The 54421-nt window shown below is 67.1% G+C and carries 57 protein-coding genes, 2 tRNA genes and 1 pseudogene (2 of these 60 running past the window's edge); 26 read left to right on the forward strand and 34 right to left on the reverse strand.

Features of this window, described 5'->3' with window-relative positions; translation table 11 throughout:
* Both CRO01_RS14330 and CRO01_RS14335 read left to right on the forward strand, forming a co-directional pair.
* Window positions 1-2782, forward strand: partial view of an adenosylcobalamin-dependent ribonucleoside-diphosphate reductase gene (locus tag CRO01_RS14330; RefSeq protein ID WP_097009855.1) — the 3' portion only. 344 nt of this gene lie to the left of the window's left edge; only the last 2782 of its 3126 coding nucleotides appear in the window; the start codon falls outside the window, past its left edge; it ends in the stop codon at window positions 2780-2782.
* Window positions 2783-2870: 88 nt separating this feature from the next.
* Window positions 2871-3707 (forward strand): hypothetical protein, encoded by an 837-nt coding sequence (locus CRO01_RS14335; RefSeq protein WP_097009856.1) that lies wholly within the window; start codon window positions 2871-2873, stop codon window positions 3705-3707.
* 21 nt (window positions 3708-3728) lie between these two features.
* On the opposite strand, the gene CRO01_RS14340 is transcribed toward CRO01_RS14335, so the two are convergent.
* Together CRO01_RS14340 and CRO01_RS14345 are read right to left on the reverse strand one after the other, a co-directional pair.
* The gene (locus tag CRO01_RS14340) at window positions 3729-4721 is read right to left on the reverse strand and encodes a ribonucleotide-diphosphate reductase subunit beta (protein ID WP_097009857.1); all 993 of its coding nucleotides are present in this window, start codon (window positions 4719-4721) and stop codon (window positions 3729-3731) included.
* Between the two features lie 27 nt (window positions 4722-4748).
* Window positions 4749-7331 carry a ribonucleoside-diphosphate reductase subunit alpha gene (locus tag CRO01_RS14345; protein WP_097009858.1) on the reverse strand — a complete coding sequence of 861 codons (2583 nt, stop codon included), beginning with the start codon at window positions 7329-7331 and terminating at the stop codon, window positions 4749-4751.
* A gap of 343 nt (window positions 7332-7674) precedes the next feature.
* Here CRO01_RS14345 and CRO01_RS17040 point away from each other — a divergent pair, with 343 nt between their 5' ends.
* The gene (locus CRO01_RS17040; protein WP_259370019.1) at window positions 7675-7806 is read left to right on the forward strand and encodes an HVO_2523 family zinc finger protein; all 132 of its coding nucleotides are present in this window, start codon (window positions 7675-7677) and stop codon (window positions 7804-7806) included.
* On the opposite strand, the gene CRO01_RS14350 is transcribed toward CRO01_RS17040, so the two are convergent.
* Complete coding sequence (locus CRO01_RS14350; protein WP_097009859.1) at window positions 7803-8465, reverse strand: TVP38/TMEM64 family protein; 663 nt, start codon at window positions 8463-8465, stop codon at window positions 7803-7805. The two genes, CRO01_RS17040 and CRO01_RS14350, sit on opposite strands and share 4 nt — an antisense overlap.
* Window positions 8466-8622: 157 nt before the next feature.
* Between CRO01_RS14350 and CRO01_RS14355 the strand changes: the two genes are divergently transcribed.
* Window positions 8623-8979 (forward strand): DUF5830 family protein, encoded by a 357-nt coding sequence (locus CRO01_RS14355; protein WP_097009860.1) that lies wholly within the window; start codon window positions 8623-8625, stop codon window positions 8977-8979.
* On the opposite strand, the gene CRO01_RS14360 is transcribed toward CRO01_RS14355, so the two are convergent.
* Window positions 8963-10141 (reverse strand): DUF7115 domain-containing protein, encoded by a 1179-nt coding sequence (locus CRO01_RS14360; protein WP_097009861.1) that lies wholly within the window; start codon window positions 10139-10141, stop codon window positions 8963-8965. The two genes, CRO01_RS14355 and CRO01_RS14360, sit on opposite strands and share 17 nt — an antisense overlap.
* Window positions 10142-10270: 129 nt before the next feature.
* On the opposite strand from CRO01_RS14360, the gene CRO01_RS14365 reads away from it, so the two are divergent.
* From CRO01_RS14365 to CRO01_RS14380, 4 genes and pseudogenes are all read left to right on the forward strand, one after another.
* Window positions 10271-10422: transfer RNA gene (locus tag CRO01_RS14365), tRNA-Met, on the forward strand.
* A 222-nt stretch (window positions 10423-10644) separates the two neighbouring features.
* The gene (locus CRO01_RS14370) at window positions 10645-11730 is read left to right on the forward strand and encodes a Gfo/Idh/MocA family protein (RefSeq protein WP_097009862.1); all 1086 of its coding nucleotides are present in this window, start codon (window positions 10645-10647) and stop codon (window positions 11728-11730) included.
* A gap of 195 nt (window positions 11731-11925) precedes the next feature.
* A pseudogene (locus CRO01_RS14375) lies at window positions 11926-12210 on the forward strand (aldo/keto reductase); the annotation flags it as partial.
* A gap of 79 nt (window positions 12211-12289) precedes the next feature.
* Window positions 12290-13270, forward strand: coding sequence for a hypothetical protein (locus CRO01_RS14380; protein WP_143824966.1), 981 nt, complete (start codon window positions 12290-12292; stop codon window positions 13268-13270).
* An 89-nt stretch (window positions 13271-13359) separates the two neighbouring features.
* Here the strand turns inward: CRO01_RS14380 and CRO01_RS14385 are convergent, their stop codons facing one another.
* The 4 genes from CRO01_RS14385 to CRO01_RS14400 all read right to left on the reverse strand — a co-directional run bounded on the left by CRO01_RS14385 (window position 13360) and on the right by CRO01_RS14400 (window position 16344).
* Window positions 13360-13716 carry a four-helix bundle copper-binding protein gene (locus CRO01_RS14385; RefSeq protein WP_097009864.1) on the reverse strand — a complete coding sequence of 119 codons (357 nt, stop codon included), beginning with the start codon at window positions 13714-13716 and terminating at the stop codon, window positions 13360-13362.
* A 92-nt stretch (window positions 13717-13808) separates the two neighbouring features.
* Window positions 13809-14966, reverse strand: coding sequence for an MFS transporter (locus tag CRO01_RS14390; protein ID WP_097009865.1), 1158 nt, complete (start codon window positions 14964-14966; stop codon window positions 13809-13811).
* A gap of 88 nt (window positions 14967-15054) precedes the next feature.
* Window positions 15055-15978, reverse strand: coding sequence for a DUF7260 family protein (locus CRO01_RS14395; protein ID WP_097009866.1), 924 nt, complete (start codon window positions 15976-15978; stop codon window positions 15055-15057).
* Window positions 15979-16062: 84 nt separating this feature from the next.
* Window positions 16063-16344, reverse strand: a complete 282-nt coding sequence (locus tag CRO01_RS14400) for a HalOD1 output domain-containing protein (protein ID WP_097009867.1) — start codon at window positions 16342-16344, stop codon at window positions 16063-16065.
* A gap of 362 nt (window positions 16345-16706) precedes the next feature.
* On the opposite strand from CRO01_RS14400, the gene CRO01_RS14405 reads away from it, so the two are divergent.
* Window positions 16707-17723, forward strand: a complete 1017-nt coding sequence (locus CRO01_RS14405; RefSeq protein WP_097009868.1) for an AI-2E family transporter — start codon at window positions 16707-16709, stop codon at window positions 17721-17723.
* Between the two features lie 43 nt (window positions 17724-17766).
* On the opposite strand, the gene CRO01_RS14410 is transcribed toward CRO01_RS14405, so the two are convergent.
* Window positions 17767-18921, reverse strand: a complete 1155-nt coding sequence (locus CRO01_RS14410; protein ID WP_097009869.1) for an NAD-binding protein — start codon at window positions 18919-18921, stop codon at window positions 17767-17769.
* Between the two features lie 124 nt (window positions 18922-19045).
* On the opposite strand from CRO01_RS14410, the gene CRO01_RS14415 reads away from it, so the two are divergent.
* Window positions 19046-20293, forward strand: a complete 1248-nt coding sequence (locus tag CRO01_RS14415; RefSeq protein WP_097009870.1) for a TrkA C-terminal domain-containing protein — start codon at window positions 19046-19048, stop codon at window positions 20291-20293.
* Between the two features lie 76 nt (window positions 20294-20369).
* On the forward strand, window positions 20370-21515 hold the full coding sequence (locus CRO01_RS14420) for a potassium transporter TrkA (RefSeq protein WP_143824967.1): 1146 nt from the start codon (window positions 20370-20372) through the stop codon (window positions 21513-21515).
* A 39-nt stretch (window positions 21516-21554) separates the two neighbouring features.
* Here CRO01_RS14420 and CRO01_RS14425 read toward each other — a convergent pair whose 3' ends face one another.
* A complete protein-coding gene (locus CRO01_RS14425; protein ID WP_097009872.1) occupies window positions 21555-22463 on the reverse strand; it encodes a GNAT family N-acetyltransferase in 909 nt (302 codons plus the stop codon).
* 12 nt (window positions 22464-22475) lie between these two features.
* A complete protein-coding gene (gene gatD / locus CRO01_RS14430; protein ID WP_097009873.1) occupies window positions 22476-23717 on the reverse strand; it encodes a Glu-tRNA(Gln) amidotransferase subunit GatD in 1242 nt (413 codons plus the stop codon).
* A 93-nt stretch (window positions 23718-23810) separates the two neighbouring features.
* On the opposite strand from gatD, the gene CRO01_RS14435 reads away from it, so the two are divergent.
* Window positions 23811-24320 (forward strand): hypothetical protein, encoded by a 510-nt coding sequence (locus tag CRO01_RS14435; protein ID WP_097009874.1) that lies wholly within the window; start codon window positions 23811-23813, stop codon window positions 24318-24320.
* Window positions 24321-24341: 21 nt separating this feature from the next.
* Here the strand turns inward: CRO01_RS14435 and CRO01_RS14440 are convergent, their stop codons facing one another.
* Both CRO01_RS14440 and CRO01_RS14445 read right to left on the reverse strand, forming a co-directional pair.
* On the reverse strand, window positions 24342-24998 hold the full coding sequence (locus CRO01_RS14440) for a metalloregulator ArsR/SmtB family transcription factor (protein ID WP_097009875.1): 657 nt from the start codon (window positions 24996-24998) through the stop codon (window positions 24342-24344).
* Window positions 24999-25092: 94 nt separating this feature from the next.
* Window positions 25093-25974 carry a hypothetical protein gene (locus CRO01_RS14445; RefSeq protein ID WP_097009876.1) on the reverse strand — a complete coding sequence of 294 codons (882 nt, stop codon included), beginning with the start codon at window positions 25972-25974 and terminating at the stop codon, window positions 25093-25095.
* A gap of 236 nt (window positions 25975-26210) precedes the next feature.
* Between CRO01_RS14445 and CRO01_RS14450 the strand changes: the two genes are divergently transcribed.
* On the forward strand, window positions 26211-26606 hold the full coding sequence (locus CRO01_RS14450) for a DUF5802 family protein (protein ID WP_097009877.1): 396 nt from the start codon (window positions 26211-26213) through the stop codon (window positions 26604-26606).
* A gap of 40 nt (window positions 26607-26646) precedes the next feature.
* Entirely contained in the window at window positions 26647-26937 is a 291-nt protein-coding gene (locus CRO01_RS14455) for a transcriptional regulator (RefSeq protein WP_097009878.1), read from the forward strand.
* Window positions 26938-26943: 6 nt separating this feature from the next.
* On the opposite strand, the gene CRO01_RS14460 is transcribed toward CRO01_RS14455, so the two are convergent.
* Window positions 26944-27363: a Rieske (2Fe-2S) protein gene (locus CRO01_RS14460; protein WP_097009879.1), complete on the reverse strand. Its 420-nt coding sequence runs from the start codon at window positions 27361-27363 to the stop codon at window positions 26944-26946.
* Window positions 27364-27415: 52 nt separating this feature from the next.
* On the opposite strand from CRO01_RS14460, the gene CRO01_RS14465 reads away from it, so the two are divergent.
* Window positions 27416-28057, forward strand: a complete 642-nt coding sequence (locus tag CRO01_RS14465; protein ID WP_097009880.1) for an SdpI family protein — start codon at window positions 27416-27418, stop codon at window positions 28055-28057.
* 4 nt (window positions 28058-28061) lie between these two features.
* Here the strand turns inward: CRO01_RS14465 and CRO01_RS14470 are convergent, their stop codons facing one another.
* The 8 genes from CRO01_RS14470 to CRO01_RS14505 form a co-directional block, all read right to left on the reverse strand.
* Window positions 28062-28382 carry a hypothetical protein gene (locus tag CRO01_RS14470; RefSeq protein WP_097009881.1) on the reverse strand — a complete coding sequence of 107 codons (321 nt, stop codon included), beginning with the start codon at window positions 28380-28382 and terminating at the stop codon, window positions 28062-28064.
* Between the two features lie 123 nt (window positions 28383-28505).
* Window positions 28506-29201, reverse strand: coding sequence for an archaeal proteasome endopeptidase complex subunit beta (gene psmB, locus CRO01_RS14475; RefSeq protein WP_097009882.1), 696 nt, complete (start codon window positions 29199-29201; stop codon window positions 28506-28508).
* A 1-nt stretch (window position 29202) separates the two neighbouring features.
* Entirely contained in the window at window positions 29203-29952 is a 750-nt protein-coding gene (gene psmA / locus CRO01_RS14480; RefSeq protein WP_097009883.1) for an archaeal proteasome endopeptidase complex subunit alpha, read from the reverse strand.
* Between the two features lie 147 nt (window positions 29953-30099).
* The gene (locus tag CRO01_RS14485; protein ID WP_097009884.1) at window positions 30100-30972 is read right to left on the reverse strand and encodes an aminotransferase class IV; all 873 of its coding nucleotides are present in this window, start codon (window positions 30970-30972) and stop codon (window positions 30100-30102) included.
* Window positions 30969-31664 (reverse strand): anthranilate synthase component II, encoded by a 696-nt coding sequence (locus CRO01_RS14490; RefSeq protein ID WP_097009885.1) that lies wholly within the window; start codon window positions 31662-31664, stop codon window positions 30969-30971. The genes CRO01_RS14485 and CRO01_RS14490 overlap by 4 nt, the downstream gene beginning before the upstream one ends.
* Window positions 31661-33247, reverse strand: a complete 1587-nt coding sequence (pabB, locus tag CRO01_RS14495; RefSeq protein ID WP_097009886.1) for an aminodeoxychorismate synthase, component I — start codon at window positions 33245-33247, stop codon at window positions 31661-31663. The genes CRO01_RS14490 and pabB overlap by 4 nt, the downstream gene beginning before the upstream one ends.
* Before the next feature lie 39 nt (window positions 33248-33286).
* Complete coding sequence (locus tag CRO01_RS14500) at window positions 33287-33958, reverse strand: helix-hairpin-helix domain-containing protein (RefSeq protein ID WP_097009887.1); 672 nt, start codon at window positions 33956-33958, stop codon at window positions 33287-33289.
* A 121-nt stretch (window positions 33959-34079) separates the two neighbouring features.
* Window positions 34080-34880 carry a shikimate dehydrogenase gene (locus CRO01_RS14505; RefSeq protein WP_097009888.1) on the reverse strand — a complete coding sequence of 267 codons (801 nt, stop codon included), beginning with the start codon at window positions 34878-34880 and terminating at the stop codon, window positions 34080-34082.
* 152 nt (window positions 34881-35032) lie between these two features.
* Here CRO01_RS14505 and CRO01_RS14510 point away from each other — a divergent pair, with 152 nt between their 5' ends.
* The 4 genes from CRO01_RS14510 to CRO01_RS14520 are packed head-to-tail and all read left to right on the forward strand — an operon-like array spanning window position 35033 to window position 38521.
* Window positions 35033-36337, forward strand: a complete 1305-nt coding sequence (locus CRO01_RS14510) for a sodium:calcium antiporter (protein ID WP_097009889.1) — start codon at window positions 35033-35035, stop codon at window positions 36335-36337.
* A gap of 48 nt (window positions 36338-36385) precedes the next feature.
* Window positions 36386-37861, forward strand: coding sequence for a D-aminoacyl-tRNA deacylase (locus tag CRO01_RS14515; RefSeq protein ID WP_097009890.1), 1476 nt, complete (start codon window positions 36386-36388; stop codon window positions 37859-37861).
* A 58-nt stretch (window positions 37862-37919) separates the two neighbouring features.
* Window positions 37920-38078, forward strand: a complete 159-nt coding sequence (locus CRO01_RS16730) for a DUF7559 family protein (RefSeq protein ID WP_179747503.1) — start codon at window positions 37920-37922, stop codon at window positions 38076-38078.
* A complete protein-coding gene (locus CRO01_RS14520; protein WP_097009891.1) occupies window positions 38075-38521 on the forward strand; it encodes an Hsp20/alpha crystallin family protein in 447 nt (148 codons plus the stop codon). Before CRO01_RS16730 ends, CRO01_RS14520 begins: the two co-directional genes overlap by 4 nt.
* A gap of 2 nt (window positions 38522-38523) precedes the next feature.
* On the opposite strand, the gene CRO01_RS14525 is transcribed toward CRO01_RS14520, so the two are convergent.
* Window positions 38524-39726 (reverse strand): NAD(P)/FAD-dependent oxidoreductase, encoded by a 1203-nt coding sequence (locus tag CRO01_RS14525; RefSeq protein WP_097009892.1) that lies wholly within the window; start codon window positions 39724-39726, stop codon window positions 38524-38526.
* A 77-nt stretch (window positions 39727-39803) separates the two neighbouring features.
* Here CRO01_RS14525 and CRO01_RS14530 point away from each other — a divergent pair, with 77 nt between their 5' ends.
* Window positions 39804-40967, forward strand: a complete 1164-nt coding sequence (locus CRO01_RS14530) for a site-2 protease family protein (protein ID WP_097009893.1) — start codon at window positions 39804-39806, stop codon at window positions 40965-40967.
* Here the strand turns inward: CRO01_RS14530 and CRO01_RS14535 are convergent, their stop codons facing one another.
* Window positions 40968-42110, reverse strand: coding sequence for a PAS domain-containing response regulator (locus CRO01_RS14535; RefSeq protein ID WP_097009894.1), 1143 nt, complete (start codon window positions 42108-42110; stop codon window positions 40968-40970). It abuts the gene before it with no gap.
* A 235-nt stretch (window positions 42111-42345) separates the two neighbouring features.
* Window positions 42346-42418: transfer RNA gene (locus CRO01_RS14540), tRNA-His, on the reverse strand.
* Between the two features lie 162 nt (window positions 42419-42580).
* Between CRO01_RS14540 and CRO01_RS14545 the strand changes: the two genes are divergently transcribed.
* Window positions 42581-43036, forward strand: a complete 456-nt coding sequence (locus CRO01_RS14545) for a DUF5814 domain-containing protein (protein WP_097009895.1) — start codon at window positions 42581-42583, stop codon at window positions 43034-43036.
* Window positions 43037-43045: 9 nt separating this feature from the next.
* Here the strand turns inward: CRO01_RS14545 and CRO01_RS14550 are convergent, their stop codons facing one another.
* From CRO01_RS14550 to CRO01_RS14560, 3 genes are all read right to left on the reverse strand, one after another.
* Window positions 43046-43459, reverse strand: coding sequence for a ribbon-helix-helix protein, CopG family (locus CRO01_RS14550; RefSeq protein WP_097009896.1), 414 nt, complete (start codon window positions 43457-43459; stop codon window positions 43046-43048).
* A gap of 101 nt (window positions 43460-43560) precedes the next feature.
* The gene (locus tag CRO01_RS14555; protein ID WP_097009897.1) at window positions 43561-44154 is read right to left on the reverse strand and encodes an RPA family protein; all 594 of its coding nucleotides are present in this window, start codon (window positions 44152-44154) and stop codon (window positions 43561-43563) included.
* A gap of 1 nt (window position 44155) precedes the next feature.
* Window positions 44156-45097 carry a replication factor A gene (locus CRO01_RS14560; RefSeq protein WP_097009898.1) on the reverse strand — a complete coding sequence of 314 codons (942 nt, stop codon included), beginning with the start codon at window positions 45095-45097 and terminating at the stop codon, window positions 44156-44158.
* A 225-nt stretch (window positions 45098-45322) separates the two neighbouring features.
* Between CRO01_RS14560 and CRO01_RS14565 the strand changes: the two genes are divergently transcribed.
* The gene (locus CRO01_RS14565) at window positions 45323-45616 is read left to right on the forward strand and encodes a DUF7091 family protein (RefSeq protein WP_097009899.1); all 294 of its coding nucleotides are present in this window, start codon (window positions 45323-45325) and stop codon (window positions 45614-45616) included.
* A gap of 149 nt (window positions 45617-45765) precedes the next feature.
* Here CRO01_RS14565 and CRO01_RS14570 read toward each other — a convergent pair whose 3' ends face one another.
* Both CRO01_RS14570 and CRO01_RS14575 read right to left on the reverse strand, forming a co-directional pair.
* Window positions 45766-46821, reverse strand: a complete 1056-nt coding sequence (locus CRO01_RS14570) for an aldo/keto reductase (RefSeq protein ID WP_097009900.1) — start codon at window positions 46819-46821, stop codon at window positions 45766-45768.
* Between the two features lie 89 nt (window positions 46822-46910).
* Window positions 46911-47930: an NADP-dependent oxidoreductase gene (locus tag CRO01_RS14575; protein ID WP_097009901.1), complete on the reverse strand. Its 1020-nt coding sequence runs from the start codon at window positions 47928-47930 to the stop codon at window positions 46911-46913.
* Window positions 47931-48168: 238 nt separating this feature from the next.
* Between CRO01_RS14575 and CRO01_RS14580 the strand changes: the two genes are divergently transcribed.
* On the forward strand, window positions 48169-48423 hold the full coding sequence (locus CRO01_RS14580; protein ID WP_097009902.1) for a hypothetical protein: 255 nt from the start codon (window positions 48169-48171) through the stop codon (window positions 48421-48423).
* A 99-nt stretch (window positions 48424-48522) separates the two neighbouring features.
* Window positions 48523-49428: an acyltransferase gene (locus CRO01_RS14585; RefSeq protein WP_097009903.1), complete on the forward strand. Its 906-nt coding sequence runs from the start codon at window positions 48523-48525 to the stop codon at window positions 49426-49428.
* 13 nt (window positions 49429-49441) lie between these two features.
* Here CRO01_RS14585 and CRO01_RS16735 read toward each other — a convergent pair whose 3' ends face one another.
* On the reverse strand, window positions 49442-49588 hold the full coding sequence (locus tag CRO01_RS16735; protein ID WP_179747504.1) for a hypothetical protein: 147 nt from the start codon (window positions 49586-49588) through the stop codon (window positions 49442-49444).
* A gap of 204 nt (window positions 49589-49792) precedes the next feature.
* Here CRO01_RS16735 and CRO01_RS14595 point away from each other — a divergent pair, with 204 nt between their 5' ends.
* Complete coding sequence (locus CRO01_RS14595; protein ID WP_097009905.1) at window positions 49793-50116, forward strand: DUF7577 domain-containing protein; 324 nt, start codon at window positions 49793-49795, stop codon at window positions 50114-50116.
* Between the two features lie 59 nt (window positions 50117-50175).
* Window positions 50176-51282 carry a D-xylose 1-dehydrogenase Gfo6 gene (gfo6, locus tag CRO01_RS14600; RefSeq protein WP_097009906.1) on the forward strand — a complete coding sequence of 369 codons (1107 nt, stop codon included), beginning with the start codon at window positions 50176-50178 and terminating at the stop codon, window positions 51280-51282.
* A 1-nt stretch (window position 51283) separates the two neighbouring features.
* Here gfo6 and CRO01_RS14605 read toward each other — a convergent pair whose 3' ends face one another.
* The 3 genes from CRO01_RS14605 to CRO01_RS14615 all read right to left on the reverse strand — a co-directional run.
* Window positions 51284-51937, reverse strand: coding sequence for a potassium channel family protein (locus CRO01_RS14605; RefSeq protein ID WP_097009907.1), 654 nt, complete (start codon window positions 51935-51937; stop codon window positions 51284-51286).
* 143 nt (window positions 51938-52080) lie between these two features.
* Window positions 52081-53100, reverse strand: coding sequence for a phosphatase PAP2 family protein (locus CRO01_RS14610; protein ID WP_097009908.1), 1020 nt, complete (start codon window positions 53098-53100; stop codon window positions 52081-52083).
* A 4-nt stretch (window positions 53101-53104) separates the two neighbouring features.
* Window positions 53105-54421, reverse strand: partial view of a YihY/virulence factor BrkB family protein gene (locus CRO01_RS14615; protein ID WP_143824968.1) — the 3' portion only. 288 nt of this gene lie beyond the right edge of the window; 1317 of the gene's 1605 nt are visible here — the last part of the coding sequence; the start codon falls outside the window, past its right edge; it ends in the stop codon at window positions 53105-53107.

The raw sequence follows: 54421 nt of genomic DNA on the forward strand, positions 1-54421 counted from the left end.
GCTCTCTATCTACAACGTCAACAAGTTCGCCTACGACACCGTCGTCCCCGAACTCCCCGACGACATTCAAACGCACGTCGAGAACATCTCCGAGGAGTTCCAGGGCATGATGGAGAATCTCGACTTCATGCCGAACTCGCCGACCCTTATGAACGCCGGCGACGAACTCCAGCAACTGTCTGCGTGTTTCGTCGACTCGCCCGAAGACGACATCGACGACATCCACCAGACCGCAAAGGAGGCCGCACAGGTCTTCCAGAGCGGCGGCGGCATGGGCTATGCCTTCTGGCGACTGCGCCCCTACGGCGACGCCGTCGGCTCGACCGGCGGCATCGCGTCGGGGCCGATCACGTTCATGCGCACGTACGACCAGATGTGCGAGACGATCGCACAGGGTGGCGCCCGGCGCGGCGCCCAGATGGGCGTCATGCGCGTCTCTCACCCCGATGTCATCCAGTTCATCCACGCGAAGAACAAGGACGTCTCGCTGGCCGAGACGCTGCGCCTGAACGACCCCGACGACTTCACGCACAACTCCTTCGAGGACGCCTTAGAGGAGGCCCGCGAACTCATCGACGACGAGGGCAAGGTTCCCAAGCACCTTCGTAACGCCGTCGAGGGCCACCTCTCGAACTTCAACATCTCCGTCGGCGTCACCGACGCCTTCATGGAGGCGCTGAAAGCCGGCGAGGAGTTCACGTTCACCAACCCCCGCACCGGCGAGCCCCACATCGCCACCCCCGAGACCAAGGAACTGTACGACATGTTCGGGCTCGGCGAGCACGTCGAGGTCGGCGAGGAACTGTCGATTCCGGCCCAAGAACTCTGGGACGACATCGTCGAGGGCGCCCACGAGAACGGCGAACCCGGCGTGATCTACCTCGAACGCGTCAACAAGGAACACTCCTTCGACGTCGAGGAACACCCCGACCACCGGATCCTCGCCACGAACCCTTGCGGCGAGCAGCCCCTCGAAGAGTACGAGGCCTGTAACCTCGGGCACATCAACCTCTCGACGCTCGCAGATCAGCAGGCGCCCGACTGGCGCGTCTGGTCGGCCGAGCACGCCGACGAGTACGACAGCATCGAGGCCGCCGTCGACGCGTTCTTGGAGGAGGCCGTCGACTTCGAGGAGTTCGACCGCCGGATCGAGATGGGCACCCGATTCCTCGAAAACGTCGTTACGATGTCTGACTTCCCGGTCGAGAAGATCGAGCAGAAGGTCCGGGAGATGCGCAAGATCGGCCTCGGCGTCATGGGTCTGGCTCAGCTGTACATCCAGCTCGGCGTCGAGTACGGTAGCGACGAGGGCAACGAGATCGCTCGGCAGGTCATGCGCCACATCAACCACGGCTCGAAGTGGGCCTCCCACGAACTCGCCGAGGAACGCGGCTCCTTCGACGAGTGGGACAACTCGAAGTACGCGAACCCCACCGAGTACCGCGAGTGGTTCGAGCGCCAGACCGGTCTCGACGCCGACGAGTGGGAAGACGGCTTCGCCGTGCGCAACCACAACACGACGACGATCGCCCCCACCGGGACGACCTCGATGGTCGGCAACACCACGGGCGGTTGCGAACCCATCTACAACGTCGCCTACTACAAGAACGTCTCCGACGACGTGCAGGGCGACGAGATGCTCGTCGAGTTCGACGACTACTTCCTCCGCGTTCTGGAGGAGAACGACCTCGACGTCGAGGCGGTCAAGCAAGAGGCCCAAGAGCAGATGGCCAACAACGCCTTCGACGGCGTCGCCGGCCTCTCGACGGTCCCGGACGCGGTCGGCGAGCTGTTCGTCACCACCGGCGACCTCTCGGCCAAACAGCACGCCGGCGTGCAGGTCGCCTGTCAGGAAGGCGTCGACTCGGCGATCTCGAAGACCGTCAACGCGCCCAACGACTCGACGGTCGCGGACGCCCAAGACGTGTTCGAGTACATCTACGACCACGGCGGCAAGGGCGTCACCTACTACCGCGACGGCACCCGCAGCAAGCAGGTGCTGACCACGCGCGCGAAGAACACCGACTTCGCCGACGAGTCCGAGGCCGCAGAAGCGCTGATCGAACAGATTCAGGACGTGTTCGGCGGCATCGAGGGCTTCCTCGAGAACGAGGACGTGCAGGCCGCACTCGACCGACAGGTCGAGGAACTGGTCGATCTCGCCGACGGCGACACCGATCTCGCCGAGCAGTACGCGAAAAAGCGCGCGCGTCCCGACGTGCTCCACGGCGTCACCCAGCGCATCGACACGGGCTACGGCAAGCTCTACGTCAACATCAACGAGGACGAGGACGGCCGGCCGTTCGAGCTCTTTGCCAACATCGGCAACTCCGGCGGCTTCACCGCCTCCTTCACCGAGGCGCTGGCCAAGACGATCTCGACGGCGCTGCGCTCGGGCGTCGACCCCGAGGAGATCGCCGACGAACTGCAGGGCATCCGGTCGCCGAAGGTCGCCTGGGACAAGGGCGAGCAGATCCAGTCGATCCCCGACGCCGTCGGCACCGCGATGCGCCGGTATCTCGACGGCGAGATCGAGAAGGCCTATCCTCAGCAACAGAGCCTCACCGAACTCGAAGACGAGGCAGAAGCGCGTGACGCCGCTGCCGAGACCGAACCCGACGGCGGCGTCGCGGCCGCCGAGGGCGACGCCGAGCAGACCTCGGCGTCCCAAGATCTGATCGACGCCGGCGAGAGCCCCGAGTGTCCCGACTGTGGCTCGCTCTCGCTGTACTACTCCGAAGGCTGCAAGACCTGCGAGTCTTGTGGCTGGTCGGAGTGCTGAATCCGGTCGAATCGCTAACAGGACGGCGTCAGACGACCGTCTGACGTGCCAGTGCGCTTTTTAATTGGGTCGCTCTATGCGACCGTAGATGCCGTCGCTCCGTATCGACGTTTCCGAGTCGGTGCTCCGAAAGCTCGACACCGAACGCGATCTACTTGGCTTCGAGTCCCGCGAGGCGTATCTGCGCTGGATTCTCGACCACCGGACGAGTATCGACACCGGATCGGACCGCGACCGGACGCTCTCGGCGTACGCCGACCGCGTCGAAGAGCTAGAGGCGAAACTCGATGCGGATGCCGACACTCGGGAGCCGACCTCCGATGCGTCGGACGGCGATGCGTCCGGCCGCGATCAGGACGCCGACGATGCGCGCGCCACCGCGGCCGACGATGCAGAGGCCGTCGAGCACAATCTCGCGCCGGGCGAGGCGCGTATCACCGACGACTCGGTGAACGAGTTGGCGACCGAACTCGCCGGCGTCGAGGGCGAGCGCCTCGATGCCTTCGCCCGCGAGGCGGTGGTCGAGATGGGGTCCCAACTGCAGGGCAGCCCCGAGAGCGGGTTGACCTACCGCTCGGACGCCACCCTTCCCAGCGCCGACAGCGACCGGCCGGGCGAGGAGATCACCGACCTCGACGAGCTGGCGGTGCCGGGCCACGACGCCGCGCTCGTCGAGCGACGCCGGAGCGCAGTGGGGGCGGCGCTGGCGCTGTTGCGCGAGCGCGAGCAAGCCCGGCGCTCGGATTTCGTCGACGCGCTGTACGACGAGCGGCCGGCGGGCTACGAGACGGCCGATTCGTGGTGGGGCTGTGTCAAGCGCGGCCTCCGACAGGTCGACCGCGTGCGTCCCGCCGGTGAGCATCGGCGCGTCTGGGAGTTCCACACGACGCCGGGGCGGGTGACGCGGCTTCCGAGCCGGGAGTGAGCCCCGCGAGATCGGTGTGAGCTACCAGTCGAGCGAGCCGCCCGATTGGTACTCCGTGACTTGGCTCTCGAAGAAGTTCTTCTCCTTGTTGAGATCGACCTGTTCGCTCATCCAGTCGAAGGGGTTCGCGGTGCCGTACTCGTCGGGCATCTCCAACTGTGCGAGCCGGCGGTCGGCGACGTACTCGACGTACTCGGCGAACTGTTCGGGACCCATCCCGAGGATTTCGTCGGGGCAGGCGGCCTCGGCGTAGGCCTGTTCGAGGTCGACCGCCGTCGTGATCTGCTCGCGCAGTTCGGCCTCGAACTCGTCGGTCCAGACATCGGGCTGTTCGGCGCGGATCTGCTCGATCAGGTCGACGCCGAAGCCGACGTGGAGCGACTCGTCGCGCATGATGTACTCGAACTGCTCGCCGACGCCGACCATCTTGTTCTGGCGCTTGAGCCCGAGCATCATGGCGAAGCCGGCGTAGAAGAAGATCCCCTCCATGATGACGTAAAAGCCGACGAGGTCCCGGAGGAGCGCGCGAACGTCCTCGGTCGTCTCAATCGAGAAGTCGTCCCGGTCGATCGCCTGCGTGAGATCGACGACGAAGTCGTCTTTGCGTTCGATGGCGGGGATGCGGTCGTACATGCCGTACATGTACTCGGGGTCGAACCCCAGCGAGTCACAGCAGTAGATGAACGTGTCCGTGTGGATCGCCTCCTCGTAGGCCTGCCGGAGCAGGTACTGGCGACACTCCGGCGCCGTGACGTACTCGTACAGCGCCAGCACGATGTTGTTCGCGGTCAGCGACTCGGCCGTCGAAAAGAAGCCGAGGTTCCACTCGACGAGCCGGCGCTCGGCGTCGGTGAGTTCGTCGCCGTTCCACTGGGAAACGTCGTCTTGCATCGGCACCTCGGCGGGCACCCAGTTGTTGGCGACGCCGGCCTCGTAGTACTCGCGGGCCCAGTCGTAGTCGATCGGCAGTATCTTGTTCGGGTCGTGTTCGGCGTCGTGGTTGAGAATCGGCATGGTTGGAGAGTGTTGGGTTCGATTTGATCACTGGCAGGCGTCGCAGGTCGGGTCCTCGACGGCACAGAGTTCGTCGTCGCTCGATGCCGTTGTGGAATCGCCGCCGGACGCCGCGGCCGCATCGCCGTCGGACGGCGGCGCCGAGCCGCCGTCGGCTCTCGACGACGAATCGGCATCGCCGTCAGTGCTGTCCGACGCCGGGCGCGCCGTCGCGTCGGCATCACTGCCCGTCCCGCCGTCGCGGTGCTGTGTCTTGCCGTACTCGTCCATGTCCAGCGTCGACTTCTCGATCTGGGAGGCGCCCAGCGTCCGAAGGTAGTACGTCGTCTTCAGACCCAGTCGCCACGCCGTCCGGTAGATGTCGTCGAGCATCGAGCCGTCGGTCGAGGGGAAAAAGACGTTGTGGGACACCGACTGGTCGATCCACGTCTGGCGGTGGGCGGTGAGCCGGAGCTGGTGGCGCGGGTCGATCTCGAACGCGCCGCGGTACAGTTCCTTGAGCTCGTCGGGAACGCGGTCGATCTCTTGGATCGAGCCGTCGTGGTACTTGAGCTGGTCGACCAGCTCGTCGTCCCAGAGGTCGCGGGCCTGCAGGTCCTCGACGAGCTGATCGTTGATCACGGTGAAGTCCCCGCTCATGTTGGACTTGACGTAGAGGTTCGAGTACACCGGCTCGATCGACGGCGTCGTCCCGTTGATCGTCGAGATCGTCGCCGTCGGCGCGATCGCCATCGTGTTGGAGTTGCGCATCCCGTGGGTCTCGACGTGCTCGCGGACGGCGTCCCAGTCCAGCGTCTCCTCGCGCTCTGTGGGCACTCGCTGGCTCCGCTCGCGTTCGAGCAGGTCGACGGTGTCCTGTGGCAGAATGCCCCGGTCCCACTTCGAGCCCTCGTAGGACTCGTAGGTGCCCCGTTCGGCCGCGAGCTTCGAGGAGTTCAGGATGGTGTGATACGAGACGAACTCCTGCCAGCGGTTGGCGTACTCGACGGCGTCCTCGCCGCCCATCGGGACGCCGAGTTGCATGAGTGCGTCGTGAAAGCCCATCGTCCCGAGTCCGACGGGTCGATGACGCATGTTCGACGCTTCGGCCTCGTCGGTCGGGTAGAAACAGAGGTCGACGACGTTGTCGAGCATGCGCGTCGCCGTCTCGATCGTCTCGGCGAGGCGATCGCGGTCGAGTTCGGCGTCGCCGCGCTCGCCGGGGCTGTCGTCTCCATTCCCCTCCTCGACGTGCGTGGCGAGGTTCACGCTCCCGAGGTTACAGACCGCGTGCTCGTCGGCGCTCGTGTTGAGCGTGATCTCGGTACAGAGGTTCGACGAGTGGACGACGCCGGCGTGGTCTTGCGGGCTGCCGATGTTGCAGGGATCCTTGAACGTGATCCACGGGTGGCCCGTCTCGAACAGCCGGGTCAGCATCGTCCGCCACAGCTCGGCGGCGTCGACGCGCTCGTACTGCCGGAGTTCGCCGTTGTCGGCCTGCTCTTCGTACTTGCGGTAGATATCGGCGAAGTCCTCGCCGTAGGTCTCGTGGAGCTCGGGCACTTCGTCGGGCGAAAACAGCGTCCACTCCTCGTCGGCCTCGACGCGCTCCATGAACAGGTCGGGCACCCACGCGGCCGTGTTCATGTCGGGCGTCCGCCGGCGCTCGTCGCCGGTGTTGCGCTTGAGATCGAGGAACGACTCGAAGTCCAGATGCCAGCACTCCAGATAGCCACAGGCCGCGCCGCGGCGCTTGCCCGAGCGGTTGATCGCCGCGGTCACGTCGTTGCTGATCCGGAGGAACGGCACCGTCCCGGTCGACTCGACGCCCGTCGATTCGATGAGCGCGCCGTCGGCCCGGAGGTTCGTCCAGTCGTTGCCCAGCCCGCCGCTCCACTTCGAGAGGACGGCGTGGTGCTTGTACGCCTCGAAGATCCCCTCCAGATCGTCCTCGATGGTCGTCAGGTAACACGAAGATAGCTGCGGATGGGTCGTCCCGCTGTGGAACAGCGTCGGCGAGGACGGCGTGAACTCCAGTTTCGAGAGGACTTCGTAGAACTCCACGGCGCGGGCCTGCGGGTCGTCTTCCTCCAGCGCCAGTCCCATCGCAACCCGCATCCAGAACACCTGTGGCAGTTCGAGGCGCTCGCCGTCGGCGGTCTTGAGGAAGTACCGCTGATACAGCGTATCGAGCGCCATGTACTCGAACAACTCGTCTCGGTCCGGTTCCAGCGCCGCGGCGAGTCCCTCGATGTCGAAGCGCTCGGCCATCCGCTCGTCGAGCAGGTCGGCCTCGATGCCGCGGTCGATCAGTTCGCCCAGCGAGTCGCGGTAGGCCGAATCGAGGGCGTCCCCGGAAAGGTCCTCACCGAGAATCTCCTCGCAGTAGCGCGCTCGGAACACCGCGGCGGCGACGCGCTTGTATTCGGGCTCGCGTTCGATCCGGGCGGTCAGCACCTGCAGGACGCCCTCGTAGATCTCCTCGCGGGGCGCGCCCGCGTAGAGGTTGCGCTCGGCCGTCGAGACGATGTCCTCGACGGTCTCGTCGGGCAGCACGTCCTCGAAGTCGTCGCTCGCCCGTTCGACGATCGAACGGATCTCGTCGGTCGTAGATGTCGCGTGTTGGCTCATAGCTGTCGTACGGTCGAATGTGCGACGCTCGGGTGCCGTCCATCAGATCGACAGCGTCGCCACTATCGACGGGCCGGGCCAGTGCGGTCGCGGTCGTCACGCCGCTTCGTCAGCGACGGTCGTCGCCTCGGCGGCGGCGTCGCAGTCTGCCGGCCAGCGTCGCCACTGTGGACACTGACTGCATCCCCGAGCGTCGCGTTCGACTCTATCGGTTGTGCTGTCGGGATCGACATAAAGGTTTCTACTACAATTTCAGTAGATCAACTCAGATTGTATTACGGCGTCGTCGCACTGCTCGTCCTCGCCGAGAAGACACAAGGCGCTCGGCACCATTTCGGTGGGTATGGCCGAGGACGGCGCCGCGGGCGGTCGCCCCTGCCCGATCTGTGAGGAGCCGCTGTACAAGCGCCACTGCAAGTACGTCTGCCCGCAACACGGCGTCATCATGGACTGCGCGGATACGTTCTGGAACTAGATGTCTGCGCCCCGACCTCGGAAGCGCTCGTAGGCCGGCCCGGCGAGCAACAGCGCGGCCGCGGCGGTCGTGGCGACTGCCAGCGGCGTTCCGACGCCGCCGAGCCCTCGCGCGGTGATCGTCGACAGCGAACTGCCGACGACGACGGCCGCGACGGTCCACGGAATCTCGCCCACGAGCACGCCGAGCGCGAACGTCCGAAACCGCATCGCGGATAGCCCCGCCGCACAGCTCACGGCGTCGGCCGGGATCGGCGCCAACCGCGCCGCGACGACGCCGCGCAGATCGCCGACCGAGCCGAAGTAGCCGCCGCCCATCTCGGCGAGCCGCGCGATCGCCCCCGCGTCGCTTCCCTCGCCCATCCAGCGCGCGACGAAAAAGGGCGGCGCCGACGTGAGGACTGCCCCGGCGAGCCCAACCGGGACGCCCGCGGCGATGCCGAGACCGTAGCCCACGACGACCGCCACCAGCGTCGGCGGCCACAGCGCGAGCGGGCGAACGAGATACAGCGCCGCGACGACGGCGACGAACGTCGCTGGGTCCTGCGCTGCGGCGTCGACGGCGTCGACCGCGGCTGCCGGCGAGGCGGTCAGCGCGACGGCGACGACGACGGCGAGCAGGCCGACGCCCGCCAGCGATCGCCGCGTTCCCGGTTGCATCACTCCCGAGATGTCGGGCGCCCCTTGAACCTCTTTTGGTGGCGCGCAACGGGACGGCAGTCTGCTTCCCCGGCGCTGGCGGACGCCGCTTGCGCCGCGGCGTCGCCGCGCCGCGCAACGCTTAATCCGCTCGGCCGTGCAGTGACTGCCAGAAGGCATGGACGGCGACCCCGTCGAGGTGGCACTCGAACTGCTCCGCGCGCTCGAACACGAGGAGCTGAGCGTCGCCGACGCGGTCGACCGCATCGAGACGGTGACGACCCATCCGGCGACGACCCGCGAGATCCTCGACACCGCCGAAAAGCGCGGCATCATCGAGCGCGAGGACGGCATCATCCGACCGCAGGGGCGCACGTACGTCAGCTTCGAGAGCCAAGTCGTCCAAAAAGAGGGAGAGTTCGAGTGCCGGCGCTGTGGCGCCGGGCTGTCGACCGGTCACTTCATCCGCTTCGACGCGGGTGATCTCGGTCCCTTCGGCTCCTCGTGCATCCGCAAAGTCACCGGCCGCGACTGAGTTCTTCGACCAGTTGCTCGATGACGCGGCGCTGCTCGTCGAGGCGCTCGTTTTGCTGCTCGACCACAGCTCGCAGCTCCGCGACTTCGGCCGCGAGGTCGTCGTGATCGCTCGCTGGCTCGTCCGACTCGGCGGGCTCGAACCCGGCGTCCTCGAAGTCGAACGACGATTCCTCGGACTCCGAACTCTCCCCGCGTTCCTCGCTGGCGTCCGCTTGCGCCGTCTCGGCTGCCTTCGATTGCTGGCTCGTCGACGCCTCGGTCGCCGCTGCTGACTGCTGGGTGGCGTCCGCGGACCCCGTGTTCGAGGCCGTTTGCGCGTCCGCTTGGTCGACCGCTTCGTTCCGTGCCGTCGCGCTCGCCCCCCCGACGGCGTCGCGGTCCGTGCTCGACGCCGCGGCGTCGGCCGCCTCGTCCGTCAGGTCCTCGTCGTCGGGCGCCGGCGGGTTGGCTTCGAGCGGGTCGACGCCCTCGCCGAAGTCGACGTTCGAGGTCGCGTCGGCGTCCTCGTCGAGCGTCTCGTCGGGTGCGACGGCCGCCCGCAGCTCGTCCATCGAGTTCACGTCGTAGTAGCCGTACAGCGCTTGGGTCAACCGCTCGCGCACTTCGCGGGCGTGTTCCTTGGGCGCCTTGATACGCTGCTGGCGGCCGTCGACTTCCAGCACGATCTGGGTGGCGACGCTGCCCTCCTCGAAGGTGAGATCGGTCACGTCGTCGTAGTGGAACTCCTCGTAGTCCTCGTCCCAGACGACTTCGCCGATGTGCTTGACCAGTCGCTCGCTGGTGATGACCAGCGTCAGCTCGCTGAAGCGGTAGGTCTTGACGACCGTTTCGCCGGGGTCGGTGACGCCGCCGGCGTTCATGATCCCCGCCAGCACCGGGTGGAGCGCCCGCTCGGCGCTGTTCGAGGGCAGGGTGAACTCCTTGGTCCCGTCGAGTGGGTACTCCAGGCTAAAGCGCGTCTTGCGGCGTCCCTCCTTGACGGTCAGTCGCTCGGCCTCGTGAGGGTACTCCTCGACCGTCTCGTCGCTCAACAGCCCTTCGGCCCGGTAGATCAGCGTTCGCGTCGGCGTGATGTACAGCACGTCCTCGCCACCGAGTGCCACTTCCGCGGCGACCGTCTCGCCGTCGAGTGTCGATTCGACTACACCGGGTACGCTCATGCACCATTCTTTTTCCCCCATAGCTTAAAACCGCGGGCCGTTCGACACGGGTTCGTTCGGGCGAGACTCACACGCTCGCCCGCCGGAGATGAGAAGCTTAAAGGTAATCACCGGACAACTCCGAGTCGAGCCCGGGTGGCTTAGCTGGACATAGCGCCGCACTCATAGGGTTCTGAGCTTCGGTGCGGCTCGCCTTGGAAGCCTCTCATGTCCGTACGAGGACTGCCGAGCCTCGAACCTGGGACATGCGGAGATCGAGGGTTCGGAGCCCTCCCCGGGCACTTTCTCACACACGTCGCGAACCTCGTGTGAGCGACAGCTCCGTGAGAAAGTGCTCGGAACGCTCCGAACCCGCAGGCTCTCGTGAGTGAGCGATGCGAACGAACGAGAGTACGGGAGAGCTGTGCTCTCCCGGAAGTTCGCGAGCCCTCCCAAGCTCACCTCACCATCGCTCTCTGCCTCGCACCTAGGTATTTCAGTATCACCGCCCAGAGTACGATCCGATGACAGAACAGGACGCGGTCCGGCTCGGCGTCGTCGGGCTCGGATTTATGGGACAGACGCACGCGACAAACGCCGAGGAGCTCGGCCACGAGGTCGTCGCCGGAACCGACCTCGACCCCGACGCCCGCGAGGCGTTCGCAGCGACGTACGACGCGGCGACCTACGAGGACGTCGACGAGATGTACGACGCCGAGGCGTTAGACGCCGTCGCCGTCTCGACGCCGAACGCCTACCACGAGTCGGCGGCCGTCGGCGCGCTCGAACGCGACATCGACGTGCTCTGCGAGAAGCCGCTGGCCGATACGCTCGACAGCGCCGAGCGGATCGCCGCCGCCGCAGACGACTCGGACGGGTTTTGCGCCGTCAACTTCCACAATCGGTTCTCGCCCGCCGCGGAGATGTTCACCGGCTACCAGTCCGAAGGACGCTTCGGCAAGATCAGCCACGTTCGGGCGAACTACGTCCGCAGCCGTGGCATCCCCGGCGTCGGCTCGTGGTTCACCGACGAGTCCGTCTCCGGCGGGGGCGCCGTCGTCGACATCGGCGTCCACGCCATCGACTTCGCGCTGTATCTCATGGGCTATCCCCGCGTCGAGGAGGTGTTCGCGGTCACGCGGAGCCAGTTCGGCGACCGCGAGGACTACGTCGATCCCGGTGACTGGTACGACGAGACCGAGGACGCCGTCTTCGACGTCGAGGACTCCGCGACGGCGACGATCCGCTGTGCCGACGACCGGACGATCTCGCTGGAGGTCGCGTGGGCCGCAAACGAGCCCGAGTCACAGGAAGTCGTCGCCCGCGGCACCGACGCCGGTGCGCGGCTCGAACTCGGCGGCGACGAGCTGACCGTCTTCGACGCGGGCCGTGCGGGCACCGACCATCTCCGCGAGTCGACGATGTCCGGCGCGTCGCTGGACCACGCCGGCTGGGAGGGGTCGGCAAAGCAGTTCCTCGACGCCGTCGGCGGCGAGGCGCCGCCGCTGAACACCGTCGACGAGGCCCTGACCGTCCAGCGCGTGATCGACGCCATCTACCGATCGGCCGACTCGGGCTCTTGTGTCTCGGTCGCTCCCGACCGAGCGTAGGCCGATTTCCGGCAGACGGACGTTTTTGCACCCGGTCGTGCAACCATCGGTATGGAGTACACCACGCTGGGATCGACCGGGATGGATGTCAGCCGGATCTGTCTGGGCTGTATGAGCTTCGGATCGAGCGACTGGCGCGAGTAGGTCCTCGACGAGGACGAAAGCCGCGAGATAATCGAGCGCGCGATCGATCTGGGCGAGAACGAGGAGTATCTCTACGAGCATCCCTACCGCGAGGGTGGCGGCCCCGAAATCAACGAGCGCGTCGCCGAACTCGCCGCCGAGAAAGGCGTCACGATGGCCCAGATCGCGCTGGCGTGGCTGCTCCACAAGGACTGGGTCGACGCGCCGATCGTCGGCACCACGAGCGTCGAGCACCTCGAAGACGCCGTCGAAGCGCTCTCGATCTCGCTGTCCGAGGGCGATATGGCGTATCTCGAAGAGCCCTACGAGCCGGTGCGCGTGTCGGGTCACGAGTAGCGACCGGGCTGTCCCGCCTACGCATTACAGGCGTACGGCCGACACCACTCCTTTCACTGCTGGCGTCGTACAGGCGTGAGTGAGCGACTCCAGATCCCCTCCCGGAACCGAGGGTGTGATGTACTGGCTGCTCCTGTCGGGGAACCGACTTCTGTTGGCTGCGGGCGTCGTCGCGGTGATCACGGCGGCGACGCTGGCGATCCTGTGGACGTTCGGCGTCGCGGCCGTCTTACCTCGGAGTCCGATGAACTTCGTGTACAGCTCGCTGCTTACGGGCAACCTGACACTGCTGACGGTCGTGCTTTCGATCAACCAACTCGTCCTATCGCGGGAGCTGGGCGATCCGGGGACGCTCAGACAGCGCGTCGATGCGACGCTCAATTTCCGGTCGGAGGTCGAGGAGACCACTGCGGCGAGCGTGACGCCCAAATCGCCCGGGGCGTTCCTCCGGCACCTCCACGAGAGCGTCGCCGACGAGGTCGACGCCGTCGAGGAGATGCTGCACGATGTTGACGACGCCGACGCCGACCGACGGCTCAGTTCCGTGACCGACTCTCTGCGGCGCGACATCCGGCGAGTCAATCGGACGCTCGACGACGAGGCCGACTCCATCTTCGCCGTCATCGGCGCGACGCTGTCGACGACCCACGCGGAGCAATTAAACGACATCGAACGGGTGCGGGCGGGTTGTGACGACTCGCTGCCCGATACGTTGCCGGTGCGCTTGGAGCGTATCAGGGACGCGCTGCTCCAGATCGATGTCGCCCGCAACTACTTCCGGACGATCTACGTCCAGAAGGAACTTGCCTACCTCTCTCGGGTGCTCCTGTACGTCGGTGTCCCCGCGATAGCGGCCAGCGGGCTCTCCCTGCTGGTGTACAACGCCGGCTATGTCACTCCCGCCTCGGCGTCGCTGTACGCCGCGCTCGTCGCCGTTACGGTTCCTCTGGGATTCGCGCCGCTGGCGATCCTTTTTGCCTTCGTCCTTCGGCTCTCGTGGATCGCACAGCGGACGTCTGCGATCCCACCGTTCTCCGCGGACACCGACTACCGCCCCTGAGTTCGAGAGCACTTATCGTCGGCGCAGTTGCAAAAAAGTGACCGCCGCACGTTCTGATCGCTCCGTCTCGACGCGGTTTCGGATCCGGTTTACGACGCCATTTCTCGGCAGCTCTCGGCGCACTCCCGGACCACGTCGGCACAGACCTGACAGTGGTGGTGGTCGTGGCGCTCGCACTCCTCGGCGCATTCTTCACAGACCTCGGCGCACACGTCTGCGAGATGCTGGCTGTAACCGGACTCGCGGGCCATAAAGCGAGCGTGCATGCTGGCGATGTCGGCTACGTCTCGACAGAGCCGGATGCACCGCGCCATGTCCTCGTCCTCGTCGAGGCACTCGTCTGCGCACCACTCGCAGGTCTCTGCGGCCTCGAAGCAGTTCTCTAAGCAGTCCCGTTCGGCGTCGTTCAGGTGGTCGATTTCGGATGAGATTTCTGCTAGTGACATCGCATGCTAGGCCGCCACGGGAGCCCTTTTGACCGTTTTCGTTATCGAGATTGACTTTTCGGACGGCCGCTCATGCTCTCGTTGCCAGCCCCTCACGTTCCCTCCGGATGCCCCGCGACGGCCCACGTCGCCGCCGTCACCACGAGCAGTCCGACGGTCAGCGCGACCGTGAGATACATCGCCGTCTGGACGCCCGCCCGTTCGGCGAGCCACCCGACGATCGGCGGCGCCAGCGCGATGCCGAGATACGTTCCGCCGGTCGTCAGCGCGTTGATCGGACCGCTGTACTCGGGTTCGGCGTCGACGCCGTAGGACAGCACCGTCGGGAAGAGCCCCGAGACACAGAGGCCGGCGACGAACACTGCGGCGAACAGCGCCGGTCCGGAGATGCCCGCGAACGCGACCGCGAGCGTCGGGATCGACAGCACGGTCAACGCGAGCGCGAGGGGGAGATATCGGGTCCGGTCGATCAGCCACGTGTTCGCCATCCGGCCGGGGATGTACGCGAGCAGGTACACCGACAGCAGGGCGTTGGCCAGATCGCGCGCGATCAGCGTCGACGCGTAGTACGGAAGCCACGTGAACACGATCCCCTCGATCGCGCCGATCAGCGTCATCGCCGAGGTCGCCCCGAAGATCGACGGCCGGCCGAGCAGCCGCCGGAGCTCGGACAGCGAGAGCGTCCGTTCGTTGCTCGCGCTCTCGGGCAGGTCGAGTCGCCACAGCACGGCGACCAGCGGCAGGAACCACAGCCCCAGCAGGGCGTAGGTCACGCGCCAGTCGGCGACAGCGAGCACAGCCGTGACAGCAAGCGGCCCGGCGACGGCGCCGATCGCCCACGCCAGCGCGTAGAGGCTGAACACCCGCCCGCGGCGGGCCGGAAAGAGGTGGCTCAGGATCGGTCGGTCGCCGCCCCGAAACGCCCCGGCGGCGGCGCCTTGCCCCACCAGCGCGATCAGAAACAGGACGTAGATCGGCGCGACGCTCATCGCAAACAGCGCCAGCCCCGTCGCCAGCGCGCCGGCAAGTAGCGTCCACCGAAGGTCGATCCGGCCGGTGACGAAGCCGACGCCGAGGATCGCCACGACGAAGCCGATCGTCCCCGCCGGCGCCACGAGTCCGAGCAGGGCTTCAGAGACCCCGAACGACGACTGGAAGCTTCGGAGCAACGGCCCCCGCGTCTGCGTGGCGACGGCGTCGCCGACGACGAACAGGAAGATCGTGAGCGTCCACGTCCGACGAGAGTCCATCCGCTCCGATGGTCACGGTCCGCAAGTAAATGTGATTGGATGCCGGAACCGGGCCACGGGGCGGCGTCGATGCGTCCGGTCCCGCGACCTACACCCGCCGGGTCAGGGCGTCGGCGACTCGCCTTTTCGTCGTCCGGATGCGATCGAGCAAGAGCGTGCCGTCGGCCAGCGCGGGATAGGTTACGGGCAGCGGCTCGTAGAGATACGCACAGAGGCTGTGCCCGTCGTCGCGCCAATCGGCGCCGCCGGCGCTGTGCTGGATCTGATCCTGTCGCCGAGCCACCACCTCTCGGCACTCGGCTTCGAGGTCGTCGAGGTCCTCCCACGCCTCGGTCAGTTCCGGGAACGACTGCTGGAGGCACTGCCGGTCTTCGAGCCCTTCGAGTCGGTGCTCGATTGCTCCGAGATCGTTGCTCGCCGCAGCCACCGAGTCGCTTTCTTCCGATAGCGTCTGCAGGAACGCCGTTCGATCGTCGATCGCCGCGTCGGTCTTCTGGAGCAACGCGCGTTTCACCGGCGGCGTCAGCGCTGTGCCGCCGACGACGGCCGCTGCCACGTCGTCGCCGAACTCCGCGCTCATATGCTCGGCGAGTGGTTCGCCGTAGTCGTCGTCGTAGTGATCGACCGCCATGACGGTCTCCTCGTAGGCTTGTTTCACGGCCCGGAGGTCGGAGTGCGTCTCGGCGACGTTGGCCCGGGCCAGCGTTGCCCCGCCGTTGCCCGTCGCAGCCGGCGTTTGTGCGCCGACCGACAGCTTCTGAACGCGCCGTTGGAACCGTTCGAGCGCCGAGCGCTCTTCGGTGACGCGTGATCGCTCCTCCTCGCCCGCCTCCCGCGCGGAGTGCAGAAACGTCAGCGCGGCCAGTGCGAGGCACGTCACCGTCGCCGTCGCCACCAGCACCGCCTGTGAGGACAGCGCGTCGACGGCCGCACAGCCGACATCAGAGCACCCCCGCTGGAACTCCGGCTCCCCGAGCCGGTAGACGCCAGCGCTCGCCTGTGTAGAGCCCATGCTAACTGATATCACGGTATCCGGGAACATAACCGTTGTGTCAGTACCGACGGCTCGAACGGAGAGAATAGTCCGTAATAGCCGCTATGACTCGTCTTCGCAGTCGACCAGTTCGATGCGTCCGTCGCCGTGAATCGTCGCCAAAAAGTCGTGATACTCGACAGTCATCGTCACGTCGCGTTCCCGTACTAGCGAGTCGAGCGCCTCGGCGTCGACCACCTCGTACAGCGGTCGGAGGTCCGTCGGCTCGACGCCGCGCGCATTGGCGACCGCTCGGACGAGCGCGGTCGACGGCGGCGTCGTCTCGTCCCACTCCCGTTTGATTCGCTGCTGTCTGTCGTGTCCGCCGTGTGTCGTGCCAGTCATGACTCAGTTAGTCGCTGTTTCGGGCGTCGCGGTGATGGCCCAGCGTGTCTGCGCGACGACCTTGTGCCGGCGACAGTGCCCCCGCACGGCCGGCTGGTACACACTATTCGCGGGATTGTGGATAGACCACTATAGTAGTGCTCAAACTGTTTTGACGTTGTCTCGGTGTGGTATCTGGCGGTACTACGCTGGCGCGTCATGACGGATATATTGTATGCATCTCTAACCGCGCATATTGAGCGTTCTCGCCCGGATATGTCCCTACTTGCCGGTAGTTACCATGGTACTTTGTGACAAAATCTCGGTGCAGTGGTCACGGCGGTCGACACACGCTTTAACAGTCGCTCGGTCGAATAGGTCACATGAACGTCAGCCGCGGCTTCTTGCTCGCAATCATCGCTATCGTCGGTGCCGTGTCGCTGCTGATCGTTCTTCCCTACCTCGAATACGTCCTGCTTGCCCTGCTGCTCGCGTACGTACTCCATCCGCTCCACAGACGCCTTTCGCCCCGCGTCGGCGGGACGGCCTCGGCGGCTTCGATGCTCGCGCTGGTCACTGTTGCGGCGCTGTTGCCGTTCGTGGTCGTCCTGAGCGTGATCGCCTCCGATGTCGTCGCGTTCGCCGAAGACCTCCAGACCGGCGGCATCGAGTTCGCTGCTATCGAGTCCGCTATCGCGGATCTGACCGGCGTACAGGTCGATTTGGCGTCGAGCCTCGACGGCTACGGCGAGCAGATCGGCAGTGCGCTCCTCGACGCCGCGAGCAACGCGTTCGGACTGCTGGCCCACGTCATCATCGGTCTCGGTCTGACCGTCTTTTTGTTGTACTATCTGCTCAAAGACGGCGAGCGCTTCATCGACTGGCTTCGCGAGATCACGCCACTTCCCGAGCCCGTGCAGGAGGATCTCTACACCGAGATCGACGACGTGACGTGGGCCGTGCTCGTCGGCCACGTCTTCATCGCTATCGTACAGGGCGTCGTCGCCGGAATCGGCCTGATCGTAACCGGCGTCCCCAGCGCCGTGTTCTGGACCGTCGTGATGGTGATTCTGGCGCTGCTGCCGGTGATCGGCGCCTTCATGGTCTGGGGTCCGGCGGCGCTGTGGCTGGCGGCGACGGGCAACCTCGCCGCGGGTGTCGGACTGGCAATCTACGGCACGATCGTCGTCGGCGTCACCGACGATTACCTCCGTCCCATCGTTGTCAACCGGCGGGCCGATGTCAGTCCCGCCGTGATCGTGCTCGGCGTCGTCGGCGGCCTGTCGCTGTTTGGCTTCATCGGCCTGTTCGTCGGCCCGATCGTACTCGGCGTCCTGAAGGCGAGTCTGATCGTGTTCGACGACTACTACGATCGCATGCAAGAGGACGACTCGCTGTGAGCGGCGGCGTCCGGCAGGCGAGAGGGACTGGCGCCGAACTGAGCTACTCCCCGACGAACTCGTCGAGCACATCTTCGGCCGACGGCTCTTCGGTCTCCTCGAACGCTGAGCGAACGAGCAGCCGGCCGCCGATGCTGGCCGGGCTGATCACGTCGTCGGCGCCGGCGCGCCGGAGCTTCCGAACGTTCTCGCGGTCGGTCGCCGCGGCGACGATCCGCACGTCGGGCCGGAGTTCCCTCGCGGTCAGGATCGTCAGCGCGTCTTCGGCGTCGTCGTTCGTGGCGACGACGATTGCCCGAGCGTCCTCGATCCGGACGCGGTGTAGCGGCTCCTCGTCGCTCGGATCACCAGTAAAAACGTTGTAGTCTCGATCGGAGAGCGCGGCGGCGTGTTCCTGATCGCCGGTGACGACCACGAACTCGCTGCCCGCGTCGTGCAGTTCCGTGAGGATCGGTTCGGTCAGTTCGCCGTACCCCAGTACGAGGACGTGGTCCTCTAAGAGTTCGAGCTGTGAGTCTGTCATTTTCCCGAGTGCGTGGCTGAGGCGCGCTTCGATCGCCGGGCCCAGAAGCGATCCCAGCGCGACCGCGAAACTGGCCGCGCCGAACACGACGACGCTCATGCCGAACAGCCGCGCCTCTTGACTGGTCGGCGACACGTCGCCGTACCCCACTGTGGTCGCCGTGACGATGGTGAAGTAAAACGCGTCGAGCATCGTGTTGACGCCGTTGAACTCCTCGCGCAGGATGTAGGAACCGACGGTGCCGTACGCCTGTACGCCGGTCAGCGCGATCGCCGCGGCCATCTGGGTTGTCGTCAGGCCGACGCGGTTCGAGAAGTGCCGCCGGTTGGCCGCGACGACCGGGATCGACAGCACCGACAGCGCGACCAGCGGATACGACACCGAACTGGACTGGATGATGCCCTGCGCGGCCGTCACCGGCAACAGCACCAACACCGCGTACCAGGCCGCCCGCTGGCCGCGCCGGAGTCCCAGCACGGCGCCGAGCATCAGAAAGCCGGTCAGTGTCCCGGTAAAGCCGGCGAGCTGCTGGGCGTAGCCGGGAACGTAGGGGTCGAGCGGGCCGACCGTCGTGACGCCGATGTTGGCGATACCGGTGATCACCGATAGCACCGCCACGACCGTCGTCAGCGTGACGGCGGCGCGCCCACTGACCAGCCGTCGACCGCGTACCATACCTCCCTGTGTGGATAGCCGTATATAAACGGCCGTCGGTCGCGGTCGATGCTACTCCCCCTAACCACGTCTGCGAGGCGCCCCGCCGGTACTGGTTTAGTGGTGGCCGCCCCAACGCAGTCCAATGGCATCGCTTCCTGTCGAGTTACTTTTCGGGCTGTACGTCGGGCTGCTGACCGGCATCGTCCCGGCGCTGATCTCGGGGTCGCTCGGCTTTCTGTTTCGCTACGTTACCGGCGTCTCCGTGCCGGCGCTGGCGGTGGTCGTGCTCGCGGTGGCGGTCGCGGGGATCAACGGCGGCCTGTTGGGGCTGGTCGACCCCGCGATCTCACAGTCGCCGCGGCTGCTGGTCGCCGCGCTGGTCGTGATGATGCTGTCGCTGTACGCCCACAGTCAGGGCGACGCGCTCGGGGCGACGTTCCCGCGGCGGTTCTCGATCGCAACGCTTCGCAAGCAGACGCTGTCTGCCGACGTGGTCGATTTCGTCGGCGCCGTCGGGCAGGTGACGATCCGCCCGACCGGCGAGGTCGGCGACGTGGACGGCTACCCGCCGCTGTCGGCCGATCTGCGCGAGGAACTGCGCGGCGGAAGCTGGCGCTTCCCCGCCGACCTCCCGCTCGCTGAACTGGAGTCCCGACTCGCCCGGCGCCTGCGAACCGAGTTCGATCTGGCCGCCGTCGACGTTTCGATCGACGAACGGGGTCGGGCCACGATCGACGCCGCGCCGCCCTCTGGCGGACTCTCGCGGCGCATCTCGCCCGGCCAGCGCGCCGTTTCGGTCTCGACGCTCGTCCCGACGGGCGTCACCCGCGGCGAGCGCGTCGCCGTCGTGCCCGGTACCGACGCCGATCCGATCGAGGGCACCGTCGTCAGCGCCCGGTCAGGAGCCGATTCCGGAGCCGGCGGCGACGCCACTGATCCCGCCGCGCTGACCGACGGCGGCGAGTCGCCGCTCGCTTCGACCCGTCCGTCGGCGCCGACGACGACCGGGGGCGACGGCCGCGTCACCGTTTCGGTCCCGACGGCCGACGCCGAGCAGCTGCTGGCCGTCGACCGTGGCCAACTCCGCGTCCAACCGCGGGACGCCCCTGCCGAGTTCGAACTGCTCTCGGTGCTCCGACGAACCGGAAAGTTCGTCGAGTCGCTGGCGGTTCGGGCGGGCGGTCCGCTCGACGGGGCGGCGCTCGACCCTGCCGCGATCCGCGAGGACCACGGCGTCACCGTGCTCGGCATCCGGCGGTCCTCGGCCGACGCCGACGGCGGTCGCTGGACGTTCTCGCTCGACTCCAGCCCCGAACTCGCCCCCGAGGACGCGGTGTTTGTCGCCGGGCCGCCCGATGCCGTCGCCCGCGCCCGGGAGGTGCTGTCGTGATCGCGCGTCCTCGCGGCGGCGCCGTCACGGACTCACCAGCCGCTACGTGGTTCCGATCCCCGGAGGCGAGCGGCCGATGGTAGCACCCATGATCGAGGCCGCGCTGACCGCGGCCGTCCGGATCGCCGGGCTGGCGGCGCTCTCTGGCGGCGTCGCGTTCCTCGCCGCGCTGGCCTATCGCTGGTACGGCCGGACGGCGATCCCCGACGGGCCGGCGGTGCTTTTGGGCCTGAGCAGCGTCGCGCTCTGGCTCAACACCACCGCGACGCTGATCGGCGCCATCGGCGGCAACGACGCCTTGGTCGAGCCGACGACCGCACTCTACACGGTCGGCGCGTTCGTCGTCGCCGGGATTGCGGCCGACGCGGGCAAGCGTGCAGGCGACCGGGTCGCGCTCGATACCGCGACGTTCTCGGCCGGCGTCTCCGGCTCGCTCGACGCCGACGTGTCCGCGCTGGTCCGCGCTCGGGGACGGACGATCCGGGTCACGCTTCCCGACGAGATCGACGATGTCGAGGGATACGATCCCGTCGCCCCAGACCGGAAAGACGACATCGCCGGGACGACGCTGCACTTCCCTCGCGGGCTGACCGTCGGCGACCTCCGCGAGCGGATCGCCGCCCGACTCGAAGACGACTACGGCGTCGGCTACGTCGACGTCGAGGTCTCTGCGGATGGCGAGGTCGAACATCTCGCGCTGGGGCGGCGTCAGGCCGGCCTCGGTCGGACGCTCCCGCCGGGCACCGTCGGCGTCGCACTCCGGGCCGATCCCGCGTTCAGCGCCAGCCCCGGTGACGCCGTCGAGGTCTGGTCGGCCGGCGCCGACGCCGAGCGCGTCACGACGGCCGAACTGCGGGCGGCCGTCGACGACATCGTGACGCTGGTGGTCGACGAGCGCGACGCCGACGCGCTCGACGCCGCGGAGCACTATCGACTCGTGACACTCCCCCGAGAACCTCGCGCCGACCGGGAACTGCTCGCTGGCATCCGCGAAGCCGACGAGGTTGCCGGCGTCGTCGATGTGGCCGCCGGCGACGACCTCGACGGAACGACCGTCGGCGGCCTCGCCGCGACGGTCGTCGCAATCGACGGCCCGAACGGCCTCGAAGGGACGCCCCGCCCCGGCCGAGCGCTCGCTTCCGGTGACCGCGTCTACGCGCTCGGCCGGCCCGAGAACCTGCGTCGCATCGGCGCCCGGCCGTCCGAGATTGCGAGCGACTGACCGCGCTGTGGCGCCAAGCGCGGCGTCGCTCCGCCCGGCCTACCGGCCGCTGAGATCCGCGGCGAGAACGAAGTCCGGGGTGTCGGAAATGCCGGCCCGGAGCGCGGCGCCGTCGCTGACGTGCCGGACCGTTTCGGGAAGCAACACGCGCGTCCGATCCGCGCCGAGCGCCGCGGCGTCGCGCTTGATCGCCGCGACCAGCGACTCGGCGGCCGGCAGGTCGGCCCACGCGGCGACGCCGTACTCGGCGACGCGCTCGCTGTCTCCCGATTCTGTCTCGCGCTCGTAGTCCCGCACTCGGACTGTCATCGCCCGTGCGCCGTCCTCGGACGTGACCGCGATCACGCCCTCGTCGGCGGCGTCCCGGAGGTCGGCCAGCGTGAGTTCGCGCAGCGCCCAGCTTTCCTCGGGCGCGAGCGCGAGCCCCCGGAGGTGATCTCGGGCCGCGCTTTCCTGCCAGCACTGCCACGCGATGTCTGGATCGTTCGTCGTGTCGAGCGGCCCCTCGGCGTCCGGGTCGGGGTCCGGTTCGAGCCAGCGAAACTCCGTTGTCGGCTCGAATCCGGTCGCACGCGACTGGCCCAGCCCGGCCTGATTCCACGAGAAGACCATGTTTCGGGCGACGGTGGCTCCCTGCTCGCGTGCCCAGTCGAACAGGTGCTCGACCAAGAGGCTTCCAACGCCCCGGCCGCGGTGGTCGGGCGCGACGCGCATTCCCTGCAGCCACGCCTCGCGGTCGGACAGCAGGGTACACTGGAGGATGCCGACGGCCGTCTCGTCGTCGACGGCGACCGCGGTCTTCGCGTCCTCGGCGGCGAGCCAGTCGTGGAACACGTCGGCGAGATAGTCTCCGGTTTCGCGCTCGGGCCACGTGTCTTCGGTAAAGGCAACCACGTCCTCGTAGTCCTCGGCCGTCGCCTCGCGGACCGTCAGGTCGCCGTCGGTCATGCTACTGTGAACTCACTCCCACGGAACGGACCGGTCGGTGCTCTCGCCGGCGATCGGCGCTTGCATCGTTTCGGCCACGTCCTCGCTGTTGGCGAGCGCCCACATCAGTTTCACCTTCGCGGTGCCCGGGAGCATGTCCTCGCCCTCGATGACGCCGGCGTCGAGCAGGTCGCGGCCGGTGTCGTAGACGCGATCGCAGACCCGGCCGTCGAGACACTGGCTGGTCATCACGACCGGCGTTCCCGCGTCGGTGATCTCGTCGATCCGGTCGATCCAGTCCGAATGCACGTGACCCAGTCCCGTCCCCTCGATCACGATACCGTCCTTCTCGGCGGCCAGATCGAGCACGGCTTGGTCGGTGCCGGGCGTGAACTTCACCAGCGCGACCTCGGGGTTTAGGTCGTCGCTGACCGCGAGCTCGCTCTCTCCTCGCTCGGCGTGTTCCCGTCGGAACGTGACCTCGCGCTCGTCGTAGTCGACGCGTCCGATCGGCTGCTGTCCGACCGTCTCGAAGGCGTCCCGGCGCGAGGTGTGGTTCTTCCGGACGCGGGTGCCGCGGTGGAGCGCGCAGGCGTCGTCGGACTCGTCTTCGTGCATGCAGACGAGCACTTCCGCGCAGTCGCTCTTTGCGGCCTCGACCGAACAGACCGCGTTCATCACGTTGTCGCTGGAGGGGCGATCGGCCGAGCGCTGGCTGCCCGTGAACACGATCGGGACGGGCGTATCGAGCATGAAGGCGAGCGCGCTGGCGGTGAACTGCATCGTGTCGGTGCCGTGCATCACGACGACGCCGTCGGCGCCCTGCTCGATCTCCTCGGCGACGACGCCCGCCAGTTCCTGCCACACGTCGGGCGTCATGTTCTCGCTGAGGATGTTGGCGACGACCCGGCCGCGGTAGTTCGCCAGCCCGGCGAGGTCGGGCACGGCGCGCAGCACGTCTTCGGCGTCGAACTGCGCGGTGACGGCGCCGGTGCGGTAGTCCACCGTCGAGGCGATGGTGCCGCCCGTCGAGATCAGCGAGATCGTCGGGAGGTCCTCGTCGAACTCGACTTCGGATTCGGCCTCGGCGTCGCCCTCTTCGACGTCGTACACGTCCGATTCGACGACCTCGACATCGGCGTCCGTTCGATCGACGCCGACGTTGTAGCCGCCGTCGAGCTTGACGACGAGGTTCTCCGGCGTCGTCGAGGGGAGCAACACGCCCTCGTAGGTCTGTCCCGCGCGTTCGACCCGCACGCGATCGCCTGCGTTCATGTACGGTCGTTCTGTCCGGCGGGACTTGAACGCACTCCTTCCGCGGTCGACCCCCTCGCAACCTCTATGGGTCTCCCGAGCGAACCGTTTCCTATGAGCGAGCGCACGGACCAGCTCTCGGCGGAGGCGTCGTCCGACGACGACGCGGCCGGCGGGCGGTCGTTCGACACCGGGATCGACGACAGCCTGCTCGGCGGGACGGACGCCAAAGCGGAGCCGGCCGACGACGACGCTGAGGGTTCACGCCTCGGCGGGTACTTCTCGATCCGGACGTTCCTCGTCTTGCTCGTGGGGCTGGCGGTGCTCTCGGGGATCGGCCGCTCGATCGTCCCGATCGTCTCCGGGCTCGGCAGCCTGCTGGGCGCGTTCGCCGGCGCCTTTCTGGTCGGCCTGATCAGCTCGAAGCGTCGGTACGCCGAAACCGGCCTCGCGGCGGCGCTGCTGGGGGCGTTCAGCGCCATTCCCGGATTCGTAACGTTCGGCCTCGGCCTCCAGTCGGTGGCGATGATCGCCGCGGTCGGCGGCGGCATCGGGCTGGTCGTCGCGCTGCTCGGCGTCTACTTCGGGCGCGACCTCAGGGATGGGCTGACCCGGGATATCTGACCACAGAATCGACCTCCAGCTTCAGTCACCTAGCGTCCAGCCGTCGTCGACCCGTTCGACCAGCCCGTTTTCAGAGAGATCCGCGAGCACCTGCTCGACCATCTCCGGCGGCGCTTCGGCGTCCGCCGCGATGTCGTCGACCAGTTTCGGGCCGTCGGCCAGCGCCAGCAACACGTCGGCGTACAGTCGGCTGTCGCCGTCGGCGTCGACATCGTCGGTTAGCTCGTCGAGCACTTCGGTGATCCGCCCTTGGACCCATCGCTGGGCCATCGAGAGCTCGTTTTCGAGCTGTTCGAGCTCGCGGAGTTCAGAGGCCAGCTCGCGGGTTCCCTCCTCGGCGTCGTCGAGTTGCACGTCCAGCGTGAGATACCGCCACGTCGTGATGTCGAAGCCGCGGCTGGCTGGATAGGCACTTTTCGTGCCGAACTCGTAGGGCGAGACGTTGACCTCCAACCGGAGGTTCCGAGAGATGTGGAAGTACTTCCGGCGCTGGTCGTCGGTGCGGCTCTCGACGATCCCGGCCTCCTCTAGCTTGCGGAGGTGGTCGATCACCGCTTTGGGGCTGACTCCGAGATACTCGCTGATCTCCGTGACATAACAGGGCTTGCGCGCCAGCAGGCGGAGGATGCGCCTGCGGTTCTCGTTGCCCAAGAGATCGAGCAGCGCTGCGGAGTCCATCTTGTCCCCGGTAGGGTCGCCGCGCTGAAAAGGGTATCTGCTCGTGGGCTCGATGGGTGACGGCGTCGGATGTGCCCCGTGCGATGCCGGCGGTCTAGGCGTCCGTCGAAGCGGGCTCGTCGTCGCCCGTGCTCGCGCCACCAGTGCCTCGGTTTCCGGGTGCGTCGACGTTCGGCCCGCCTGCTCCCTCGCTGTCGCCCGGTCGGCCCTCGCCAGTGCCGGCCGACCGGCCGCGATCATTTCCCGGCTGGTCACCTCTGTCGCCCGGCGAGACGCCGCCGGTACTGCCGTTAGCGGCATTCTCAGGCGTACCACTGTCGGTCTCGCCGGTGTTGTCACCGCCCCGCTCAGTTGGTGGGCCACCGTTCGTACCCTGCTCAGTCGGCGGGCCGCGATCGCCGGGGCCGCGATCCGCTGGCGGACCGCGTCCGGGAATGACATCGGCGGCCGCAGCGACGCTCGGCCCTCGAATGGCCGAAACGTTCGTTCGTAGGCGGTCAAACCGCGCCGCCTCGGCGCCGGGTTTCGACGCCGTCTCGTTGATCTGGCGCTCGAGCGCCTCGATCTGGCTGGCGAGCTGGCTCATCTGTACCGTGTACGCCACGTCGCTCATCTGTCCCGACCGGTCGGTCAGGCGCTGTTTACGATCGCGCAACTGTGCGATCTTCCGCTCGATCCGATCGGCGCGCTTGTCGACCACTGCCGTCTGGTTGGTCGCCGTTTCGTACTCCGCCTCGAACATCCCGCTTTCGACCGCGCTCGTCGCGTTTGCGCTGCTGGTCTGCATGAACGCCGACAACTGGACGCCAAAGCCCGGTCCCTCCGACGTGTTCCCGTCGGTCGCGTTGGTAGTGTTAGCTCCACCCGACTGGGCATCGGCGGCGTCGGTCAGTGCGAACGCCCCTGCGAACGGTACGGCCAGCACGGTCCCGAGAACGACGAGCGCGACGAAGACCGTGGCGCGGACACTACTCATCAGCCGTCTCTAACTACCGCCCCGGTTAAAAAAGCGGACCTTCGTTCGCACCGTTCACTGATAGACTCCGGCGGTGTAGATGGCTGTATAGAGTTTAAAACACTGTTTTGTCGCGTCTCGTCGATTCGGTGCCGACCGGCCGCCGGGTGGGCGGCCAGCGAACGGTCTGAATGCGATACTACAAAAACGCTCGCCGGAAGCCTTATTCTCGTCCGATACACATGTTACCATGTATCATGTTCGAGGAGTTCTCCAGCGGCTACTACTTCGGCCGGCTGTACGTCGAACCGTTCGACGGCGACCGCGCTGTGATCCAGCGCGATCAGCACGAACGGGTCAACGAGCAGTTGTACGCCTCCGGAGAGGGGATCGAACGCCTCGACACGCCGCTGGTGATGAAACTCGACGAACGCCATATCCCGGTCCACGGCGACGACGGCGTCCCGCCGGACACGCTCGCGATTCCGGCTCCATTGCTCGACGACGTTCGAATCCGGAACCCGCCGGCGCTCAAGGAGGTGCTGCTCGCAAAAGCCGACCGGGCCCAGCAACTACTTCGCCTGACCGGCACGGCGCCATCGGACGACGCCGCGGCGTCCGGGAGCGAGTGGGACCCCACGGCGGGTACCTGACCGCCGATACGGTTTTGACCCGCTGGCGGCTACGACCGGTATGCGCGAGGCCGAGGAGACGACCCGCCGGCGCATCGCCGACCAGCTCCGCGAGGACGCCGCCACGCCCAGCGCGCTCGCGGCACAAGTCGATGTCACCGCCCACGCGGCGCTCGATCACGTTCAGCATCTGGCGCGGTCGCTGGATCCGACGGACGAACAGCTGCTGGTCGCGCCGCCGACCTGTCGGGAGTGTGGCTTCGACGGCTACGACGACCCGGCGAACCTCCCTTCCCGGTGTCCCGAGTGCAAACACGAGGGGATCGACGAACCCGAATTTACCATCGAGTAGCCGCCGTCAGATCTTCACGTTCGACGACGAGGACAGATCCGAGGGGTCGCTCTCGATCGCGCCCGTCCGGAGGAACTCGTACTCGTCGTCGGTCAGATACGCGGTCCCGGCGTCGACGGTCACGTCGACCTCTTCGAGGTAGGCGCCCTCGCAGGGGCCAAAGGAGCAGTAGCCGGTGTCGGACTCGAAGTAGGCGCCGTGGTTTTCACAGACGAGCTCGCCGTTTCGCATCGGCGCCCCCGAGCCCTTGTCGATCTTGATGTGAGTCATGTGCTGGCAGTAGTTGAGCCAGCCCGCCACTTCGTCGTCTAACTCGACCAGCAGCGCCTCTTTTTCCTCGTCGGCCTCGATATCCTCGACGGTGAAGACGAGCGTCGATTCCTCGGGGATCTCCTCGACGGCCGCGATCGCGGTTCCCGGTGGCATCGTTCCCGTGCTAGCGCGTGGGTTGATATATCTGGACCGAAAATCCCGCGCTATGAACGCGCGCAACCGACGCGCCGCGACGATCGCGCTGGTCGGCATCGCCGCGTTGGCGAGCGCGGCCGTCTACGGCGATCTACCCGCCGAAATGGCGATCCACTGGGGGCCGTCGGGCGTCGCCGACGGCTGGGCCGACAGAGCCGTCGGCGCCTTCCTCCTCCCCGGCTTGATGGCCGTGCTCGCCGCAGTCCTGTGGGCGGTGCCCCGCCTCGATCCCCGAGAGGAAAACTACGCCTCGTTCCGGCCGACCTACGACTGGTTCGTCGTCGGCGTCCTCGCGCTGTTGGTGTACGTCCACGGCCTCGTCCTCGCCACCAATCTCGGCGTCGACGTGTCGATGACGCGCGCGCTCGTCCCGGCGATCGCAGCGCTGTACTACGGCGTCGGCCACCTGCTCGACGGCATCGCGCCGAACTGGTTCGTCGGCATCCGGACGCCGTGGACGCTCGCCGACGACCGCGTCTGGGAGCGCACGCACGCGGTCGGCGGCCGGCTGTTCAAACTGGCGGGCGTGCTCTCGCTGGGCGGGCTCGTCGCCGGCGAGTACGCGATCGTCTTTCTGGTCGGGCCGGTGTTGCTCGCTGCGCTCGCGGCGACGGCGTACTCCTACCGGGCGTACAGCAAGCTGTCGAACTGACTCCTCACCGCGCCTGCGAGTCGATCGTCTCGGCTGCCAGCACGTTCGCGTCGGTGACGAGCTTGAATGCCGCACCGACGAGGCCCGCGAACAACAACAGTGCACCGAAGACGGCGATCGCCAGCCCGGCGAGCTGCTGGATCACTCCCGTGAGCAGCGGCGTGAACGGTGGCTGGCTGACGAACGTTCCGAGGCCCAGGGGAACCAGCAGAGATCCGACGGCGTAGATGATGAGCAGGCGACGCATCTCCGGATGCAACGCGTACGCGACGGCAGTCTCGAAATCGACCGGCGAGTCACGGAGGGTATTTTCGGGGTCCGACATGATCACAAGTCGATAGTTGTCGATAAAAACAGTTCCGAAGGCCTACGCCCGATCTGTGCGTCGGTACCGCGGCATCGTTCTGTCCGGATCGGCGGGACGACGCCGACCGGCAGTCTCCGACGACTACAGCACGTCGTCGAAGTCCTTGTGGCCCTCGATCTCGACGCCCTCGTCGGTGATCTCGGCGAGGAAGACGCCGTTGCCGCTGCCGGTGTCGCGCTCGACGGCGCTTTTGACGGCGCGAGCGGCGACCTCCTTGGCTTCCTCGTTCGAGAGGCCTTCCTCGTAGTACTGTTCGAGGGTACCGTAGGCGACCTGCATCCCGCTGCCGGTGACGGTGTAGTCGTCGGCGATGACGCCGCCGGCGGGGTCGATGCTGTAGACGTGGTGGCCGTCCTCGTCGACGCCGCCCAGAATCGGGTGGATCGCGCGGAACGGGCCGCCGCGGCCGAGATTGCCGGCAAGCGTCGCCAGCGCCTTGATGCTCATCGGCTCGCCGCGGCGCGTTTCATAGAGGTTCGACTCGGCGCGCAGCGTCTCGATGAAGGACTGAGCGCCGCCGACCGAGCCGACCAGCGTCAGCGCGGCCGTCGGGTGGATCTGCTCGACCTTCTGGACGTCCTTGTTCGAGACGAACCGGCCGCCGAGGCTGGCGCGCATGTCCGTGGCGATCACGACGCCGTCGGCCGTCGTCAGGCCGACCGTCGTCGTCCCGGTCTTTGTGACTTCGCCGTCCTCGGCGCCCTCGTTGGTCTGGATCGGTGCGACTTCGGGCTCGTGGGGGTCCTCGATCCCGACGTTGTCCAAGTTGTGATTCATATTATTCCTCCTCCTCGTCGATCACTTCGACGTCGAGGTCCGCGACGATGTCGCGCACGTCCTCGACGCCGTAGGGCTGGTACTGGTCGGTCTCGGCGTCGATCACCGCCACGTCGACGCTCGCGGGATCGATGCCGTCGCTGTCGGCCTGAGCCAGCGCTTCGAGCGCCAGTCCGACGCCCTCGTCGGCGCTCAGCTCGGCGGTGTACTCCTCTTCGAGGTGACCCTGAATCACGTCGCGGTCGCCGCCGACGGCGACTGCCTTCCACTCGGTTGCGACCCCGGAGGGGTCGGCCTCGTAGAGGTGGGGTTCGCCGTCCTCGGTACCGGCGATCAGCAAGGAGACGCCGAACGGTCGGGCGCCGCCGGTTTGGGTGTGCTCTTGGATGTTGTCGGTGATCGACTTGGCGAGCGTCTCGACGCCGATCGACTCGCCGTACCGGAGCTGCTCGGTCTGGGCGCGTCGGCGCGCGAAGTCGACGAGCTTCCGGGCGTCGGCGACGTGGCCGGCGCTCGCGACGCCGACGTGGTCGTCGATTTCGTGAAGCTTTTCGACGCTCTCGGGTTCGATCAGCCGCGAGCGGACGCTGCGGTCGGCCACCAGCGCGACGCCGTCGGGCGTCCGGACGCCGATGGTCGCCGTGCCGCGTTTGACCGCTTCGCGGGCGTACTCTACCTGATAGAGCCGGCCGTCCGGGGAGAAGATGGTGATCCCCCGGTCGTAGGCCTGCTGATTGTGTTGTCCCTGCATCAGTCTTCACGTCGGGTTAGGGCTTCACGTTTAAAGGCCTTCTGCGGTCGTCAGACGCCAGAGGCAGGTTTGTCCCATTCCAAAGGCCTAATACGTCGGTTTGGCGTTTCGCCGCCGACGCGGAACGAGGGGCGCCAGCGCCGCCGATCAGGCGGTGTCGCCGCCGTAGTGGCGCCGCTCGACGCGCTCGTCGAACAGCCGCGAGAGCAGATCCGTCACGGGCCCGCCGCCGACCGCGATGCCGTCGAGTGTCTCGATTGGGCGCAGTTCCCACGTCGTGTTCGTGAGAAACGCCTCCTCGGCGTTCCGAACGTCGTCGGGAGTGTACCGTCCCTCGTGGATGGGGATTTCAGCCGACTCGGCCAACTCGATCACGACCGATCGTGTGATCCCCGGCAGGACGGGGCCGCCGAGACTCGGTGTGTGCAGGCCGTCGTCGCCGACGAAAAACACGTTGCTCGTCGCGCCTTCGGCGACCCGTCCGTCGGCGTCGCGTAGCAACGCTTCGTCGGCGCCCTCGACGAGTTCCCGGCGCGCGAGGATGCCGTTGAGGTAGTTGTGGGTCTTCGCGTCGGCCGGAATCGCGCTGTCTGGCACCCGCCGAGTCTTGGTCGTCTGCACGACGGCCGGCTCGTCCCAGACGTCGACGCCGTCGACGCCGCCCCGTGGGAGCTCGTCGACGATGACGACGACCGTCGGATCGGCGTCGGACTGGGGCGTCAGTTTTCCGCCCTGCACGCCCCGAGAGATCGAGAGCTTCACGTAGGCGTCCGCGAGGCTGTTCGCCGCCAGTGTCTCTCTGACGCGTTCGCGTAGCTCAGTGTCGGTGCAGCCGTGGTCGATGCCGAGCGCGTCACAGGAGTTGGCCAGTCGCTCGGCGTGGGCCTCCCACTCGAAGATCGAGCCGCCGTAGGCTCGCATCGTCTCGAAGACGGCGTCGCCGTACTGAAAGCCCCGATCCTCGACGCTGACGGTGGCCTCTGCGGCCGGCACCAGTTCGCCGTCGACGTGATATTTCATCGTTCTCCTCCGCCGTTCCCGGCTGCTGTTTCTTCATCCCGGTCGTACGACCGCGCGAACGCACAGAAGTTGGCGATCAGGCGCTTGCCCAGTTCCAGCGAGAGTTCCTCGCCCGCTGACTCCCGAGCGACCGGTCCGGTCAGGATGCTCTCGGGATGGAACTGGACGCCGAAGTGCGGTCGGTCGTGGTGTCGAACCGCCATCAAGATCGCCTGCTCGCCGTCGGTGCGGGCGGTCTCGACGAGCGACTCCGGCAGGTCCTCGCGCTCGACCGCCAGCGAGTGATACCGGCCCACCTCGAACGCCTCCGGAAGCCCCTCGAACAGCGCGTCGCCGTCGTGGCGCACCGTCGAGGGCTTCCCGTGGACCACCTCCGGCGCGTGGACGACCGGCGCGCCGTGGGCCGAACACAGCGCCTGATGACCGAGACAGACGCCGAGCGCTGGATACTCGGTCTCGGAGAACACCGGAATCGAGACGCCGGCGTCGGCGGGCGTTCCCGGCCCCGGCGAGACGACGATGCCGTCGGGATCAAGTGCTCGAATCTCCTCGACACCGATCTCGTCGTTCCGGCGGACGACCGGTTCTGTGGGCTCCTCGCCCCGGCGTTCGGCTGCCCGGATTTCGGCTTCGGCGACGAACTGGACGAGGTTGTACGCGAACGAATCGTAGTTGTCGATCACGAGGATCATCGCGGTTCACCTCCGTGATCATCGGCGTCCGTCCGATCGACTCCTCCGCCCTCGACGCCCAGACTCGTCCGGTCGTCGAGTGCCTCGTCGACCGCCCGAACGAGCGCGCGGGCCTTGTCCAGCGTCTCCTCGTACTCGCGTTCGGGCACCGAGTCGTGGACGATCCCCGCCCCGACGCGCAGGTGGTACTCGGCGTCCTGCCGGACGAGCGTCCGGATGACGATGTTGAGCGTGGCGCGCTCGTCGAAGCCGAAGATCGCCATCGAGCCGGTGTAGGGGCCTCGACGGGTCGCCTCGACCTCCTCGATGATCTCCATCGTTCGCGGCTTGGGTGCGCCGGTGATCGTCCCGCCGGGGAACACCGCGGCGATCGCGTCTGCCAGTTCGGCCCCGGGTCGCAACTCGCCGGTCACGCGGGAGACCAGATGCATCACCTCCGAGTAGCGGTCGATCCGGCGGTACTCGGGCACGTCGACGCTGCCGTACGCCGATACCTTGCCCAGATCGTTGCGCTCCAAGTCGACCAGCATCGCGTGCTCGGCGCGTTCTTTGTCGTCGTCGAGCAGTTCGTCCTCCAGCGCCTCGTCGTCGGCGTCGGTCGCGCCGCGCGGCCGTGTGCCCGCGATCGGTTCGGTCTCGATCCGGTCGCCGTCACGGTCGAGGAGGAGTTCGGGGCTCGCGCTCACCAGATCGACGCCGGGGAACTCCAGTAGGCCGGAGTACGGCGCCGGGTTGACCTCGCGCACGGCGTCGTACGCCGCGACGGGATGGACCGCCGCCGGCGCAGTCAGGCGCTGGGAGACGTTCGCCTGAAACGTATCGCCCTCGCGGACGTACTCTTTGACCCGGCGAACGCGCTCGGCGAAGGCCTCGCGTCCGCAGTCGCTCTCGAAGCTCGCCCGATCGCGCTCGACCGGTGGTTCCCCGATTTCGGGGTTGCCCTCGACGGCCCGCCGCGCGAGATCGAGCGCACGCTCCCGGCCTCGCTCGTAGGCGGCGTCGATCGCCGCCTCGCCGTCGCCTTCGATCCGCGGGCAGGCGGTGATCCGAAGTGTCGTCTCGCCGTCGCGTGGTTCTTCCCACGCCGCCAACCGGTCGAACACGCCGACCTGTATCTGTGGGAGACCGCGGTCGTCGTCGGCCGACTCGGGCAGGTCCTCGATCTCGCGGACGACATCGTAGGAGAGCCAGCCGATCGCCCCGCAGGGGTAGGGCACGTCGCAGTCGCCACGGATCAGCGCCTCGCCATCGAGCAGGCCTTGGAGCGCTGCGAGCGACGGCGCCGTCCGGCCGCCCAGCCCGGCTAGGGCGTCCTCTGCCGGGGGTTCGGATGGACGCCGCAGGACGGCGTCGGGACCGACAGTCAATCGCTCGACCGGCTCGACGCCGAAGTAGCCCCAGCCGGACTGCCCGCCGGTGGTCTCCAGAAACGCCCCGCCGGGGCCGTCACGCGCCCGTCGATAGGCATCGAAGGGGTCCGACACGGCGACGCGAACCTCGACCGGGACGCGCGCGCCGACCGGCGCCTCGGCGGCGACCGAGCGGAACGCCGCCGCGTCGGTTTCGACCGTCGGAGAACTCATTGTCGGGAGAAAGCAGCCGGGAAATAACGGTGTTGCGGTCTATCGGACCTTCGCCTGCTCGATCCAGTTCTCGACGCGCGTCGCCGAGAGGTCGGTCTCGGATGCGATCTCCTCGGCGTCGGCGTCCGCGAGGTCGCCGATCGACTCGACGCCGACGCCTCGCAGGCGCTCGGCGTAGGCCGGGCCGACGCCCTTGATGTCTTCGAGGTCGCCCTCCGACTCGTCCGTGGTCGCTTCGTCGTCGCCGTCCTCGACATCGGCGTCCGCCTCGTCGGCGTCCTCGGCATCTTCAGCTTCAGGCTCTTCTGCCTCGTCGTCCTCGGCTACGTCACTCTCCGTTTCGGCGTCTTCGGCTTCGGCGTCTTCGGTGTCCTCAGCATCGCCGTCCTCTGCTTCAGCCTCTTCCTCGCGGTCGGGCTCGGCTTCTTCGATTGCTTCTTCGATAGGTTCGGTGTCGTCAGCCGCCTCGGACTCTGCGGCTGTCGGCTCCGAATCCGCCGTCTCGTCTTCCTCTCCGTTCGCCTCGTCTTCGTTCTCGTTCGCCCCCTCGCCGGTATCCATGTCGGCGCCCTTGACCGCGCTTTCGGTCTCGGTCGCCGGTGCCGCGTCGCCGGATTCCCGTTCGACGGTGACGCCGACATCGCCTCGTGACTCGGTCTCGTCGTCGCCCCTGAGTCCGAGTAGCGACTTCAACGTGTCCAGCAGTGACATTGATGAGTAGTTACCAGCCGTCTCACTTAAAGCCGTTCGCCTCACGGCAGGCTTCGCGGCGGCGACGCCGTGCGGTGGCGCCACGACGCCGCGCTACAGTCGGTTGCGCCGTGACGCCGCGCTACAGTCGCTCGCGCAATGCCTCGTTCATCGCCGCGACCGGGGCGTCCTCGCCGGTCCAGCGCTCGAACGCCTCGACGCCCTGATACAGCAGCATCCACGCGCCGTCGATCGTCGTCGCACCGGCGTCGTCGGCGTCGCGCAGAAGAGTCGTTTCCAGCGGGCTGTAGACGGCGTCGAGCACGGCGAGATCGCCGTGAAGCGCCTCGGCCGGCACCGGCGTGGCGTCCTCGTCCATCCCGACGCTGGTCGCGTTGACGAGCACCGTCGCGTCGGCGAGCAGGTCGTCGAGACCCGCCAGCCCGTGCCCGCTGGCGCCGGGCACGTCCGCGGCGAGGTCGTGAGCGCTCTCCTCCGTACGGTTTGCGATCCGCACGTCGGCGCCGGCGTCGGCGAGCGCGAACGACGCCGCTCGTCCGGCGCCGCCCGCGCCGACGACGACCGCCGTCGCGCCGTCGAGTTCGACATCGTAGCGGTCGAACGCGCGGAGCACGCCCGCTGCGTCGGTGTTGTGGCCGGTCGGCCGGTCGCCCGAGAAATCGACGGTGTTGACCGCGCCGATCCGGGTCGCCAACTCGTCGGCGTCGACGCAGTCGAGCACGTCCTGCTTGAACGGGATCGTCACGTTCAGTCCGGCGACACCGAGCGCGCCCGCGCCCTCGATTGCCGCATCTACGTCGCTGGGATCGGGTTCGAAGGTGACGTAGCGGGCGTCGATCCCCAACTCATCGTATCCGGCCTCGTGCATCGGCGGCGACAGCGAGTGCCCGACCGGGTTGCCGATCAGGCCGTACACGTCCATACGGCTTCCACGCGCCCGGATGAAAATAACTGGCACGATCCGCGGCGCGGACGCCACAGCGGCGCATTCGCATCGCTCCGGGCATTCTACGGTCGTACTGGCCCGGACAGACAACGCAAGAACTACCAGCCACCGTCGTTTCGGAGGTGCTAATGAGTAGTCCGCTTCGACATCCGCTGATGGGCGTCGTCGTCGCAGTGTTGCTGTCGGTGCCGTGGGTGGTCGTGTACGCGGTCAGCTCACCCGAAGCGATCGGCACCGTCCCGACCGTCGCAGTGAGCGGCCTGTCGGTGCTCGGCGCCTCGTTCCTGCTCGCGTGGGGCGCCGAGACCGCCGAGAAAGACGTGCCGCGCGCGTTCGCTATCGCGGTGCTGGCGATTCTGGCCGTCGCGCCGGAGTACGCCGTCGACGCGTTCTACGCGTGGCAAGCCGGCCAAGGTCGGGTCGGCGCCGGTGACCTCGCTGTCGCGAACATGACCGGCGCGAACCGTATCCTGATCGGCCTCGGCTGGTCGGGCATCGCCCTGTTCTCGATCTACCGAGCGACCCGGAGCGGCGACGCCGCCGTCGAGCACAACGACGGCATTCTCGCTGATGCGGTCGTGCTCGACCGAGATATCGCAACCGAGATCCTCTTCTTGATGCTCGCCACGCTGTGGGCCTTTTTTGTCCCGCTCGGCGGCGGGATCGACACTCTCGACCTCGTCGTGCTCGTCGGGCTCTACGTCGTCTACATCGGGATCATCATCCGCGGCGGCGCCGACGATGGGGAGGTCCACGTCGGCGTCCCGGCGTATCTCCAGAAAACGCCCGCGAACGTCCGAATTCCGTCGATATTCGCGCTGTTTGGCTACTCCGGATTCTTGATCTTTACCGCGGTCGAGCCGTTCGCCCACGGGTTAGAAAACATCGGTCTGCAGTACGGCATCCCGGAGTTTTTCATGATCCAGTGGGTCGCGCCGCTGGCCAGCGAGAGCCCCGAACTGATCGTCACGGCCTATCTGGTCAACAAGGCCCGCACGACCGCGGCGTTTAACGCCCTGATCTCCTCGAAGCTCAACCAGTGGACGCTGCTGATCGGGACCCTCGGCGTCGTCTTCAGCATCTCGCAGGGCGCCTACGGCGTCCTCGAGTTCAGCTTCAAGCAGTCCGCCGAGATCTGGCTGACGGCCGCTCAGAGCTTCTTCGCGCTGGCGATCCTGATCAACTTCCGGATCACCGTCCGCGAGGCGGTCGTGTTGCTCGTGCTGTTCGTCTCGCAGGTCGGCATCGAGTTCCTGCTGATCGATACGATCTCGGTCGGGTTCACCGCGACCGACTTGCTGTTGGCCTACACCGCAGTCTATCTGCTTCTCGGCAGTGCGATGTTCGTGGCCCGGTTCGACAACGTCCGGCACGTCGGCAGCCTCGCAAAGACCAACGTCTTCGCCGACGGCCAGCCCGCCGACTCCGACTGATCGGGCGCTGTCGATACGCTTTTTCGCGCCGACCCCAAACCCTCGGTAGTGATTGCGATCGTCGTCAGCCGTGCCGATTTCGCCTCCGAACACATCGGAGAGCACCTGCTGTCGCTCGCCGACTGGGACCGCCGAATCGACGACGCGGCCCCCGACGCCGAGGACGGCGGCGAGGTCTTCCGGACCGACGGCTTCGAACTGCGCACGTTCGACCAGATGCATCTCGATATCGAGGCCGCCGCCGACGCCTTCGACGACCCCGATCTGCTCGTCTTCGCCTCGCGCCACGCCGGTGACACCGGCCCGCTCTTGACGGCCCATTTCACCGGCAACTTCGGCCCCGCGAAGTTCGGCGGCGAGGACAACGCGCTGGCGACTTCCTGTCCGAGAGCGCTGTCGGCGGTCGTCGACGCACTCGACGAGTACGCCCCTCCCGAGTACGATGTCGGCGTCGAGGCCACCCACCACGGCCCGACGGCCGTCGGCGTCCCCTCGATGTTCGTCGAACTCGGCAGCGACGAGCCACAGTGGGACGACCCCGACGGCGCTCGCGCGGTCGCACAGGCTATCCTCGATCTGGACGGCGTCGCCCCGAACGCCGAGCGCCGTCCGGGCGACTCTTTGCGGGACGACACCGCGTCGGATGATGACGCCCCACCGAGCGACGCCGACAGTTCGATCCGTCGGCACGTCGTCGGCATCGGCGGCGGCCACTACGCCCCCCGATTCGAGCGGGTCATCCGCGAGACCGACTGGCACGTCGGGCACATCGGCGCCGACTGGGCGCTGACGGCGATGGGCGAGCCCGACGCTCACCGGGACGTGCTCGACGCCGCCTTCGAGCGCAGCGGCGCCGACCTCGCGCTCGTCGACGGCGACCACGAGGCGGTCGTCGACGCGATCGAGGACCTCGGCTACCGGACGGTCGGCGAGCGCTGGCTCCGCGAGACCGACGACGTTCCCCTGTCGCTGGTCTCGCTGCTGGAAGCCGAACTTTCGCCGGTCGAAGACGGCCTCCGATTTGGCGTCCCGGCCCGCGAGGGCGAGGCGCCGTCGCCCACCGACGTTGCAATCGTCGACCTCCCCGACGACCTGCTCGCCGACGCGCAGGGCGTCGACGCCGATGCGGCCCGCGAGGCCGTCGAACGGTTCGCCTACGGCTTCGAGACCGCGGAGTCGGGCACCCGGATCGAGGGCGCGGCGGCGTTTCCGGCGTCCGGCGACGCCGCCGGTTTCTCGACCGACACTGACGCTCTCGCCCCGGACGCCGACTTGGCAGCCTACGACGACCTGATCGCCGCGCTGGCCGAACTACTGGCGGCGAAGTACGACACCGTTGAGCGTCACAACGGCCACCTGCTGGCCGAAGTCGAAGCGTTCGACCCCGAACTCGCCAGCGCGGCCGGCGTTCCCGAGGGGCCGGCGTTCGGCAAGCTCTCGAACGGTCAGCCGGTCGAGGTCGACGGCGAGCGGATCGCTCCCGAGGACGTGCAGTCAGTCCAGACCGAGACGTTCGAGTTGTGAGCGTGCGAGACGTGCCGCTCCCGAAAACTGTTTTCCGTCGTCGCCCCAAGTGGCGGGTATGCCGCCGACCCTGGAAGTCGAGTGCACGAGCGACGACTGCGAGATCGACATGTTTGAGCTGCACTACACGTACGACATGCCCGACGATGTCGGGGTCGAGGACTTCTCCTGCCCGTACTGCGGGGGGACGGAGTGCCTCGAGGAGATCCAGCTATGACGCTGCGCGAGCTCGGCCGATCGGTCGGCGGGAGCGTGCTGCGCCGGGTCGGCCGCGCCGCCGGCAGCGTTCAGGAGCGCCGGCCGATACCGGCCGATCTGCTCGAAAGCGACGACGCCTTTCTGGCCGTGTTCGACGCCGCCGGCGCGACCAGCAGTGACGTTCAGGTTCGGTTCTCTCGGGGCACCGTCCACGTCCGGATCGACCGGTTCCGCGACCCGCAGGACGACTTCGAGATGCGTTTCCCCGGTCGCGGGCTCTCGCTCGACGGCACGGTCGACCTCCCTGCTGACGTGGCCGTCGACCCCGACTCGGCCTCGGCGACGCTGACCGACGCCGGAGCACTGGAGGTGCTGGTGCCGAAAGTGGAGTCCTCGGCCGATAATTCCGACGCCGGCTCGGACGACACCGAGACGACAGACGCCGACGCTGCCGACGCCTGATATCAGCCCCGCTCGTCGACGACGATCCCGTCTGCGATCTCGATTTGCTCTCCACCGTCGAACCGCGTCGGATCGAACGCGGCGACGCCGTCCCCACCACAGAGTTCCCGAGCGGCGAGTTCGCCGATCGCCGGCGCGCGCATGAACCCGTGGCCATGAAAGCCCGTCGCGACGACCAGTCCCGGCGCGACACTCCCAACCAGCGGATTCCGGTCCGGTGTCGCCGTGCATAGCCCCGCCCACGAATCCGTCGCAGCCGTGTCGACGCCGTCGACGCGCTCGGACAGCACACCGATCAGCTCCTCGCGGAACCACGCGTCGGCGTCGCGCGTCCAGTCTTCGGGATCGGCTGCACCCGGCTCCACGCCGTCGCCGGCGAGCAGCCCAGTTCCGTTCGGGCGGGCGTAGTACTCGCCGGTCGCGTCGTAGAACGTCGGAAGGTCACCGTTGCCCTCGGCGACGCCGACGGTCAGCGCCTGCACTCGGTAGGGCGCACAGGCAATCTCGACGCCGGCGTCGGCGAGCAGCGTCGGCGTCCGCGCGCCAGCGGCGACGAGGACGGCGTCGAACGTTCGGACGCCGCCCTCGCGGGCACGATTCCGGTCGCTGTGGCCGACTCGAACGCCGATCGGATCAGTCTCGATGGACGCCGGACTCCCGACTTCGACCGCGGCGCCGTCGGCGCGTGCGGACTCGACCATCGCCGCGGCGTAAACCTCGGGATCGGCGGTTCCGGCGGTCCGAGCGACGGCGACGACCGCCAGATCGTCGGTCCGCAGGGCGGGCCACCGGTCGGCGACTGCCGCCGGCTCCAGCACCTCGACGCTTCGGCCGTTCGCGCGCATCCGGGACGCCTGCTCGCGGATGGCCTCGGCGCGTCGGTCGTCGCCCTCGCGGGCGAACCAGACGTAGGGTTGCTCGGTCAGCGCGAACTCGCCGCTGCCCGAGGCGGTGCGAAAGCGTTCGATTGCTCGGTCTGCGACCGCGGCGTCGAGATCCTCGGCGAAGGCGTCGTAGACGATCCCCGCTGCCCGGCCGGTCGCCCCGGCGCCGACAGCGTCGCGCTCGAACAGCGTCACGTCGGCGCCCCAGCGCGCCAGATCGCGGGCAGCCGTCGCACCGACCGCGCCGGCGCCGATCACGGCGACCGATCGGTCGAGTTCGGGTGGCGGCGTCGCGGGGGACGCCGGCAGGTCGAACTGCATACCGCGACGCTTGGTCGGCGCCGAAGAAAATCCCTCACCTTGCGGAGGTTGAAGGTCCTCGGGAGCCTAGGTCGGGTATGCGAAGTTTCAGGATCGGCTCGGCCTTCGGCATCCCGATCAAGCTGGACCTGACGTTCCTGCTCGTGTTGCCGCTGTTTGCCTACCTCATCGGCTCCCAGTCGTCCCAGATCGTCGAGTTGCTCAATCAGGTGCTCGGCGCGACTATCACCCTCGAAACGTTCGACGGCGGCGCGACCCGCTGGGTTCTGGGTACCGTCGCGGCGCTCGGGCTGTTCGTCGGCGTGTTGCTCCACGAACTTGGCCACTCGCTGGTGGCCCGCCGCTTTGGCTTCCCCATCGACTCGATCACGCTGTGGATCTTCGGCGGCATCGCGTCCTTTACCGAGATGCCCGAGGACTGGCGCCAAGAGCTCGCTATCGCCATCGCCGGTCCCGTCGTGAGCGTGCTGGTCGGCGTGGTCTGTTTCGGCCTGTTCTCGGCCGTTCCGGCGAGCGCCGGCGGTGCGCAGTTCGTGTTCGGATACCTCGCCGTGCTCAACGTCATTCTGGCCGTTTTCAACCTCCTGCCTGCGTTCCCGATGGACGGCGGGCGGATCCTTCGGGCGATCCTCGCGCGCACCCGTCCCTACGCGAGAGCGACCTCGATTGCCGCCGAGGTCGGCAAGTTCTTCGCGGTGCTGCTCGGGCTGTTGGGGCTGTTCAGCTTCAACGTCCTGATGATCGGGATCGCCTTCTTCGTCTACATCGCGGCCTCCTCGGAGTCACAGCAGGTCCAGTTGAAGGCCGCTTTCGAGGGCGTGACGGTCCGGGACGTGATGACGCCGTCCGAGCGACTGCACACGGTTTCCCCTGATACGACGATCGCCGAACTTCTCCAGCGGATGTTCCGCGAGCGCCACACAGGCTATCCCGTGATCGAGGACGGACAGCCCGTCGGGATGGTGACGCTCGACGACGCCCGCGAGGTCACCCCCGTCGAGCGCGAGGCCTTTACCGTCGACGACGTGATGAGCCGTGATCTCGTGACGATCCCGGTCGACGCCGACGCGATGGCGGCGTTCGATCGCCTGCAGGAACACGATGTCGGCCGCCTGCTCGTCGTCGACACTCGCGGCGATATCGTCGGGTTGCTCTCGCGGACCGACCTGATGACCGCGCTCGATGTCGTCCGATCGACCGACACGATCGACGGCGGCGACCTGCGATCGGCGTCGAACTGATCAGGAGCGCTTGACGACGTCTCGGATCACGCTCTGGACGAGGCGCTCGTTCTCTAGGTCGATCACCTGCGAGGAAATTTCAACGGGGATGCGCTCGCCGTCGTCGGTGACGACATACACCTGCGAACCGTCGGCGTGCTTGCTCACCATACCCGCGCCGGTTTCCAGACGCTCCCGAAACAGCGTCTCGTACAGCTTGCGATCCTCGGAGGGATGAAGCGCCGTGTGATGTTCCCCGGAGAGCGTCTCGGAACTGCGGCCCAGCAGCGACTCCGCTGACTGGTTTATCTCGACGATCTCTCCGTCTTCGGCGTCGGTCACGACGATCGCGGTCGGCGCTGTGTCGACCAGCGCCCGATAGCGCTTACGCGACCGTTCGAGTTCCTGCTGGCGACGCTTGCGCTCGGTAACGTCGCGGAAGTAGATCGACAACCCGTCCACGTCGGGGAAGATCCGCACTTCCAGCCAAGCGTCGAGTAGGTCGTAATGCTCCTCGACCGAGATCACCTCTTGTTCATCGAGCACGCCCGAGGCTGCCCTGTAGAACTCCGTGTCTTCGATGCCGGGGAACACCTCCGTCACTTCTTTGCCCCGCAACTCCTCGTTCGAGCGGTCCAGCAGCTCCGCGGCGCGCGTGTTAGCGTAGGTCAGTTGCCACTGTTCGTCGAGCGCGACGAAGCCGTCGTCGATCCGCTCGTACACCCGCCGGATGCGCCGATTGCGAGCCTTCTTTGCCTGCTCGGTCCGCCGCTGGCCGACCGCGTTCCGGATGCGGTGGGCGAGCAAGTCGTAGTGCTCGCTGCCGGCCTCTTTGCGGATGTAATCGGTGACGCCGGCCGAGATTGCCTCGCTGGCGACGGTCTCGTCGCCTTTCCCGGTCATGATAATAAACGGTAGCTGGGGGTGGTCCGTGCGGACATCTCGCAGGAACTCGATCCCATCTTTTTCGGGCATCTGGTAGTCGCTGACGATGCAGTCGACCGGCTTTTCCGCCAGCGTCTGCTCGCCCTCGACCGCGCTCGTCGCGGCATCGACGCGAATGTCTTCGAACTCCTCTTCTAGAAACATTTCCGCGAGCTCTCCGAAACGGGGGTTGTCGTCGACGATGAGAACGCGAATAGGCCCTCCAGAGACGGTTGCCATTACCCACTGTCTCGTAGCTGTCAGTATAATGGTTCTGGTGGTTCGGGGGCTACGCGTCGGCCGGATTTCGCGCCTGCGCAAACGTTTACTCGACTCGGTTTCTGCCCGTCCACGTCCGGATCCCCACAACTCCGTCGGGTGGGGCGAGCGATCAAGTGCAGCCGCTTCACGCCGCAGTCGAGGCTGTCTGGCAATTCGATTCCAGAGACGTTTCTGGCAAGTGAAAAGTAAAGGAGTCCAGGTGCGAGAATTGAACCCGCGTCTCAGCCTCCACAAGGCTGAAGGATAGTCCACTACCCCAACCCGGACACGTACTCCAATCTAATACCGAGCCAATTGAAATACGTTACGCCTCGAAACCGTCGCGTCATGCGTTCTCACACTGCGACGATGCCGGCGCGGCGTCGAGACGCCGCTGTGGGGCCACACCGCGGCGCTTTTCTCTCGCCGGCCGGTAGGTGGGGGCAACTGTGGCGATCACGGACAAAATCTACGTGAAGAACCACCGGCAGCTGAGCTCCCAACTCGACACCCACATCCCGAAGGGGGCGTTCAAGGGTGCGACGCTCGACGTGCTCTTTACCGGCGGCGGCCTCGAAAAGCTGGACGAGGCCACCCGCGATCGCGTACTCGACTTCGCGGAGGACTTTCTGGACTGCGACTGCGACAACAATCCCTACTGTGGCTGTCCGGAGCGCAAGTTCGTGCGCTACTTGCTCGAACTGCGTGCGCAGGGGCTCGGCCCCGACGCCATCGTCGACGTGATGAGCGACGACTACATGCTGTACGCCTACCCGGGCGACGTGCTCTCCTTTCTCGACAGCGGCGTCCGGACGCTGGAGGCGGTCGAGGAACTCGCGGCCGTCGAAGGCGACGACGAAGCCAGAGAACAGGCCCGCCGCGTCAAACGGAACCTGTCGGGCTGACTGCGCGATTTAGCCGAGGTGGAGCGTCTCGTCGTCGGCGTCGTCCCGGTCTAAATCTTCGAGGTGGATCACGTCGTCGGCGTCGTCGTCGACGCGCTCGCGCAGGTGGGTCGCGTACTGCTTGTACTCGTCTAACTGCTCCCGCAGGTGGTCGGCTTCGAGTTCGAGACGTTCGTGTTCGCGCACGAAGCTCTTCGGTACCGTGACCTTCGGCGGGAACTCGTCGTCGTCGCTCTCGTCGACGGCGCTGTCGAGGTCGTGTTCGGGGACGACCTCGATCTGACCGTCGTGGGCAACGAGCATGTCGACGTAGTCGCGGAACACCGCCGACAGCGAGATGTCGCGCTCCTCGGCGATCTCCCGTAGCGACTCGAAGTCGTCCTCGTTGACGCGAAACGAGATCGTCTTGTTCTTGTTGCCCATGCTACCGACTACCTCTTGCTGAACGCACTTAATCGTTTGTCAGACGACGCCCAGCGGCGGCATGGCGTGTCTGCTGAAAAACGTCCGGCGGGTGTGGCCGGCTAGGCCGGATCCGCAGCGGCTTCCTGCTCGTCTTCGAGGTCCTCCAGCGCGGTGACGACCTCGCGGCGGTAGTTCTCGATCGGGAACTCGTACTCTTCGTCGGCCATCGCGGCGTACTCGCTCGCGTCGGTGTCGAAGTTCTCGATCCGGTCGAGCGTGCGCTGGGCGGTCTCGACGACCCAGCGGTCCCGCACGTCGGCGTCGACGACGGTGATCGACTCCGGTCGCACGGAGACGTTCACGTCGCCCTCGTCGGTCTCGTAGGTGCGAGGCTTGCCGACGACCGAGACGTACGCGGGCGGTTCCAGATCCCGCAACATCGCGGCGGCGTCGGGCTGGTACTGGCCGGCGTAGACGAAGAAGGTCCCCGTCGGATCGACGATCCGGCCGCGCCAGTACTCGTTGTCCTCGCCGATGTCCTCTTTCTCGGTGAGCGTGCCGGCGAAGAACACGCGATTGACGCGCTCGCCCGTCGGCAGCAAGGCGTAGACGGGCGCGCGCTCGTCGTCGGATTCCTTGAACGTGTAGCTCGCGTCGTTGAACTCGGTTGCGAACGCGCGTCGCGCGACCTCTCGGCTGGGTGCATCGCTCATGTTAGATCGACCTCGCTTTGATCAGCGTCTCCTCGACATCTGTCGGCCCGGCCAGTTCCTCGACCTCGTCCGCGAGCACGTACCGACCGAACACCGGTCCCGAAACGCGGTAGTACGTGCCGAGCAGCGTGTCGGAGATCTCGTCGGCGACGACCTCGGTGTCGAGCGCGTCCATCGCCATCTCTTGGGCTTCGTCGAGGGTGATGTCCGCGACGTTCTCGGTCGCCTCCTGATCGAAGATGACCTCGTGGGCGTCGAGCCCGTCGTCGATCACGCCCTTGATCCGGAGGTCGAACTCGCCTTCGACCTCGCCGTGTTCGTTACAGCGCCCGTTCTGCAGGACGCGGGTGCAGTCCTCCTCGGGACAGCGCTTGATGAGGCCGCTGCCGCTCTGGATGTCGACCAGCGCGCCCTCGATCTCCTCGGCGTCGTCCCCGACTTCGATATCTTCGTCGAGCTCCTCGACCGTCGTCGTGCTGTTGAGCTTGACCGAAAACCGGCCCTCGTACTCGTCGGTGACGACGTTGCCCAGACGGTAGACCGCGCCCTCCTCCAGTTCCTGAAGATCGGACGCGGCCCACTTGACGAACTTGATCGTCCCGCTCTCGTCGCCGAGCAGGCCCACCTGTGCGATCGACTCGCTGCGGGGCTCCCACAGGTCGACGAGCTTCGCTTCGACCGTGTGCCACGCCTCGTCCTCGTCGATGTCGCCGACGGCGATCAGCTCGCTGCCGCCGCCACCGCCACCTCCGCCAAGGGCGTCGCGCTCTAGGCCCGCCTCGTCGAGGTAGTGGTTGGTGACGCTGCGGCGCGCCTCGTCGACTGGCACTCTGTACTCGTCGACCAGATTCGACAGGCGCGACTCGACGTCGTCGACCTCGATGTCCAGATGGTCCGCAAACTGTTCGTGTATGTCTTCCGCGTGCTCTCGAAGATCACTCATGGTTTGCTCTGTCTCCGCTCTGTTTTCAGTGGGAGACACTACTCGGTTGGCCCCGTTCGTACATAAACCTGTGGCAGCCGCGGCGAAAGTGAAAACGGCGATAAGGGTGCTGTATGCGGGCATCTTGGCGAGCTATCAGATTCCAAAGCACCGGGATTCAGGGCGCCCTCGTGCGCACCTGCGATGGACCTTAGTGTGCCGGCCTGCAACTCGTTCGTATGACCGATGTCGGTGGTCGGCGTGGCTGATCGCGACCGCGTCCGCCGGTTCGTCTCCCGGACGCTCAGGGGGGCTGGCCGCCAGCTAGAGGAGGCCCGACAGGCGTATCAGGAGGGTCGAACGACGGCGTCGCTCCCCCGCGATGAGGACGGCAAGGCGCGGATCGTCTGCCGCCGGTACGCCGAACGGCGCTCGGTTGGCCTCGACGACCACGGGCGTCCCGAGTGTTTCGACCCTGACCATCCCGATTGCCGAGGCTGTGCCGAGGACGTTCGTGACGGCGTCGTCGAGACGTGGTGACGCGTCCGACTGCGGAGTGAAAGTGGTTCTTTTCGATCTAATGGTATCGCAGTAGTGCGATTTCGAAGTGAAACGGAGGGGTTCGGTACGGACTGACAATCGAACTGAATCAGGAACGAACCGACGCTCGTCGACGCCGAAGCGACCGCTCAGTCGCCCGCGCTGGGCTGGAGGCCGGCCCGTTCGACGTCTTGGCCGCCGACCGACGAGCGGTAGCTGTCCATCCCGTCGTCCCGCGTGATGCCGAAGTTCTCTTCGTGCAGTTCCTGCACGCGCTCGTACTCCTCGTCCGACAGCGCGGGAACGTCGCTGGCGGCCGCCCACGCGTCGATGTCGTCGGTCGTCCGGAACGTCGGCGTCACGGAGGCGACGGCGTCGTGATAGAGCAGCCACTGGATCGACGCCTGGGCCATCGTGCGCTCGCCGTCCCGTTCGAGGAAGCGGATCGACTCCAACTTGTCCCAGCCGGTCTCGTACCACTCCTGCGGGCGGTGCGAGCGGTGGTCGCCCTCGCCGAGTTCGGTGTCGGGCGTGACCTGCTCGTTGAGCAGCCCCGAGGAGTGGGGGACGCGCGCGAGCACGCTCGTGTCGGCGTCGTGTTCCTCGACCGCGTCGAGGAAGTGCGTTCCCGGTCCCTGCTCGAACAGGTTGAACACGGTCTGGACGGCGTCGAACTCGCGCTCGACGGCGGCTTCGCCCTCGGCGAGCCAGCCGATCGAGGGGCCGAGCGCCCAGCCGATCGAGTCGACGCGGCCCGACTCGACGAGTTCGTCGAGCAGCTCCATCACGTCGTCGTCGACCTCGGCGGCGTTGGCGTTGTGAACCTGCAGCAGATCGACGTAGTCGGTGTCGAGCCGGTCGAGCGAGCGGTCGAGCGCCGTCTCGATCCACTCGGGCGTGATCTCCTTGGGGAGCTCGCCGTGGCCCGCCTGCGGGTTGTTGTAGAAGTCGTAGCCCACCTTCGTGCCGATAGTGACCTCCTCGCGGCGGTCGCCGAGCGCCTCACCGATGATCTCCTCGCTGGCGCCGTGGCCGTACACGTCGCCGGTGTCGAAGAAGGTGATCCCCCGGTCGAGCGCGTGGCGGACCATATCGATCGCCTGCTCGTCCGACCGGTCGCCCCACCAGTCCGTGCCGACGACCCACGCGCCGAAGCCGACTTCGCTCACTTCGACATCGGTGTCGCCCAGCGTTCGGTAGTGCATGCGCGTGTGTTAGGAACGGGACCACTTAGCGCGTGCGGATTCCCGCTCGTCGGCGCCATTCCGAAGTCACTGCCGAGACCGCTGCCCGCTTACTCGCTCCGCTCGCCGACCTTCACGAGCTGTTTGCCGATGTTCTCGCCTTCGAACAGCCCGAGGAAGGCGTCGGGTGCGTTCTCCAGACCCTCAGTCACCGTCTCTCTGTACTCGATCTCGCCGGCACCGACCCACGCTGCGAGGTCGCGCGTCGCCTGCTCGAATCGCGGGGCGAAGTCGCCGACGAGGAACCCTTCGACCGTCGCCCGCGACTCGATCAGCGCTGGCAGCTTTCTCGGGCCGGTCGGCAGCTCTTGGGCGTTGTACAGCGATATCTGTCCGCAGACCGCCACGCTGGCATCCACGTTCAGTCTCGTGAAGACGGCGTCGGTGATCTCGCCACCGACGTTGTCGAAGTACGCGTCGACGCCCTCCGGGGCAGCCTCGTCGAGCGCGGCGCCGTAGTCGTCGGTCTCCTTGTAGTTGATCGCCGCGTCGAAGCCAAGGTCGTCTTCGAGGAAGGCGACCTTCTCTTCCGAGCCGGCAAAGCCGACCACGCGAGCGCCAGAGAGCTTCGCGATCTGGCCGGCTACGGAGCCGACCGCGCCCGCCGCGCCGGTCACGACGAACGTGTCGCCGGCCGCTACGTCGGCCACCTCGCGGGTCCCGAAGTAGGCCGTCCGGCCGGGCATCCCCAGCACGCCCAGCGCCGTCGAGACGGGGCCGTTTTCGGGATCAACCGGCTGCAGTTCGGCGCCCCGAGCGGTCGCGTAGTCGGCCCACTCCAGATTGCCGGTGACGACATCGCCCGCCTCGAAGCCGGTTCCGCGCTCGTCGACGACCTCGCCGACGACACCGGCCTGCAGCGGCTCGCCGACCGCCCACGCCTCCGCGTAGGACTCGCCGGCGTCCATCCGGCCGCGCATGTAGGGGTCGACAGAGAGATACAGCGTCCGGACCAGCGCCTCGCCCGGTCCCGGCTCCGGAACGTCTTCTTCCACGAGCTCGAAGGTGTCGCGGTCAGGTCGTCCGTCGGGACGGTTCGCCAGCAGGAACTTCCGATTCGTTTCTGACATCATCCCATCTTCGCAAGCCGAGTCAAAGACCAGCCCGGTAACGGACGTACCCTCGCCGAGGGTCAGGGTCATACGTGGTGAGAAGCGCCATTCTCTGAACTGCCCCTCACGATGTCATTCGGGCATGACAGCGTGGTTTCGGACACTCACTGATGCCGTTTGGTTCTCTGTTAAAGTCTAGTTATTAATGTTTAGAAAATACATGCATTTATTATAGTAGAGTATGAAATGTTGCTCCATGACCAGCGAGAACGGGAATCAGTCGGGAACCGGTGATCGGCCATTTGCAGCGAGCACCGACGAGATCGACGCCGTCGACCCCGAGCAGGTCGCGGCACTGGACGACGAATCGGTCGCCGACGACGGCCCGGACCCCGAGCAGTTCGAGGATTTCGTTCGCGGCGTCGACCCCGAACGGACAGCCTCCGCCGACCGTCCCGAGTCGTCCGTCCCCATCGACGCCTCGATGGACGAACTGTTCGGCGAGCAGTGAGCCAGTGCCGCCGCGGCGTCGCCACGCGGCGTCGTCGCGCTCGCGGCGAGCGCGGCCCCGACGGAAACCCATTTTAACGGCGGTGAGCAAGGAAGGGCAATGACCAAGCGCCACGTCAGCCTCCCCGAGGACGCCGAAGCGGGTCTCGAGGCGTTTATCGAGGAGGTAGACCAACGGCTCTCCTCTGACGAAGACACCTGTTCGGTCGTCGAGGACGTGCTCGTCGACTTACACGGCGACCGGGACGCTTACGAGCGCTGGCAGGCCGGCGAAGACGTTTCACCAGCCGAGCGCGTCCGACTGCAGGGCTATGACCCCTGTAACTCCACGCTCGAAAGCGAGTACTACGCTGAAAAAGACGAGGAGACGTTCCGGGAGTCAAAGCACCTCCAGTGGCTCTGGCGCCAGTTCGACGCGACGCCGATGGCCGACAACGTCGAGTTCGCACTGCGATTTCGTCAGATGCTCGGCGAGCACCTCTTCGACGAGTGCGGGGAAAACTGCCGATTTTTCAAGGGGATCTCGGTTACCTACGGCCACAACATCTCGGTCGGCGACAACGTCGTGATCCACGACGACGTTCATCTCGACGACCGCGGCAAGCTCACGATCGGCGACCGCGTGTCGATCTCCGACGGCGTCCACCTCTACAGTCACGACCACGACCTCGTCGACCAGACGCAGGTGGACAACTTCCACACGATCGTCGAGGACGACGCGCGGGTCACCTACGACGCCATGGTTCGGGCGGGCTGTCGCGTGGGCGAGAACGCCGTCGTCGGCGCTCGGTCGGTCGTACAGGGGGACATCCCGGATCATCACGTCGCCGTCGGGACGCCGGCGACGAGCGTCAAGATCAAGCCGGGCTGGGAGGAGGTCGCGACGCCGCTCGACGCCGAGGGCGTCAATGCCAACCGACAGGACGAGCGCCGGATCGAACGCGACCTTCCCGATGATTTCGAGCCGTTCGACGAGTTCCAGCGCGACCTCGAACCGCCGAACTAACTCCCGACCGCGATCAGAATAGCCAGCGTTCGAGCGCCTGTTCGACCGCAATCAGCCCCACTAGTGCTCCGAACCAGTACGAGCCGACGATCCACTCACCCGACAGCGCGTTGACGCCGATCGACAGCCAGACCGCGGCGACGACATACGCGGCTATCACGACGAAAAACGTCGCGTAACTCCATCTACCGTGCGTCGGATCGTCAGTCGATTCGTCACCCATCGTCTGATCGGAGCCGGTCGCCGTTCGATTGTGAATCAGTACCGTCTACCGTCGTCCTTCTCACTCGACTATTAATAATCATTCTGGACTGGTGGCAATCGCACCGAACAATCAAGTTGTGTGAGACCGTACACCACACTGATGGACGTCTGGCAGTGGGTCGTACTGTACGCGACGTTCCTCGCGGTCGTGCAGTTACTGTTGTACTACTACTTCCGCCGGAACCGGGACCGCCGTTCGGTCCCCGCATCGGGGCTTCGTGACGCCGGCCAGCTCAACGGCGCCGTCCCGAACGGACGCGGTTCCGGTGAGGGTTCGGAAGCCGCCGAGGAGTTCGACGCGCCCGGTGATGCCCCCGGCCCGGTCGCGGAGGGAGTGATCGTCTGCCCCCACTGTGGCGCGCGAAACGAGCGCGAGCCCACCTACACGTACTGCCGGAACTGCGCCGCCCAGCTCGGTGCCTGAGGGGTCGCCCGTGTTGGGCGACCCCGGCCGATTTTGTCTCGTCCCGTCGAATCGTCCGTATGAGCGGAAGCCCCAGCGAACACGCCGGCGCGGTCGGTCATCACTTTGCTGCCTTCGACCGCCGCGACTGGCACCGTCCGGTCGATCGCGGGCCGCTCCGGTTCGCCGTCGTCGGCGTCGGAACGTTCGCCAAGAACCGGGCGCTGCCGGCGATCAGCACCGTCGAGCAGACCGAGACGACGGTGTTCGTGAGCAACACCGTCTCCGAATCCGACCCGGTCGCTCGGGAGTACGACATCGAGGCCGTCGTCGGATACGACGAGTTTCACGCCGGTGCGGCGACCGACGACTACGACGCCGTCTACGTGGCGGCGCCGAACGCCTTCCACCGCGAATACGCCGAGTCGGCCGCCAAGCACGGCAAGCACGTCCTCTGCGAGAAGCCGCTTGCGACCAGTGTCGCCGACGCCCGGTCGATGGTCGACGCCTGCGAGGACGCCGGCGTCACGCTGATGACCGCCTATCGACTCCACGTCGAACCGGCGACGCGTCGCACCCGCGAACTCGTGCAGGAGGGGTACATCGGGCGCCCGGTACAGGTCCACAGCACGTTCGCTACGAAGTTGCTCGACGGCCACGACGACGACCACTGGCGGCTTGACCCGTCGATCGCCGGCGGCGGCGCGACGATCGACCTCGGCGTCTATCCGATCAACGCGATCCGGTTTCTCCTCGACGAAGATCCGGTCACCGTGCAGGGCGTCACCAACGCTTGGGGGTCGGCGTTCGACCGCGTCGAGGAACACGCCGCGTTTCAGTTGACGTTTCCCTCCGGCGTCGTCGCCTCCTGTTCGACGACGTTCGACGGCCAGCCCGACAGCCACTTGCAGCTCGTCGGAACCGACGGTTCGATCTCGATCGACTCGCCCTACGGCGGCGACGTTCCACAGGAAGTCACCGTCGAATGTGGCGACATGCGCATGGAGTACACCGGCGCTCCGGTCGACGACGTTTGTGAAGAAGTCGCGTACTTCGCGAATCACGTGCTCACCGGTCGCCGTCCCGGTCCGGACGGTCGGGACGGTCTCACCGATCTTCGCGTCGTCGAGGCCGTCTACGACTCGGCCGAGAACGGCCGACGCGTCGAACTCGACGCCGACGACTAACTCAGCCAGCCAGCGCGGTTTTCACGTCTGAGACGCTCTCGGCGTCGACGATCACGGCCACCTGATCGCCCGATTCGAGCGTCGTTCCCGGCAGGGGGATCGTCAGCGACTCGTGTTGGCGTCCGTGGGCGTAGATTCGAGCGCTCTCGGGTAACTCGACCTCGCTCACCCGGCTTCCGACGGCGCCCGATCCGTCGCCGATGGTGAACACCGAGAGCTGGAGCTTCTCGGTCAGATCCGAGAGGACGTTGAAGTCCCCGCCCAAAAGCGCCGTCTTCGCGCCCGCGGCGCCCAGTCGCTCGGGGTAGATCACCTCGTCCACGTCGTCGGCGTACTTCTGGTAGATGTCCTCGCGGTAGTCCTCGTCGATGCGCAGCACGGTCCGACAGCCGTGGTGCTTGCCGATCATGCAGGCCGCGAAGTTGACGTTGAGATCGCCCGTCAGCCCGCCGACGGCGTCGACCGTCGACAGGTCGATCCCCTCGAACGTGGCGTCTTCGGCGCCGTCGCCCTCGATCGTCTCGAACCCTTCATCGCGCGCCCGGTCGATCTTGTCGGGATCGTTCTCGACGACGATCACCTCGTGGCCCTCCTCGCGCAGGATGCGCGCGGTCCGGATGCCGACTCGACCATACCCCACGATAACAAACTTCATGGGAGACCCCTACGCGGCCGTCCCTCAAAAAGACTAGTCCCGGATTCGGTGGTCGACGCCGATGACGCCGCGGCGTCGCTGATGGGGCGCGGGTCGCCGAGCATCACAATTCGAAGCGACGAGAACAGCAGATCTGATCAGGCCTACCCGCGGAGCGACGGCGTAGCGAGCAGGCCAGAGCCGACGAGCGCGGTCGAGACGACAGGTTCCGCCGGATCGCCGGCCAGCGTTCCGACGCTGAGCCCGACCGCGAGAATCGCCGCCAGTGCGACCGCAGCGACGCCCGCCCCGGTCGGCGTGGCAGGAAATGGAGCGGCATCGCCACTGACGCCGAGACGGGCGGCGACGCCGCCGATCGCGGCACCCAGCGCGCTGGCGGCCTCGCTGCCGACGCCGGCGATCGGGACGGCGAGCAAGCTCACGAGTAGGGCGACCGCGAACGCCGGGGCGAGGGGATCGTCGGCGCGGCGAACCAGCGGGACCGCGACGGCCAGACACGCCGCGCCCAACAGGACGCCGGCGACCACGTCGATCGGCGCGTGGACGCCCAGCGCAACCCGCGAGAGACAGACCAGCGTGATCACGCCGCCGGCGGCCGCGAGGCGGTGGCGTCGGCGTCCCGCCTCGAGAACGAGCGCGAGCGCACCCCACGTAACTGTCGCGCCGGTCGCGTGCCCGCTCGGGAATCCCGGCGAGGCGTCTGTGGTCTCGGACTCGTACAGCGGGCGCAACAGTTCCGGAACGGCTTCAGCCGGCGCCAGCGGTCCGGCGGTCGGCCGCGGGTGTGCGAGCCAGACCTTGAGAGCGAGTGTCACCGACAGCGCGGCGAGCACGACGCCGAACAGCGCCCCGACCTCGTCCCGGCCGGTGAACCAGTACGCCGCCGTCAGCGCGATGACGAGCACCCAGACCTCGCCCAGCAGCGTCGCAAGCAGCCACGCCGTCGCGCTCCAGTCGGGCAGTAGCGACTGGACCATTTCGACATCGACCGACAGCGCGCCGACTGCTCGGGCCGTTTCGACGCCGATCGACTGGGCCGTCTCGACACCGGCAGATCGCACTCGCTCGGCGCCCGCCGACAGCACGTCATCGGCGCCGACGGACTGAGCCGTCTTGACGCCGAGGCTTCCGAGCAGGTCGATGCCGGTGTGAGCGATTGACATGGGTTCAGGAGCGCCACGAGCCGATCGCGTTTCTGAGGCGACCGGGGACGCCGAGCAGCGAGAGGCCGGTCCCGACGAGCACCATCAGGACGTACAGCCCCAGCGTCGACAGCCAGATCACGAGCATCGCAAAGATCGCCCAGCCGCCTTCGAGATACGGCGTGTAGAACGCCGCGATCGTCATGGCGGTGCCGTACAGCAACACCACGTAGGGCCCCCAGCCCCGCGCGTGGCCCCGCCGGACGCGCCGGCGGACGTAGCGCTTGAGGTCGCTCTCGAACTCGTCGCGGTCGACGGTCCGCTCGTCGACGCTGTCCTCGAACTCGTCGAGCTCCGAGCGCAGATCGGCGATCTCGCTGTTCAGTCGCGCCACTTCGCTGGCCGGCGCCGTTCCGGGCCGGACCCGCTCGGACGCGGTGGGGTCGTCCGGCGCGTCGGACGGCTCCCCCGCTGTTTCGTCCGGGGCGTTAGTCCCCGCCTCGGGGCCGCCGTCCGTGGTTTCGGGGCCCTCGGGCCCGGTCTTCGACCCGCCGGCGTCGTCCGGTCGCTCAGATGAGTCCTCGCCAGTCATCGCTTCAGATGTGTCAGGCTGTCGAGCGCCACCACGTTGTACTTGCCGGTCTGTCCCAGTGTGGTCGTCGCCGGGGTCGCCGGTTGTGACCGGTCCGTTGGCTGTCTCGCCCGCGCTGCCCGCGTTGTCGGCGTCGAGCGCGTCGGCGACCTCGTCGCTACTCGGGGCGTTGCCGACGCTCGCTGTCATCTCGTTTCGATCTTGTTCGTCGGGATTGTAGCCCGGGCTGTAATCCATCGCGGCGGCGTCGTCGGCGTCGAGCCGTCCGGAACGCACCGCGTTGACGACCGCGCCGAGCATCACGACCAGCGCGCCGAAGTACAGCCACGTCACCAGCAGCAACGCCCCGCCGAGCACGCCGTAGGCGGTCACGCTGCCGGTGCTGGCCGAGTACAACTGGAACCCCACGCCGAGCGCGACCCACCCCAGCGCCGCGAACAGCGTCCCAGGCAACGCCTCTTCGTACCCGATGTCGGCGTCGGGCAAGAGCAGGTACATCGGGTAGAACACGACAGCGAGCGTGGCGACGAGCACCGCAAAACCGATCTGGGGCGCGATGTCGCCGGCCGGTATTCGTTCTATCACCGTGCCGACGACGGCCATCGAGACGACGCCGACGACGACCGCCACCGCGACGACGATGGCGTCTCGCATCTCGTCGACGAGCGTCTTCGAGTCGGTGGTGCCGTACACCTGCGCGAACGCCTTGTCGAGTCCGCGAAACAGCCGCAGGCCGCTCCAGAGCAACAC

The organism is Natronoarchaeum philippinense, from assembly GCF_900215575.1.
In the GTDB taxonomy this organism is placed as follows: Archaea; Halobacteriota; Halobacteria; order Halobacteriales; family Natronoarchaeaceae; genus Natronoarchaeum; species Natronoarchaeum philippinense.

Excerpts from the sequence above, each read along its gene's own strand:
- CRO01_RS14490 (WP_097009885.1), bottom strand. The coding sequence starts at position 31,664 with ATGATCCTCGTGATCGACAACTACGATTCGTTCGCGTACAACCTCGTC.
- CRO01_RS14595 (WP_097009905.1), top strand. The coding sequence starts at position 49,793 with ATGGACGTCTGGCAGTGGGTCGTACTGTACGCGACGTTCCTCGCGGTC.
- CRO01_RS14525 (WP_097009892.1), bottom strand. The coding sequence starts at position 39,726 with ATGCAGTTCGACCTGCCGGCGTCCCCCGCGACGCCGCCACCCGAACTC.
- CRO01_RS14465 (WP_097009880.1), top strand. The coding sequence starts at position 27,416 with ATGAACGCGCGCAACCGACGCGCCGCGACGATCGCGCTGGTCGGCATC.
- CRO01_RS14405 (WP_097009868.1), top strand. The coding sequence starts at position 16,707 with ATGAACGTCAGCCGCGGCTTCTTGCTCGCAATCATCGCTATCGTCGGT.
- CRO01_RS14415 (WP_097009870.1), top strand. The coding sequence starts at position 19,046 with ATGGCATCGCTTCCTGTCGAGTTACTTTTCGGGCTGTACGTCGGGCTG.
- CRO01_RS14425 (WP_097009872.1), bottom strand. The coding sequence starts at position 22,463 with ATGACCGACGGCGACCTGACGGTCCGCGAGGCGACGGCCGAGGACTAC.
- CRO01_RS14610 (WP_097009908.1), bottom strand. The coding sequence starts at position 53,100 with ATGTCAATCGCTCACACCGGCATCGACCTGCTCGGAAGCCTCGGCGTC.
- CRO01_RS14585 (WP_097009903.1), top strand. The coding sequence starts at position 48,523 with ATGACCAAGCGCCACGTCAGCCTCCCCGAGGACGCCGAAGCGGGTCTC.
- CRO01_RS14565 (WP_097009899.1), top strand. The coding sequence starts at position 45,323 with ATGTCGGTGGTCGGCGTGGCTGATCGCGACCGCGTCCGCCGGTTCGTC.
- CRO01_RS14400 (WP_097009867.1), bottom strand. The coding sequence starts at position 16,344 with ATGACTGGCACGACACACGGCGGACACGACAGACAGCAGCGAATCAAA.
- CRO01_RS14390 (WP_097009865.1), bottom strand. The coding sequence starts at position 14,966 with ATGGACTCTCGTCGGACGTGGACGCTCACGATCTTCCTGTTCGTCGTC.
- CRO01_RS14440 (WP_097009875.1), bottom strand. The coding sequence starts at position 24,998 with ATGGACTCCGCAGCGCTGCTCGATCTCTTGGGCAACGAGAACCGCAGG.
- CRO01_RS14420 (WP_143824967.1), top strand. The coding sequence starts at position 20,370 with ATGGTAGCACCCATGATCGAGGCCGCGCTGACCGCGGCCGTCCGGATC.
- CRO01_RS14435 (WP_097009874.1), top strand. The coding sequence starts at position 23,811 with ATGAGCGAGCGCACGGACCAGCTCTCGGCGGAGGCGTCGTCCGACGAC.
- CRO01_RS14445 (WP_097009876.1), bottom strand. The coding sequence starts at position 25,974 with ATGAGTAGTGTCCGCGCCACGGTCTTCGTCGCGCTCGTCGTTCTCGGG.
- CRO01_RS17040 (WP_259370019.1), top strand. The coding sequence starts at position 7,675 with ATGGCCGAGGACGGCGCCGCGGGCGGTCGCCCCTGCCCGATCTGTGAG.
- psmB (WP_097009882.1), bottom strand. The coding sequence starts at position 29,201 with ATGAATCACAACTTGGACAACGTCGGGATCGAGGACCCCCACGAGCCC.
- CRO01_RS14510 (WP_097009889.1), top strand. The coding sequence starts at position 35,033 with ATGAGTAGTCCGCTTCGACATCCGCTGATGGGCGTCGTCGTCGCAGTG.
- gatD (WP_097009873.1), bottom strand. The coding sequence starts at position 23,717 with ATGAACGCAGGCGATCGCGTGCGGGTCGAACGCGCGGGACAGACCTAC.
- CRO01_RS14530 (WP_097009893.1), top strand. The coding sequence starts at position 39,804 with ATGCGAAGTTTCAGGATCGGCTCGGCCTTCGGCATCCCGATCAAGCTG.
- CRO01_RS14485 (WP_097009884.1), bottom strand. The coding sequence starts at position 30,972 with ATGAAATATCACGTCGACGGCGAACTGGTGCCGGCCGCAGAGGCCACC.
- pabB (WP_097009886.1), bottom strand. The coding sequence starts at position 33,247 with ATGAGTTCTCCGACGGTCGAAACCGACGCGGCGGCGTTCCGCTCGGTC.
- CRO01_RS14535 (WP_097009894.1), bottom strand. The coding sequence starts at position 42,110 with ATGGCAACCGTCTCTGGAGGGCCTATTCGCGTTCTCATCGTCGACGAC.
- gfo6 (WP_097009906.1), top strand. The coding sequence starts at position 50,176 with ATGAGCGGAAGCCCCAGCGAACACGCCGGCGCGGTCGGTCATCACTTT.
- CRO01_RS14560 (WP_097009898.1), bottom strand. The coding sequence starts at position 45,097 with ATGAGTGATCTTCGAGAGCACGCGGAAGACATACACGAACAGTTTGCG.
- CRO01_RS14455 (WP_097009878.1), top strand. The coding sequence starts at position 26,647 with ATGCGCGAGGCCGAGGAGACGACCCGCCGGCGCATCGCCGACCAGCTC.
- CRO01_RS16730 (WP_179747503.1), top strand. The coding sequence starts at position 37,920 with ATGCCGCCGACCCTGGAAGTCGAGTGCACGAGCGACGACTGCGAGATC.
- CRO01_RS14355 (WP_097009860.1), top strand. The coding sequence starts at position 8,623 with ATGGACGGCGACCCCGTCGAGGTGGCACTCGAACTGCTCCGCGCGCTC.
- CRO01_RS14605 (WP_097009907.1), bottom strand. The coding sequence starts at position 51,937 with ATGAAGTTTGTTATCGTGGGGTATGGTCGAGTCGGCATCCGGACCGCG.
- CRO01_RS14555 (WP_097009897.1), bottom strand. The coding sequence starts at position 44,154 with ATGAGCGATGCACCCAGCCGAGAGGTCGCGCGACGCGCGTTCGCAACC.
- CRO01_RS14580 (WP_097009902.1), top strand. The coding sequence starts at position 48,169 with ATGACCAGCGAGAACGGGAATCAGTCGGGAACCGGTGATCGGCCATTT.
- CRO01_RS14550 (WP_097009896.1), bottom strand. The coding sequence starts at position 43,459 with ATGGGCAACAAGAACAAGACGATCTCGTTTCGCGTCAACGAGGACGAC.
- CRO01_RS14385 (WP_097009864.1), bottom strand. The coding sequence starts at position 13,716 with ATGTCACTAGCAGAAATCTCATCCGAAATCGACCACCTGAACGACGCC.
- CRO01_RS14500 (WP_097009887.1), bottom strand. The coding sequence starts at position 33,958 with ATGTCACTGCTGGACACGTTGAAGTCGCTACTCGGACTCAGGGGCGAC.
- CRO01_RS14575 (WP_097009901.1), bottom strand. The coding sequence starts at position 47,930 with ATGTCAGAAACGAATCGGAAGTTCCTGCTGGCGAACCGTCCCGACGGA.
- CRO01_RS14360 (WP_097009861.1), bottom strand. The coding sequence starts at position 10,141 with ATGAGCGTACCCGGTGTAGTCGAATCGACACTCGACGGCGAGACGGTC.
- CRO01_RS14335 (WP_097009856.1), top strand. The coding sequence starts at position 2,871 with ATGCCGTCGCTCCGTATCGACGTTTCCGAGTCGGTGCTCCGAAAGCTC.
- CRO01_RS14450 (WP_097009877.1), top strand. The coding sequence starts at position 26,211 with ATGTTCGAGGAGTTCTCCAGCGGCTACTACTTCGGCCGGCTGTACGTC.
- psmA (WP_097009883.1), bottom strand. The coding sequence starts at position 29,952 with ATGCAGGGACAACACAATCAGCAGGCCTACGACCGGGGGATCACCATC.
- CRO01_RS14395 (WP_097009866.1), bottom strand. The coding sequence starts at position 15,978 with ATGGGCTCTACACAGGCGAGCGCTGGCGTCTACCGGCTCGGGGAGCCG.
- CRO01_RS14470 (WP_097009881.1), bottom strand. The coding sequence starts at position 28,382 with ATGTCGGACCCCGAAAATACCCTCCGTGACTCGCCGGTCGATTTCGAG.
- CRO01_RS14410 (WP_097009869.1), bottom strand. The coding sequence starts at position 18,921 with ATGGTACGCGGTCGACGGCTGGTCAGTGGGCGCGCCGCCGTCACGCTG.
- CRO01_RS14350 (WP_097009859.1), bottom strand. The coding sequence starts at position 8,465 with ATGCAACCGGGAACGCGGCGATCGCTGGCGGGCGTCGGCCTGCTCGCC.
- CRO01_RS14505 (WP_097009888.1), bottom strand. The coding sequence starts at position 34,880 with ATGGACGTGTACGGCCTGATCGGCAACCCGGTCGGGCACTCGCTGTCG.
- CRO01_RS14570 (WP_097009900.1), bottom strand. The coding sequence starts at position 46,821 with ATGCACTACCGAACGCTGGGCGACACCGATGTCGAAGTGAGCGAAGTC.
- CRO01_RS14460 (WP_097009879.1), bottom strand. The coding sequence starts at position 27,363 with ATGCCACCGGGAACCGCGATCGCGGCCGTCGAGGAGATCCCCGAGGAA.
- CRO01_RS14345 (WP_097009858.1), bottom strand. The coding sequence starts at position 7,331 with ATGAGCCAACACGCGACATCTACGACCGACGAGATCCGTTCGATCGTC.
- CRO01_RS14520 (WP_097009891.1), top strand. The coding sequence starts at position 38,075 with ATGACGCTGCGCGAGCTCGGCCGATCGGTCGGCGGGAGCGTGCTGCGC.
- CRO01_RS14340 (WP_097009857.1), bottom strand. The coding sequence starts at position 4,721 with ATGCCGATTCTCAACCACGACGCCGAACACGACCCGAACAAGATACTG.
- CRO01_RS14370 (WP_097009862.1), top strand. The coding sequence starts at position 10,645 with ATGACAGAACAGGACGCGGTCCGGCTCGGCGTCGTCGGGCTCGGATTT.